48 protein-coding genes (1 of these 48 cut by a window edge) are annotated in these 57,671 nt (G+C 60.8%); 30 read left to right on the top strand and 18 right to left on the bottom strand.

Features of this window, described 5'->3' with window-relative positions:
- Nucleotides 1–267: 267 nt before the first annotated feature.
- Entirely contained in the window at nt 268–957 is a 690-nt protein-coding gene (locus tag Thiofri_RS13140) for a cytochrome b/b6 domain-containing protein (RefSeq protein ID WP_009149777.1), read from the top strand.
- Nucleotides 958–1,045: 88 nt separating this feature from the next.
- On the opposite strand, the gene Thiofri_RS13135 is transcribed toward Thiofri_RS13140, so the two are convergent.
- Nucleotides 1,046–1,513, bottom strand: coding sequence for a c-type cytochrome (locus tag Thiofri_RS13135; protein WP_009149776.1), 468 nt, complete (start codon nt 1,511–1,513; stop codon nt 1,046–1,048).
- A 296-nt stretch (nt 1,514–1,809) separates the two neighbouring features.
- Nucleotides 1,810–2,667 carry a bifunctional methylenetetrahydrofolate dehydrogenase/methenyltetrahydrofolate cyclohydrolase FolD gene (gene folD, locus Thiofri_RS13130; RefSeq protein ID WP_009149775.1) on the bottom strand — a complete coding sequence of 286 codons (858 nt, stop codon included), beginning with the start codon at nt 2,665–2,667 and terminating at the stop codon, nt 1,810–1,812.
- A 419-nt stretch (nt 2,668–3,086) separates the two neighbouring features.
- Between folD and Thiofri_RS13125 the strand changes: the two genes are divergently transcribed.
- From Thiofri_RS13125 to Thiofri_RS13110, 4 genes are all read left to right on the top strand, one after another.
- Nucleotides 3,087–4,289 carry a glucose-1-phosphate adenylyltransferase family protein gene (locus tag Thiofri_RS13125; RefSeq protein WP_040857154.1) on the top strand — a complete coding sequence of 401 codons (1,203 nt, stop codon included), beginning with the start codon at nt 3,087–3,089 and terminating at the stop codon, nt 4,287–4,289.
- 103 nt (nt 4,290–4,392) lie between these two features.
- Nucleotides 4,393–4,593, top strand: a complete 201-nt coding sequence (rpmE, locus tag Thiofri_RS13120; protein ID WP_009149773.1) for a 50S ribosomal protein L31 — start codon at nt 4,393–4,395, stop codon at nt 4,591–4,593.
- Nucleotides 4,594–4,955: 362 nt separating this feature from the next.
- Nucleotides 4,956–6,251 carry a citrate synthase gene (locus Thiofri_RS13115; protein WP_009149772.1) on the top strand — a complete coding sequence of 432 codons (1,296 nt, stop codon included), beginning with the start codon at nt 4,956–4,958 and terminating at the stop codon, nt 6,249–6,251.
- Nucleotides 6,252–6,294: 43 nt separating this feature from the next.
- Nucleotides 6,295–6,651 (top strand): YebG family protein, encoded by a 357-nt coding sequence (locus Thiofri_RS13110; RefSeq protein ID WP_009149771.1) that lies wholly within the window; start codon nt 6,295–6,297, stop codon nt 6,649–6,651.
- Nucleotides 6,652–6,913: 262 nt separating this feature from the next.
- Here Thiofri_RS13110 and Thiofri_RS13105 read toward each other — a convergent pair whose 3' ends face one another.
- Complete coding sequence (locus Thiofri_RS13105; protein ID WP_009149770.1) at nt 6,914–7,147, bottom strand: hypothetical protein; 234 nt, start codon at nt 7,145–7,147, stop codon at nt 6,914–6,916.
- 112 nt (nt 7,148–7,259) lie between these two features.
- A complete protein-coding gene (locus Thiofri_RS13100) occupies nt 7,260–7,565 on the bottom strand; it encodes a DUF4342 domain-containing protein (RefSeq protein ID WP_009149769.1) in 306 nt (101 codons plus the stop codon).
- Between the two features lie 79 nt (nt 7,566–7,644).
- Here Thiofri_RS13100 and Thiofri_RS13095 point away from each other — a divergent pair, with 79 nt between their 5' ends.
- The 7 genes from Thiofri_RS13095 (at nt 7,645) to Thiofri_RS13065 (ending at nt 18,259) form a co-directional block, all read left to right on the top strand.
- Nucleotides 7,645–9,147, top strand: a complete 1,503-nt coding sequence (locus Thiofri_RS13095; RefSeq protein ID WP_009149768.1) for a TldD/PmbA family protein — start codon at nt 7,645–7,647, stop codon at nt 9,145–9,147.
- On the top strand, nt 9,144–10,511 hold the full coding sequence (locus Thiofri_RS13090; protein WP_009149767.1) for a metallopeptidase TldD-related protein: 1,368 nt from the start codon (nt 9,144–9,146) through the stop codon (nt 10,509–10,511). Before Thiofri_RS13095 ends, Thiofri_RS13090 begins: the two co-directional genes overlap by 4 nt.
- A gap of 96 nt (nt 10,512–10,607) precedes the next feature.
- Entirely contained in the window at nt 10,608–11,288 is a 681-nt protein-coding gene (locus Thiofri_RS13085; RefSeq protein WP_009149766.1) for a c-type cytochrome, read from the top strand.
- Nucleotides 11,289–11,310: 22 nt separating this feature from the next.
- Nucleotides 11,311–11,781 carry a 23S rRNA (pseudouridine(1915)-N(3))-methyltransferase RlmH gene (gene rlmH, locus Thiofri_RS13080; RefSeq protein WP_009149765.1) on the top strand — a complete coding sequence of 157 codons (471 nt, stop codon included), beginning with the start codon at nt 11,311–11,313 and terminating at the stop codon, nt 11,779–11,781.
- A 14-nt stretch (nt 11,782–11,795) separates the two neighbouring features.
- Nucleotides 11,796–12,422, top strand: a complete 627-nt coding sequence (locus Thiofri_RS13075) for a Maf family protein (protein ID WP_009149764.1) — start codon at nt 11,796–11,798, stop codon at nt 12,420–12,422.
- Complete coding sequence (gene rng, locus Thiofri_RS13070; RefSeq protein WP_009149763.1) at nt 12,419–13,873, top strand: ribonuclease G; 1,455 nt, start codon at nt 12,419–12,421, stop codon at nt 13,871–13,873. The genes Thiofri_RS13075 and rng overlap by 4 nt, the downstream gene beginning before the upstream one ends.
- Before the next feature lie 63 nt (nt 13,874–13,936).
- Entirely contained in the window at nt 13,937–18,259 is a 4,323-nt protein-coding gene (locus Thiofri_RS13065) for a YhdP family protein (protein ID WP_009149762.1), read from the top strand.
- Nucleotides 18,260–18,455: 196 nt separating this feature from the next.
- On the opposite strand, the gene ltrA is transcribed toward Thiofri_RS13065, so the two are convergent.
- On the bottom strand, nt 18,456–19,730 hold the full coding sequence (gene ltrA / locus Thiofri_RS13060; RefSeq protein WP_009147486.1) for a group II intron reverse transcriptase/maturase: 1,275 nt from the start codon (nt 19,728–19,730) through the stop codon (nt 18,456–18,458).
- Nucleotides 19,731–20,495: 765 nt separating this feature from the next.
- Between ltrA and Thiofri_RS13055 the strand changes: the two genes are divergently transcribed.
- The 3 genes from Thiofri_RS13055 (at nt 20,496) to pmbA (ending at nt 24,501) form a co-directional block, all read left to right on the top strand.
- Nucleotides 20,496–21,338 carry a carbon-nitrogen hydrolase family protein gene (locus Thiofri_RS13055; RefSeq protein WP_040856048.1) on the top strand — a complete coding sequence of 281 codons (843 nt, stop codon included), beginning with the start codon at nt 20,496–20,498 and terminating at the stop codon, nt 21,336–21,338.
- 318 nt (nt 21,339–21,656) lie between these two features.
- On the top strand, nt 21,657–23,099 hold the full coding sequence (gene tldD, locus Thiofri_RS13050) for a metalloprotease TldD (protein ID WP_009149760.1): 1,443 nt from the start codon (nt 21,657–21,659) through the stop codon (nt 23,097–23,099).
- A gap of 13 nt (nt 23,100–23,112) precedes the next feature.
- On the top strand, nt 23,113–24,501 hold the full coding sequence (gene pmbA, locus Thiofri_RS13045; RefSeq protein ID WP_009149759.1) for a metalloprotease PmbA: 1,389 nt from the start codon (nt 23,113–23,115) through the stop codon (nt 24,499–24,501).
- 19 nt (nt 24,502–24,520) lie between these two features.
- On the opposite strand, the gene msrB is transcribed toward pmbA, so the two are convergent.
- The 5 genes from msrB to Thiofri_RS13020 form a co-directional block, all read right to left on the bottom strand.
- A complete protein-coding gene (gene msrB / locus Thiofri_RS13040; protein ID WP_009149758.1) occupies nt 24,521–24,931 on the bottom strand; it encodes a peptide-methionine (R)-S-oxide reductase MsrB in 411 nt (136 codons plus the stop codon).
- The gene (locus tag Thiofri_RS13035; protein ID WP_009149757.1) at nt 24,921–25,409 is read right to left on the bottom strand and encodes an acyl-CoA thioesterase; all 489 of its coding nucleotides are present in this window, start codon (nt 25,407–25,409) and stop codon (nt 24,921–24,923) included. Before Thiofri_RS13035 ends, msrB begins: the two co-directional genes overlap by 11 nt.
- A complete protein-coding gene (locus Thiofri_RS13030; protein WP_009149756.1) occupies nt 25,409–26,302 on the bottom strand; it encodes a transglutaminase family protein in 894 nt (297 codons plus the stop codon). The genes Thiofri_RS13035 and Thiofri_RS13030 overlap by 1 nt, the downstream gene beginning before the upstream one ends.
- On the bottom strand, nt 26,299–28,947 hold the full coding sequence (locus Thiofri_RS13025; protein WP_009149755.1) for a circularly permuted type 2 ATP-grasp protein: 2,649 nt from the start codon (nt 28,945–28,947) through the stop codon (nt 26,299–26,301). The genes Thiofri_RS13030 and Thiofri_RS13025 overlap by 4 nt, the downstream gene beginning before the upstream one ends.
- Before the next feature lie 151 nt (nt 28,948–29,098).
- Nucleotides 29,099–29,623: a methyltransferase family protein gene (locus Thiofri_RS13020; protein ID WP_009149754.1), complete on the bottom strand. Its 525-nt coding sequence runs from the start codon at nt 29,621–29,623 to the stop codon at nt 29,099–29,101.
- Nucleotides 29,624–29,785: 162 nt separating this feature from the next.
- Here Thiofri_RS13020 and Thiofri_RS13015 point away from each other — a divergent pair, with 162 nt between their 5' ends.
- Both Thiofri_RS13015 and Thiofri_RS13010 read left to right on the top strand, forming a co-directional pair.
- Nucleotides 29,786–30,373: a CIA30 family protein gene (locus Thiofri_RS13015; RefSeq protein ID WP_009149753.1), complete on the top strand. Its 588-nt coding sequence runs from the start codon at nt 29,786–29,788 to the stop codon at nt 30,371–30,373.
- A gap of 165 nt (nt 30,374–30,538) precedes the next feature.
- The gene (locus Thiofri_RS13010; protein WP_009149752.1) at nt 30,539–31,807 is read left to right on the top strand and encodes a lytic murein transglycosylase; all 1,269 of its coding nucleotides are present in this window, start codon (nt 30,539–30,541) and stop codon (nt 31,805–31,807) included.
- Nucleotides 31,808–31,845: 38 nt separating this feature from the next.
- Here Thiofri_RS13010 and Thiofri_RS13005 read toward each other — a convergent pair whose 3' ends face one another.
- Complete coding sequence (locus Thiofri_RS13005; protein ID WP_009149751.1) at nt 31,846–33,321, bottom strand: DUF2867 domain-containing protein; 1,476 nt, start codon at nt 33,319–33,321, stop codon at nt 31,846–31,848.
- A gap of 197 nt (nt 33,322–33,518) precedes the next feature.
- Between Thiofri_RS13005 and Thiofri_RS13000 the strand changes: the two genes are divergently transcribed.
- Nucleotides 33,519–34,109, top strand: a complete 591-nt coding sequence (locus tag Thiofri_RS13000) for an NUDIX domain-containing protein (protein ID WP_009149750.1) — start codon at nt 33,519–33,521, stop codon at nt 34,107–34,109.
- Entirely contained in the window at nt 34,106–34,927 is an 822-nt protein-coding gene (locus Thiofri_RS12995) for a secretin N-terminal domain-containing protein (protein ID WP_009149749.1), read from the top strand. The genes Thiofri_RS13000 and Thiofri_RS12995 overlap by 4 nt, the downstream gene beginning before the upstream one ends.
- A gap of 40 nt (nt 34,928–34,967) precedes the next feature.
- Here Thiofri_RS12995 and Thiofri_RS12990 read toward each other — a convergent pair whose 3' ends face one another.
- On the bottom strand, nt 34,968–35,414 hold the full coding sequence (locus Thiofri_RS12990; protein ID WP_009149748.1) for a hypothetical protein: 447 nt from the start codon (nt 35,412–35,414) through the stop codon (nt 34,968–34,970).
- 151 nt (nt 35,415–35,565) lie between these two features.
- Here Thiofri_RS12990 and Thiofri_RS12985 point away from each other — a divergent pair, with 151 nt between their 5' ends.
- Complete coding sequence (locus Thiofri_RS12985) at nt 35,566–37,224, top strand: bifunctional metallophosphatase/5'-nucleotidase (protein WP_009149747.1); 1,659 nt, start codon at nt 35,566–35,568, stop codon at nt 37,222–37,224.
- A gap of 65 nt (nt 37,225–37,289) precedes the next feature.
- On the opposite strand, the gene Thiofri_RS12980 is transcribed toward Thiofri_RS12985, so the two are convergent.
- From Thiofri_RS12980 to Thiofri_RS12965, 4 genes are all read right to left on the bottom strand, one after another.
- Nucleotides 37,290–37,775 carry a hypothetical protein gene (locus Thiofri_RS12980; RefSeq protein WP_009149746.1) on the bottom strand — a complete coding sequence of 162 codons (486 nt, stop codon included), beginning with the start codon at nt 37,773–37,775 and terminating at the stop codon, nt 37,290–37,292.
- A 251-nt stretch (nt 37,776–38,026) separates the two neighbouring features.
- Nucleotides 38,027–39,409, bottom strand: a complete 1,383-nt coding sequence (locus Thiofri_RS12975; RefSeq protein ID WP_009149745.1) for an IS4 family transposase — start codon at nt 39,407–39,409, stop codon at nt 38,027–38,029.
- Entirely contained in the window at nt 39,406–40,287 is an 882-nt protein-coding gene (locus Thiofri_RS12970; RefSeq protein ID WP_009149744.1) for a DUF4338 domain-containing protein, read from the bottom strand. Before Thiofri_RS12970 ends, Thiofri_RS12975 begins: the two co-directional genes overlap by 4 nt.
- 89 nt (nt 40,288–40,376) lie before the next feature.
- Nucleotides 40,377–42,227: a SpoIIE family protein phosphatase gene (locus Thiofri_RS12965; RefSeq protein WP_009149743.1), complete on the bottom strand. Its 1,851-nt coding sequence runs from the start codon at nt 42,225–42,227 to the stop codon at nt 40,377–40,379.
- Between the two features lie 267 nt (nt 42,228–42,494).
- Here Thiofri_RS12965 and Thiofri_RS12960 point away from each other — a divergent pair, with 267 nt between their 5' ends.
- The 10 genes from Thiofri_RS12960 (at nt 42,495) to Thiofri_RS12915 (ending at nt 54,667) form a co-directional block, all read left to right on the top strand.
- On the top strand, nt 42,495–42,782 hold the full coding sequence (locus Thiofri_RS12960) for an NHLP leader peptide family RiPP precursor (protein WP_009149742.1): 288 nt from the start codon (nt 42,495–42,497) through the stop codon (nt 42,780–42,782).
- A 187-nt stretch (nt 42,783–42,969) separates the two neighbouring features.
- Complete coding sequence (locus Thiofri_RS12955) at nt 42,970–43,218, top strand: NHLP leader peptide family RiPP precursor (protein WP_009149741.1); 249 nt, start codon at nt 42,970–42,972, stop codon at nt 43,216–43,218.
- 626 nt (nt 43,219–43,844) lie between these two features.
- Nucleotides 43,845–45,554: a uracil-xanthine permease family protein gene (locus Thiofri_RS12950; RefSeq protein ID WP_009149740.1), complete on the top strand. Its 1,710-nt coding sequence runs from the start codon at nt 43,845–43,847 to the stop codon at nt 45,552–45,554.
- 62 nt (nt 45,555–45,616) lie between these two features.
- Complete coding sequence (locus Thiofri_RS12945; RefSeq protein ID WP_009149739.1) at nt 45,617–45,907, top strand: NHLP leader peptide family RiPP precursor; 291 nt, start codon at nt 45,617–45,619, stop codon at nt 45,905–45,907.
- 548 nt (nt 45,908–46,455) lie between these two features.
- Nucleotides 46,456–46,704 (top strand): NHLP leader peptide family RiPP precursor, encoded by a 249-nt coding sequence (locus tag Thiofri_RS12940; RefSeq protein WP_009149738.1) that lies wholly within the window; start codon nt 46,456–46,458, stop codon nt 46,702–46,704.
- A 646-nt stretch (nt 46,705–47,350) separates the two neighbouring features.
- On the top strand, nt 47,351–47,635 hold the full coding sequence (locus Thiofri_RS12935) for an NHLP leader peptide family RiPP precursor (RefSeq protein WP_051023890.1): 285 nt from the start codon (nt 47,351–47,353) through the stop codon (nt 47,633–47,635).
- Nucleotides 47,636–47,893: 258 nt separating this feature from the next.
- Nucleotides 47,894–48,196 (top strand): hypothetical protein, encoded by a 303-nt coding sequence (locus tag Thiofri_RS12930; RefSeq protein WP_190275825.1) that lies wholly within the window; start codon nt 47,894–47,896, stop codon nt 48,194–48,196.
- Between the two features lie 2 nt (nt 48,197–48,198).
- Nucleotides 48,199–49,461: an NHLP bacteriocin system secretion protein gene (locus Thiofri_RS12925; RefSeq protein WP_009149734.1), complete on the top strand. Its 1,263-nt coding sequence runs from the start codon at nt 48,199–48,201 to the stop codon at nt 49,459–49,461.
- Entirely contained in the window at nt 49,458–51,656 is a 2,199-nt protein-coding gene (locus Thiofri_RS12920; protein WP_009149733.1) for an NHLP family bacteriocin export ABC transporter peptidase/permease/ATPase subunit, read from the top strand. The genes Thiofri_RS12925 and Thiofri_RS12920 overlap by 4 nt, the downstream gene beginning before the upstream one ends.
- 5 nt (nt 51,657–51,661) lie before the next feature.
- Nucleotides 51,662–54,667 carry an NHLP bacteriocin export ABC transporter permease/ATPase subunit gene (locus Thiofri_RS12915; RefSeq protein ID WP_040856038.1) on the top strand — a complete coding sequence of 1,002 codons (3,006 nt, stop codon included), beginning with the start codon at nt 51,662–51,664 and terminating at the stop codon, nt 54,665–54,667.
- Nucleotides 54,668–54,756: 89 nt separating this feature from the next.
- Here Thiofri_RS12915 and Thiofri_RS12910 read toward each other — a convergent pair whose 3' ends face one another.
- Entirely contained in the window at nt 54,757–57,630 is a 2,874-nt protein-coding gene (locus Thiofri_RS12910) for an ATP-binding protein (protein ID WP_323705224.1), read from the bottom strand.
- Nucleotides 57,611–57,671 carry the 3' end of a CheR family methyltransferase gene (locus Thiofri_RS12905; RefSeq protein ID WP_323705223.1) on the bottom strand. Its footprint extends 2,306 nt past the window's final position, so 61 of the gene's 2,367 nt are visible here — the last part of the coding sequence; its start codon lies off the right edge, out of view; its stop codon occupies nt 57,611–57,613. The genes Thiofri_RS12910 and Thiofri_RS12905 overlap by 20 nt, the downstream gene beginning before the upstream one ends.

Raw genomic sequence — 57,671 nt, 5'->3', positions numbered from 1 at the left:
GGCTGCACCGAGAGCGGTGCAGTAACGCGATCCAGGCATGGGTGCTGAGCCGTTGTTGGAATTGAAACGAGACTGTTGGCCCGAATGATAACGCGTGCGCGCCGGCGGGACATGCGGAACATAGCCATAGGAGGCAATGCGTGGTTGCTGGTGGCGGCAACGGGGCTGACGGGGGGCAGTGCATCGGCGTGCCTGTGCTGGAAATGATGGCAGTGACGGGCGACAATAAGGACGAAGCGATAAATTGCCTTGCAAGGAGAAGAATCGATGACGCTGCAATCTATCCGCATCTGGGATGGACCCACTCGCCTGTTCCACTGGTCGCTGGCGCTGCTGGTGCTGGTGGCTTTTTTGACCGGGCTGCAAGGGGGAAATTGGATGGTCTGGCACGAACGCACGGGACTGGCCATCCTGGGGCTTTTGAGTTTTCGCTTAGTGTGGGGCTTTGTCGGCTCGACTTACGCCCGGTTTGCCGACTTTGTGCCGACGCCGGCGCGCATTCTGGCTTACATCCAGGGGCGTTGGCATGGGCTTGGCCATAATCCACTAGGGGCTCTGTCGGTGTTTGCGCTGCTGGCGGTGCTAGTGTTTCAGGTGCTCAGCGGGCTGTTTGCAAACGATGATATCGCCTTCCGGGGCCCTTTATACGATCTGGTCTCTAAAGGAGTCAGTAACGACCTGAGCGGTCTGCACCGTCAGGCCATTTGGCTGATCGGCGCGCTGGTGGCGCTGCATATTCTGGCCGCGCTCTTTTATACCCTGGTGCGGCGGCAGAATCTCATTCGGCCCATGGTGACGGGGATGAAGTCGGTCGAGTCGGCGCAGGCAAAACCGGCCCAAGGTGGCGGTCTGTTGGCCTTGTTGGTGGCGCTGTTGGTGGCCGCGCTGGTGGTTTGGATCGGGGCGGGCGGTCTGTTACCGCCACCACCACCGGCGGCACCGCCGCCGGCCTGGTGACGGACACCCCTGGATGCTCGGCCAGTTGATGTGGCTGGCCGAGTGTTCGCTGAGTTCCAGGGGTTCCGGGGGAGAAAGGCGGGCGGGATCAGTCGTCCTTGCGGAACTGCTTGTGGCAGGCTTTGCAGGACTCGCCCAGAGCGCCAAAGGCCTGCTTGACCTCGGCCTCGTCACCCGTGGCCGCGACTTCAGCCATGTTGTTGGCTGCGGCGACAAAATCTCCCGCGACCTTGCCAACCTCGGCCTGTTCGGTGAAAAGCTCGGGCTTCACGCGGGTTTTGACCCCATTGACGTCCTTGTCCGTGCCAGGGCCGTAGAGTGCGCCCATGCCCGAGTTGGCAATGCCGGCAATGGCTTCAGCGGCTTTTTGTACCGTCTCTTGGTTGTAGTCGCCGCTGAGGCTTGCTTTGATTTTGCCCATGTTCCAGGACATGAATTGGTAGCCGGCCTGGCGGGTTTCGATCTGCTCCTCGGGCTTGAGGTCGGCAGCGATGGCGCCGCCGGCGAGGCTGAGGGACAGAAGGGCTGTGGCTGAAAGAGTGCTGAGATGCTTCATTAGAATCGACTCCGTTTAGTTGAAAAATAGGAGCCGCGACTCGTCGCGGCGATGGAATGCAAGGAACGCCAAGGGTAACGCATTGGCGAAAAATGAAAAGCCTGCGGTGGTGTCCCTTTGGTGTTCTGGGCTGGATTGAACCCCGCCCTGTGACCCCGACGCGCATGGCGAAAGCACGCGCTGGGCTCTACCCTGACGAATATGGGTGATATTGCCGGGAAGTCAATATCTGGCCATGTGCGGGTTGCCATGCCTGGGGACAATCGCGAGCGCAAATGCCGGGGGAATCGTCGGTGTCAGTTTCTGGCGGCCAGCTCTGCGGCTTGCAGGGTGTTTTCAAGCAGGCTGGCGATGGTCATGGGGCCCACGCCGCCGGGTACGGGCGTGATCCAAGCAGCGCGGGTGCGCGCCGCATCAAAGTCGACATCGCCGCACAGGTGCCCGTCCTGATCGCGATTCATGCCAACATCGATCACCAGGGCGCCGGGCTTGATCCAGTCTCCAGGAACAAAGCGCTCGCGACCGATGGCGACCACCAGCACATCGGCCGCGCGGGCCTTGGCGGCAAGATCCCGGGTGCGGCTGTGGCAGACGCTGATGGTGCAGCGCGCGGCCAGTAGCTCCAGTGCCATCGGTCGGCCGACGATATTGGATTGGCCGATGACGACTGCATCCAGTCCTTCGAGCGACTGGCCCGTGTGAGCAAGCAGCGTCATCACGCCCTTGGGGGTGCAGGGGCGCAGCAAGGGCATGCGCAGCGACAGCCGCCCGACGTTGTAGGGATGAAAGCCATCGACATCTTTGGTCGGGTCGATGCGCTCGATCACCGCTTCGGCGTCGATCTGATCCGGCAATGGCAGCTGCACCAGGATGCCATGAATGCGCACATCGGCATTGAGCCGATCAATGAGTGCGAGCAATTCGGCCTGGCTGGTGTTTTCTGACAACTCATGGCGTTCGGAGTGGAAGCCTACCTCGGCGCAGGCTTTGTGCTTGTTGCGCACATAGACCTGAGAGGCTGGATTGGCGCCAACCAGCACCACGGCCAGCCCGGGCCGCGCGGCACCGGCCTGGAGGCGGGTCTCAACCTGGGACTTGAGTTCGGCGCGAATCGCCGCAGCGATCTGCTTGCCGTCGAGAAGCTGTGCGCTCATACGAAAGAGTCTCTAACTGTGAAGGACGCGCCCGCCTGCGGAGAGCGCCCGATGTGACTGGTTGGATGCGGCATGATAGCGTCAGCCGGTTCTGCCGGGAAATCGCGCTGTCATTTTCCACTATTCCGAGCGGACATGGACTTTCGGCTTGTTTCGGGCTACCCAGCCCAAAACCAAAAACACATTTGCTCCTGCAATAAGAATCGGGGCCGTTCCCCATGCACTCTAATGCAGCACCCTTGCCTGCAGAATGGGCATGTTATCCTTGTGCGTTTGAGAGTCGGTCAAGAGTCTGGCCAGCTCGGTCTGGTCCATTGCCCCTTTAAGGTGAAACAGTCGCTTCATTTTCCGGGATGGCCGGGACCATGCGCATTCTGACGCGCGCGACCCTTCCAGGGATAGCCGAAGGAGAAATTGACGTGCCAAGCGAAACCCTAACGTTTCTGGTTGCCACCGAACGTGGTGCGCCCGCAGAACTGACCGAAGAACGAACCAAGGCAGCGGTGCCCTTTGGTGGCAAATATCGGGTGGTGGACTTTTCGTTGGCCAACTGTCTGCACTCGGGCTTGCGCCAGATTCTGGTGCTGACGCAGTATCGATCCCATTCGCTGCATAAGCATTTGCGCGATGGTTGGTCGCTGTTCAATGCCGAGCTTGGTGAATTCATCACCCCGCTGCCACCGCAAATGCGCGCCGATGGCGGCTGGTACCTGGGCCTTGTGGATGCCTTGCGGCAGAACCGTTATCTCATTGAGCGCAATCCAGCGCGCCGTCTGCTGCTGCTCGACGGAGGTGCCGTCTACCGGATGGATTATGCCGAGTTACTGCGTTTTCATGATGAGCAGCAGGCACAGGTGACCGCCGCGCTGCGCACTGTGACAGAGAATTCCGCACCGAGTGCGTACCGTGTGGAGTGCAGCGAGGATCATCGCATCACGGGCTTGCTAGGCCCGATTGGCGAGCATTCGCCAACGGGGTTGGCCCCAATGGGCGTTTTGGTGATCGGGAAAGACTACCTGCTCGAGCAGCTTGACCATCTGGTGCGGGTTGGCAATGGGCATGCGGAGATGGATTTCGTCGCCACGCTGCTGCAAGCTTCAGGCGCAGCGCGGGCGGTGGGGTATCGCTTCGGAGGTGAGCGCGGGCGGGTGTCGCAAGATGGTTACTGGAGCGATCTGGGCTCGGTCGATGCCTATTACCAGGCACACATGTCGCTACTGGAAGCGCGACCGGCGCTGGATCTCTATCAGCCCGGCTGGAACATTCTGACCTATCAGGGCCAGTATCCACCGGCGCGAACCGTCCCGGGGCCCAACTCAGGCAACGAGGGAGTGTTTGTTAACTCCATGCTGGCTTCTGGTGCGCTGATTTGCGGTGGGGCTGTCAACCGGTCCGTGCTGTCCCCCTGTGTCAAGGTCGATGATGGTGCCATCGTGGATGGTGCCATTTTGTTTGACCGGGTCCATGTGGGCGCCGGAGCCGAGCTCAATCGGTGCATACTCGATAAAGACGTGGTGGTCTCGCCGGGGGCGCGCATCGGTTTTGATCGCAAGGAGGATCGCGCGCGCTTTTCGGTCTCGCCCGAGGGGGTGGTGGTGGTCCCCAAAGACGCCCGGGTGTGATGCGCGGCGTTTTGGCGCTTTTCACCTTGGCAAAACATCGGTATACTACGCGGTTTACTGACGTTTCAGTCAGTGCTGCCGATTCCTTCTAAACAGGTGCTTCATGAAAGCGGGAATTCACCCAGAATATCAGGACATCAAGGTCGTTTGCAGTTGCGGAAACGAGTTTTCAACGCGCTCCACGCTCGGCAAGGAGTTGCATGTCGAGGTTTGCTCCGCATGCCATCCGTTCTATACCGGAAAGCAAAAGATCCTCGACACGGCGGGACGGGTTGATAAGTTCCGGCGCAAGTACGGCCGCTGAGGCGGCTTTCCGCAACCCGATTACGGGTTGCATCTTCGCTCTTTCTGTTTCAGTTTCGGCATTCCTGTGTGATGCCGGACTTTTCTGCGTGCGCAAAAAAGACGCTTTTGCCTTTCGCTCTGATGGCTTAGCATAGTCTCGAGAGCATTCCGCCTTGGGTCTGATTCCTGGTCCTAAACCGGAACAGACCCGGGGTGCGAGTTGGCTGTCTGCCTGATCCTTCGCGATGCAGCCCGATGTCGCCTTGATGCGATGTCGCCCCGATCTGATGTCGTCGGCTGCCGCGCGATTGGACCCCGCCCCTAGTGAAGCCTGCCCTTTCTGACCTCAGATTCGCAGCAGTCCGTCCCCAGGAGTCTGTTATGACGAACGAGACGATCACCATTACCAACAATGTCGATGGTACCTGCCACGAGTATCCACTCAAGCAGGGAACCCTTGGACCCTCGGCGGTCGACATTTCCTCGCTCTATCGCGACGCTGGATTCTTTACCTACGATCCCGGCTTCATGGCGACCGCAAGCTGCCATAGTGCCATTACCTTCATCGATGGCGAAAAGGGTGTGCTGCTGTATCGCGGCTACCCGATCGAGCAACTGGCCACCAAGGCGAGTTTTCTCGAAGTGGCTTATCTGCTGTTCTATGGCAATCTGCCCGACGAAAAAGAGCTTGATGATTTCGAAGGGGTGATCATGCAGCACACCATGCTGAATGAAAATCTCAAGAGCTTTCTGGATGGCTTCCGCTACGACGCGCACCCCATGGCAGTGCTCTGCGGTGTGGTCGGTTCGTTATCGGCCTTTTATCACGACTCGATCAACGTGCATGACCCGCACTACCGGGAAGTCTCGGCGCATCGGTTGATTGCCAAGATTCCCACCATTGCCGCAGCCACCTACAAGCACAATGTCGGCGAGCCCATCATGTATCCGCGCAATGATCTGCGTTACTGCGCGAACTTCCTCTACATGATGTTCGCGACACCCTGCGCTGACTATGAGCCGCGACTGATCGCAGAAAAGGCGCTCAATCTGCTGTTTATTTTGCATGCCGATCATGAGCAAAATGCCAGCACCTCGACCGTGCGATTAGCGGGCAGTTCCGGGGCTAATCCCTTTGCCTGCATTGCCGCCGGTGTCGCATCGCTGTGGGGACCGGCGCATGGTGGTGCGAATGAGGCGGTGTTGGATATGCTGGCCGAAATCGGCAGTGTGGCGAATGTCGCCAAATTTATCGACAAGGCCAAGGACAAGGATGATCCTTTCCGGCTAATGGGTTTTGGGCATCGCGTGTATAAGAATTACGACCCGCGCGCCATGATCATTCGCGAGGTCTGCCATCAGGTGCTCGAAGAACTCGCGGATGTGAAAAATCCGCTGTTTGATCTGGCGCTGGAGCTTGAGCGTATCGCGCTGGAGGATGAATACTTCGTTGAGCGCAAGCTTTATCCCAATGTGGATTTCTACTCCGGCATCATTTATCAGGCACTTGGCATTCCGCGCAATATGTTCACAGTCATGTTCGCACTTGCGCGCACTGTTGGCTGGGTATCGCATTGGGCGGAGATGATGAGCGAGCCGAGCATGCGCATCGGCCGGCCGCGGCAGATTTATCACGGCCCGCAAGTGCGCGATTATGTGCCCATCTCAAAGCGCTGAAAAGTAACCCACAAGGTCAAAGTATCCACCGGGAGGATCGACTGTGATTGAAATCGAATACATCGTTAAAGACAACCAGGGGGTTGAGCGCTTGCGAACAGCGGATAAGAAAGAAGCAGACGCCTATGACAAGGCACTGGAAGTCGCCGATCGTCTCGGACAATGGCTGCGCGATGGGCAGGCGGTGCCAAACCTGGCTGACGAGGACCTTGAGGAGCTAACGATTCATCTCGCGCTCAATGCCCGCGTGGTGGAGCGCATTCTCAAGGGCAAGGAGGCCGAGCCGGCATCTCGGCGGGGATCGACTTCAACCGGAGGCCAGCCATCGGCAAACGACCAGGACGGCGATGAAGAAGAGACCCCCAGCGCCGATGTGCGCCCATTGAAGGCCACTGGCTAAGGCGATGGTCGGCGATGATCCAATCAGTCTGCCGTCCTTTTCACGTCGGACTGATCAAGCCTTCTCACTATGACGATGACGGCTATTTGATCCAGTGGGTCAAAGCCTGGATTCCGTCTAATTCGCTCGCTTGCATCTAGACTCAGCAGGGCGCCGGTCTAGGCTATTCAGATGAGGCCATAAGGCCGCTGCATTTCTAGCCTTGGGCCGTTATGAATGGTCAGAGCCGACTCGCGCAACGCGCGAGCGACTTGGCTGGCTGTTACGCGCTTTCTGCGGCAGGCTCCGAGGAAGTCTCTTCGGCGGTTTCCGCAGTCTCTTCAGTGGCGACGGGTTCCGGTGCTTTTTGCTTGGGCGCGGCAACCAGACCTTCGGCAAGAAGGATCGTAGCTTTATCCTCACCGTTAACCGGGCGTTTGCGCGCGTCTGTAACCGCGTAGCGCCCGGATTTCTTTTGGTAGATACGGTGTTCCTTGGTGCGTTTGATTTCTTTCATGTGAGTGCGGTTTTCTCTTTAGGATTGTGTGAGGGGTAGATTGCGTGGTTGCCCGTTCGCTGGGTGGCTGGGACCATGAGCGTTAGTCGAGTGATATCGACTTAAGAAGGCTTTAGTCATCGGAGATGCTGCGTTCCTCGCGCGGTTCGACATTGCGTTGCACGTCCACCTGCACTTTGCTGAACAATGCGGCGATAGCGCCTAACGCCGCGAGAAAGGGTGCGAGCAGAGTAAAAACACCACCGACGGCGACGCCGGCGGTCAGCGGGATGTCCAGCAACGGCGTGCCGTCGGCTTTGCGCACCACCAGGCGCCGCACATTCCCCTCGGCGATGGCGTTTTTCAGGAAGCCGATCAGGTCATGACCAGCGACGGTGACGCGTTCGGTGATGTTAGGATGGGACTTGTTGTGTTGCATACAGGCGACCTGCGGCGATCTGGCGACTTTAACATTCAGGACAGCAGCGAACCGCGAAGTTTAACAAAGAGCAACTGAGATGTCCGCATCATCGACACACCTTTCCCAATCTCATGGCACGAGTCCCACCGCTGATCCGAAAGACCGCCTGATGGCGGTTGCGGCCGACTTTGCCGCCGTGGCCCCAGCTTGCGATTATTGGTCGTTGCGGCTGGTATCCGAGCATTGGGATCGGCTTGAAGTGCGTCAAGATGTACTGGAGCCAACGAACCTTGGTTATACACTTGGCGCCATGGTGACAGTGGTCGCGCGTGGGGGCCTGGGCTATGCAGCCACCAACGATCTCAGTCGGCCTGGGCTGCGCGCCGCCGGTCGATGCGCGCGCGGCTGGGCGCTGCGCCACGCGGCCCATGGCCTGTTTGATTCAAGCCTCTATCCGCGCAGCGGCTTGCAGGCCGACTATATTTCCCCGGTGGCGCAACCCTGGGGCGAGGTGCCGCTGACTGACAAGCTGGACTTGCTGCACCAGGCCAACCAGGCCCTGGCCATTGATGCGCGTATTCTCGACTGGTCGGCCTGGCTCGGCTGGAATGGGGTCGATCAACTGTTGGTCAGTAGCGCCGGGGCGAGTGTCTTTCAGCATCTGGAGTATCTGCATTCCGGGTTGCTGGCGGTGGCCAATGCCGGGGCGCAGACTCAGCGCCGCCGTGGCGGAGGTGCCGACTGGCCAGGGCAGGGTGGCATGGAACGCCTTGATGCCACGGGTTTTCTCGAGCAAGCACCGCAGGTTGCCGAGGATGCGCTGGCGCTGCTCGAGGCACCCGAGTGCCCGGTTGAAACCCTCGACCTGGTGCTGATGCCAAGCCAGATGGCGCTGCAGATTCACGAAAGCATCGGCCATCCGCTGGAACTCGACCGCATTCTTGGTGACGAGCGCAACTATGCCGGGACCAGTTTTGTCACCCCCGAGATGTTTGGTCAATATCGCTACGGTTCGGAGTTGCTCAATGTCACCTTCGATCCGCGCTTGCCCGGTGAGCTAGCGAGCACCATCGCCGACGACGAGGGCACACTGGCGCAATGCGAGTATCTGATTCGCGATGGCATTCTGGAACGCCCTCTCGGTGGCGCGCTGTCGCAGGCGCGCTCTGGGCTGCCGGGCACCGCCAACGCCCGTGCCAGCGGCTGGGATCGCCCGCCTATTGACCGCATGGGCAACATCAATCTGGAGCCCGGCAGCGCGAGTCTGGCCCAGCTGATCGCCGGGGTGGAGCGCGGCGTGCTGATGGAGACCAACCGCTCCTGGTCGATTGACGACAGTCGCAACAAGTTTCAGTTTGGCTGTGAGCTTGGTCGGTTGATCCTCGACGGCGAACTGCGCGGACTGGTGAGAAACCCTGGCTACCGTGGCCGGTCGGCGGCCTTTTGGCGCAGTCTCGACGGCGTCGGCGATGGCGATTCGCGACAGGTTCGAGGCGTGTGCAACTGCGGTAAAGGTGAGCCCAATCAAGCGATTTACGTGGGCCATGCTTCACCGCCTTGCCGCTTCCGTCAGGTCGAGGTCTTTGGGGGTGGCGCATGATCAACGCACGGACAGAACGTCAGCAACTTGAGATCGACGCGCGCGACTGCTTTTATGCAATCGCCGAGCGCCTTCAGGCTGAAGCGCGTGTGGACGAGACCCTATTCTGCGAGCTTGAAGCCGAGCAGTCGGATTTTGTCCGTCTGAACTGCAATCGCATTCGTCAAGCTGGCGAGGTGCGGCACGCGAGCCTCCAACTGCGACTGATTGAGGACGACCGTCAGGCCGAGGCGAGCTGCGATCTCAGTGGCGATCTCGCGCACGATTTTGACCAGGCGCGGGTGTTACTGCGCCAGCTTCGCCTGCGGATACGCCACCTTCCGCCAGACCCGCACCTTCAGTTCAGCGAGGAGCCCTCGCGCAGTGACCGTTGGGCCTCGGAACCTCTGGCCGATGCCGGTGCGGCGGTGGAAGCCATCATGGGAGCGGCCGAAGGGCTTAACTTGGTCGGCATCTGGGCGAGTGGCGAGATCACCCACGGCCTGGCCAGCTCGGTGGGCCATCGCCACTGGCATGTGAGCCGCAGCTTCCATTTTGACTGGAGCTGCCATGGCGCCGATGACCGTGCGGTCAAAGGCTCGTATGCTGGACTGCAATGGGATGCTACGCCGGTGCGCGAGCGACTGGCGTCCATGCGCGAGGAACTCGACATTCTGGCGCGTCCGGCCAAGCGCCTGCTGCCCGGGCGTTATCGTGCCTGGCTCGCACCCATGGCGGTGGCCGAGCTGACCGACATGCTCGCCTGGGATGGCTTCGACCTGAAAAGCCAGCGTACGCGCCAGAGTCCACTGCTGCGCCTGCTCGACGGCGAGGAGCACTTCGACCCGCGTGTCTGCCTGCGCGAAGTCCATGGAGCGGACGGCACCGGCCTATTGCCAGCCTTCACCAGTGAGGGCTTCCTGCGTCCTGAAACCCTGACGCTGATCGAGTGGGGCGAGGCTGGTTCACCGCTGGTGGATGCGCGCGCCGGCAAGGAATATGGCCTGCCGGTGAATGCCGCCAGTGGCTACCCGGAATCCCTGGCCATGGCCTCCGGCGAACTGGCGGCCGATCAAGTGCTCAGTGCGCTCGGCACCGGGCTACTGATTGGCAATCTCTGGTACTGCAACTGGTCCGACCCCAATTACTGCCGGGTAACTGGCATGACTCGCTTTGGCACCTATTGGGTGGAGAATGGTGTGATTGTCGCGCCGGTTGCGCCCATGCGCTTTGATGACAGTCTTTATAGTCTTTTCGGTGATCGCCTCGCGGCCCTTGGCGCCGAGACGCAACTGCTGCTCTCGGCCCAGACCTACGGCGGGCGGTCGCTCGAAAGCACCAGGCTGCCGGGGCTGCTGGTTGACGGGATGGAGTTCGCGCTCTGAAGCTTGCTTATGCCAGCGCAGCAACAACGAGCCTGACGCGCATGGTCGCGACCATCCCAGAAGAAAAATACTGCTGTTTACTGTTAAGGAGTTTCGATGACCTACCAGTCTAGTCGGCGTCTGCTGCGATTCTCGGTTCTTGACTCAAGGCCGTTGCTTATGGGGGTGGTCACCATTCTGGCTTTGGTAATGGGTGTCACGGCACGCGGCGTGATGGCTGCTGAAGCGACAGCTGATGGGGTGTATTCCTATTGCGTTGGCTGTCATGGAAAATATGGTGTTGGTGGCGAGGGTGGACGTTACCCGCGTATTGCCGGGCTACCCCAGCCGTACATTGATGCGCAGATTCATGCCTTTAAGGCACAGGATCGCGACAACAAGCCCATGATTCCCATCTTTAAGCACGTCAATTTCAACGAGGAGGTCATCGACCTGGTCTCGGCATACATCGCCTCCATGTCGGTGCCGAATCTGGGGCTCTGGCCCTATGAGCCCGATCCCGACGCCCTGGCGGCGTTCGATTCGCGCGAAGGCTATGCGGCTGCTGGGAAGCAGGCATACAAGGACCAATGTGCCAGCTGCCATGGCGCGCAAGGGCAGGGGGCGGATAGCGGGGATGCGCCGCCGCTGGTTGCGCAGTATCCGGCCTATCTGGCCAAGCAGATCCGGGATTTCGCCACCGGCGAGCGCAAGCATGCGCATAGCGCAGACTGCGGCGCCCCGGACGCGGCCACGGCAGACGCCATCATCAATCACCTGGTCGAACTCGGTCGCTAAGGCGGCTGGTGACCCTCGACCTGTGCGTATTCATCTGCTGAGTGTCGGGCGCCGCATGCCGGCTTGGGTTGAACAAGGCTTTGGCGAATACGCCAAACGTTTGCCAAAAGAGTGCGACCTGCGCTTGGTCGAGATCGATCCGGTGCCGCGCACCAAGAGTGGAGATCGCGTCCGCGCAATCTCCCTGGAAGGTGAGCGACTGCTGCAAGCCCTGCCCAAGGGGGCCCGGGTCATCGCCCTGGATGTTGGCGGCCAAAGCTGGTCAACCGAGGCCTTGGCTGCGGAACTCAAACGCTGGCTGGCATCGGGCCAGGATGTGGCATTGCTGGTCGGGGGAGCCGACGGTTTGTCTTCTAAGTGCCTGGCGCGCGCAGATGCACGCTGGTCCCTGTCGCCGCTCACCTTTCCCCATCCGCTGGTGCGGGTGATCCTAGCCGAACAAGTCTACCGTGCCTGGACGCTGCTCCAGGGCCATCCTTACCACCGAGGCTGAGAGGAGCCATCACCATGCAACCAATGCTGGTTCTGGCATCCGCGTCGCCACGGCGGCGGGAGCTGATCGCGCAGTTGGGATTGAATTCTCATTGCCTGAGTGCGGATGTGGACGAAACGCCCGCGACTGGCGAGTCGCCCAACCGCCATGTCTTGCGCTTGGCGATGGCGAAGGCGCAGGCCGTCGCTGAGCGGCTTGAGCAGGCTGATGCCCCCTCGAATCAGAAACAATCGCGGTTAATTCTGGCTGCGGATACCCTGGTGATGATCGATGACGACATCCTCGGCAAGCCAGTGGACGCAGCTGACGCGGCGCGCATGATCCAACGCCTATCCGGGCGCTGGCATGAGGTCATCACCGGGGTCGCCCTCTTGGGCTGCCAACGCCAGAGCGTCACTGTGATGACCCGAGTGCTGTTTCGCACCATCGAACCCTGGGAGGCTGCCGCCTACTGGGCTAGCGGTGAGCCAAGTGACAAAGCGGGTGGCTACGGCATTCAGGGACGCGGAGCCCTCTTTGTCGAGCGCATCGATGGAAGCTATTCCAACGTGGTGGGTCTGCCATTGTTCGAGACCGGGAGTTTGCTGGCCGCAGAGGGGCTGACGCCCTGGGGCCCGCGTTTGCAAGAGGCATCCCCATGAGCGAGGAAATCCTGATCAATGTCACGCCGCCCGAGACCCGGGTGGCCGTGGTGGAAAACGGCGTGGTGCAGGAGATTATGATCGAACGCTCCAACCGCTGCGGTTTGGTTGGCAGTGTCTATCGTGGGCGGGTGTGTCGGGTATTGCCCGGCATGCAGGCGGCCTTTGTCGACATCGGCCTGGAGCGCGCCGCTTTTTTGCATGCCTCGGACATCATCACCGCAGAGGGTGAGCCGCGCAGCGAAAACATCAATGAGCTTGTCCACGAAGGTGGGATGATCGTGGTTCAGGTCGTCAAGGACCCGCTGGGCACCAAGGGCGCACGCCTGACCACGAGTATCTCCATCGCGTCGCGTTACCTGGTGTTTATGCCCAGTCTGACCAACACCGGTGTGTCGCAGAAAATCGAAGGGGAAGAAGAACGCAAACGCTTGCGCGAGGTTATTCAGCACTATGTCGATGACAACGCCGTCAGCGGTGGCTTCATCGCGCGCACCGCAGCCGAGACCGTCAGCGATGCGGCCCTGTGTCGGGATATGACCTTCCTGATCAAGCTGTGGGGTAACATCAAGGAGCGCTGCGAGGCCGATGTTGAGGTGGGGCCGGTGCATGACGATCTGCCGCTGCCGCTGCGCGCGCTGCGCGATCTGGTCACACCCGAGGTCGAGCGGGTGCGCATCGACTCGCGTTCGACCCTGGAGCGGGCGCGCGCTTTTGGCGTCAAATACATTCCGGAAGTCGTCGAGCGCATGGAGTATTACGACGGCGAGCGCCCGCTGTTCGATCTTTATGGCGTCGAGGACGAGATCCAGAAATCCCTGCATCGCAAGGTGCAGCTCAAATCCGGCGGTCATCTGGTCATCGACCAGACCGAAGCCATGACCACCATTGATGTGAACACCGGCGCCTTTGTTGGCCATCGCAATCTCGAGGAGACCATTTTCAAGACCAACCTCGAGGCCGCGCAGGCTATTTGCCGGCAGCTGCGACTGCGCAATCTCGGCGGCATCATTATCATCGACTTCATCGACATGACCGATGAAGAGCACAAGCGCCAGGTGTTGCGTGCGCTTGAGAAATGCCTGGCCAAGGACCATGCCAAGACGCACATCACCGAGGTCTCATCCCTGGGGCTGGTGGAAATGACGCGCAAGCGCACGCGCGAATCCCTCGAACATGTGCTGTGCGAGCCCTGCCCTTGCTGCGGCGGGCGTGGCTCGGTGAAAACCGCCGAAAGCACGTGCTACGAAATTTTCCGCGAGATCATGCGCGAGTCGCGCCAGTTCGAGGTCGAAACCCTGATGGTGCTGGCCTCGCAGGATGTGATCGACCGCCTGCTGGATGAAGAGTCCGCCCACCTTGCCGAGCTGGAGGAATTCATCGGTCGCCCGATCCGTCTCCAGGCCGAGGCGCTCTATACTCAAGAACAGTATGACGTTGTGCTGGTCTAGCCGCGCTGGGTTAGGCCTGTTCGTCGGTTTTTTATCTCGCTGCCGGAGGTCTGAGCCCGATCAATGAAGCGCGTAGCACTCGCGGCTTTCTGGCATACGCGGCGGCTCGTCATCCTGGCCGTGCTCGGGCTCGCCGTGGTGCTGCTTCTCGCCCGTGCCCTGGTGCCTTTCGCCGAGGGTCTGCGTGGTGAGCTGGCCACCCATCTGGACGAGCTGCTGGGCATGCGGGTCGAGGTTGGAGCGCTCACAGTGCGCTTTGAGGGCTGGTCGCCGCATCTGACGCTCACCGATGTGACGCTGCGAGGCCGCCTGAGCGACCAGGCCGAATTCAGCGCGCGCGAACTGGTGCTCGATCTGAATCTGTTCGCGACCTGGGGTGCGCGAAAATTGCGTATCGAGGGGCTGACGCTGGTTGGCGCTGAACTCGAGTTGCGCCGCGACATCGAAGGTGGCTTTTCAATCAGCGGCCTGCAAGCGCTTGGGGGCGGCGATGATCCGGGGGGGCTGACGTTTTTCCTGCGCGAAGGGCATTTCGCCCTGACCGATAGCCGGCTGTACTGGACGGACACCTTTTCTGGATCGCCGACCATCGCCGTTGATATCGCCAAGTTCTTGGTAGTCAATCGCGATGAGCAGCACCTGTTGCGGCTCGATGCCTGGCTGGCCGCCGATCCCCGTACCCGTCTCAGTGCGCGCGGACATCTGCGCGGCGCGGCCCAGGACCTCAGCGGCTGGGCCGGTGAGCTCTACACCCGGCTCGACAGCCAGCAGGATCTGTTGTCGCAACTGCAACAGCAACTCTCGGGTGGTGTCGCGCTCAGTCTGTCAGGTCTGCGGCTGGAAATCTGGTCGCGGATCGATGCCGGGCGCCTAGTGGCCGTGCTGGCAAAATTGCGTGCGGATGCCCTGAGTGCCAACCGGGTGGCGACTGCTGATCAGGCATCTCGCGCCACGCCGGCACCGGCAGCGGCACCGGCTCCGGCCTTGACGCTGGACGGGCTGAGCGCTCTGGTCCAGTGGTCGCGCGAGGGGGCGACAACCCATCTGCGAGTGGCTGATCTGCGCGCGCATGGGCTGGGAACGCATCCGCTTTCCATCGGTCTGTCGTTGTCGCCCGTTGCGGCGACATCGGTGCCTGCCACCGATACCACGCAAGCCACCAGTGCAGGGAAAGTGCCCGCAGCGGATGAACAAGCCAGCGGCGCGCGAGGCTCCAGGCGGTTGTCGGGTGGGCTTGGTGAAGCTGAGCTCTCCGTTCTGCAACAGCTCGCGCGCCTGACGATGCCTGAGCTGATGGCCAAACTCCCGCCCAATCTGGTGCAACAGCCGCTCGCCGGGCGCCTTGAGCGCCTAGTCTTCGCGCTGGATCTGCCTGCGGAGGAATTCACCCCGACCGATTGGCGCATTAAAGCCGAACTCGATGGACTTGGGGTGGAACAAGTCCAGGGCTGGCCCGGAGGGCGCGGCCTGCAGCTTGAAGTTGATGCCGAGCCTGAGCGTGGTTTCGCCCGCATCGGCATGCGTGAGGGGACTTTAGACCTGCGTCCGCGACTGGCGGAACCTCTCGCGGTTGATCGCCTGGACGCACAGCTTGGCTGGCGCATTGAGCCATCCGGTGAGCTGCGCCTGCGGGTGCCGGATGCGCGCTTGCGCACGTCAGACCTGGGTGCCGAGCTTGCCGCCGAGGTGCGCCTGCACAGCTCGGCGAGTCCCGATGTCGATCTGCATCTACAGTTGCGCGATGCGGATGCCAGCGCTGTCGGCCGTTATCTGCCAGTGCGGGTGCTGGACCCGCCGCTGGTGGCCTGGCTCAATCGCGCCGTGCGCGGTGGGCGTGTGACCGAGGGCGATTTTCTGCTGCGCGGGCGACTGGCGGATTTTCCCTTCGACGAGCATCAGGGACGCTTTGTGATGGACTTGCAGATCAGCGACGGCACTCTGGATTATTCCGCGCCGCGCCCGGGTGTCAAGCCACGCCCGCGCTGGCCGGCGCTGGAGGGTCTGAATGCCGAGGTGCGCATTGTCAACCGGCGCCTGGACATCAGCGTCGATGGCGGTCGTTTCCTCGACAGCGCCTTGCTTGGCGGCTCAGCCAATATTCCCAACCTCTGGAAACCGGAGCGAATTTTCATCAAAGCGCGCGGGCAGGGGCCCTTCGCCGATGGTCGTCGGGTGCTGCTTGAGACCCCACTTGAGGCTCAGCTCGGGCGTCTGGCGCGCGCCTTCGAGGTGGACGGCAAGCTCGGCATCGCGCTCGAACTCGGGGTGCCTTTTCGGCGCGGCGCCGAGGTTGACTACCAGGGCGAGCTCGAGTGGCGATCAGAGGCCAGCGCGCGCCTCGACTTAGGCGAGGGGCGCGAGCCGATTGCCTTGCGCGACATCCAGGGGCAGCTTGGCTTTTCCAATCGCGGTGTCGAAGCGCAAAACATACAGGCACGGCTGGGCGAACAGACCATCTCGGTGGATGTAAAAACGCAGCAGCCCGATGCTGGGCAGGGGGCGGCGCTCACTCGGGTTGAGGCGCGCGGGCAGGCACCCTTGCAAAGCCTGGTGGAGAGCTTCCCCAGCCCGATCTGGGATCTGGTGGCGGGCGATCCAGACTGGCAGCTCGCGGTCAGTCTGTCGAATCAGGATTTTTCCAGCACCAGTGCGCCGATTAATCTGCAACTCAGCTCCAACCTCAAGGGTGTGAGTCTGAAACTGCCAGCCCCCCTTGGCAAGGGCGCCCAGGCAGAGATGCCATTGCGTCTGAGCGCCCAACTCGTCGGACAAGGCTTGCAGCGCCCCGCACTGCAACTGGGGCCGCTCAAGGCGCGGCTGGCACTTCGCCAGGCGCAGGGGCAGCCGCCACGGTTGCGCGCGGTGGCCGTCGCCTTGAATGCCGAGCCACCGGCGCCACCGCAGTCGCGCGAGATCAGCCTTAGCGGGCGTTTGGCTTCGTTGAAATTAGGGCCCTGGATCGACTGGTGGAAAGCGCATCGCACCCAATTCGGGCAGGGCCGAGAGGCGCTGCCAGTGCGCTCCAGCGGCATCGAGATTGGACGCTTGAATCTGGGCGTGCTTGAGTTTCGCGATCTGACCGCCAAACTCGCGCCGCGCGCCGACGGCGGCACTGAGGTGCGCTTCAACGCACGCGACAACACCGGTGTCATTGGTCTGCCGCCGGTTGGCTCCGCTGCGCCGCTGCGGGTCGAACTGGAGCACTGGCGGCTTGAGAGTCCGGATTCTGTGGGGCTGGCCGATGCACCTGTCGCACAAGCCAGACCGGCAGGTGCGGGTATCGATCCGCGTCGGCTCGGGCCGATTGACATCCGCGTGGAGCGGCTCGCGTGGAATCAAACTCCACTCGGCCGGTTTCGGGTTCGCCTGCGGCCCAATGGTGCGGGAGTGGACTTTCAGGAGCTGCAACTGACCGGTGCCTTGATCAATGCCCAGGGGCAAGGAAGCTGGCAGAGCGATCTGGCCGGTGGGTTTCGCACTGCGGCCAGTGTGCAAATGAACAGCCCCAATGCCGGGGAATTACTGCGCAGGCTCGGGTTGTATCAGGGGCTTGATGGCAGCAAAGCGCAGATCAGCGCCGATCTCGAGTGGCCCGGTGACCCGGCGGCCTTCGGGCTGGCGCGCGCACGCGGTGCGGTGGAGGTCGATTTCAAAGCTGGTCGTCTGCTGGAAGTGGAGCCAGGCGTGGGGCGCATGCTCGGCTTTCTAAACGTCGCCGCGATTCAACGGCGTCTGAGTCTGGATTTTCGTGATGTGGTGGATGAAGGCTTCAGTTTTGACCAGGCCAAGGGGCGCTTTGTGGTGGCTGATGGCCTGGCACGCATTGAGCGTTTTACACTGCTGTCGTCGACTGCGGATATCGGAATTTCCGGCACCACCAATCTGGTCAAGGAGACGCTTGAGCAAACCGTTACGGTCACGCCCAAGATCGGCTCGGGCCTGGCCCTGGCCAGCGCCCTTGCTGGCGGGCCGCTGGTGGGTGCTGCCGTGCTGCTGGCCGATAAGGTCACGGGCGGGGCGGTCAATCGGTTGACGCAGTACCAGTACCGAATCACCGGCCCCTGGCGCGAGCCAAAGGTCGAAAAGCTTGGGTTGACGGTCAATGACAGAATCGAGCAGGCAGGTTCGGCCACCAGTTCTGCGACGGGGGTCAGGTCTGCGCCAACTGGAGATGTGCCACCCGGAAATGCGCGAACCGGAAATGCGGCAAGCAGAGATGCCCTAACCAGAGATGTCCCAACCAGAGATGTCCCAACTAGAGATGTCCCAACTAGAGATGTCCCAACTAGAGATGCACCAACTGGCACGTCGCCCACTCCGCGATCAAGCAGATCGGAGCAACCAGCCCGTCGCCAGCCGGAGAACCTGTTTCTTGAGAATTTCTGACTGCGCTCTGTTGGTCGCGCGCTGCTGGCCATCTTCTTGCGGGGTGCAATCAGTGTGACAATGGCTTGACCATTCCAAGACATCACGGTAGGACGGCCAGTTACCCGGCCGCCCCCGTACAGATCCCGGCGTGCGGAACTACCGCACCGGGCTCCTCGAAATGATTCGCTTCGCACGCGGCAACATTGCAGAATACTCAGAAGCTGTGGCAGATTCGTGGTCGCTCAAGCTTGAACACCTTGATCAGTTCGGCAAAGCCCTTCCAGTTGTAACTGCGCCGCTGACTGCGGCGATTCAGCTCCCGGTAGAGCATGCGTGTGACATGGTAGAAAAAGTCACCCAGGCTGTCGGAGTTGCCTCGGATACCGTAGTAATTGTAGTACCCGCGCAGCTTCGCATTGAGAGCCGCGAAGAACTTGTCCTTGTGCATCCGGCAGTGTGCCCGACACCAGTCTCGAAAACTGGCCAGGGAGGCGCGGTATTTCTTCCGTGCCGTGCGCCGTTTGAGCGCGGGTTTTCCCCAACGCCCTCGTCCCCAGCGAAACTCGAATCCGAGAAACTCAAAGGTGCCGTTACGCGTCCAGTCCTGACGCGAGAACCGCAGCAACTGCGTTTTCTCTTGCGCGACTTCCAGCCCGAACCGCTCCATCCGCAACCCAAGCACCCGATAAAAGCGCTGGGCGTCGAACTCACATTCAAACGCGCACACAAAATCGTCGGCATACCGACAGAGGTACGCTTTCCCTTTGCAATGTGTCTTGACCGTGTTCTCAAACCACTCATCTAGCGCGTAGTGGAGATAGATATTCGCAAGCATCGGGGAGATGATCCCGCCCTGGGGCGAGCCTGTCTTGGGATGCTGAACCGCGCCATCTGGCTCCAAAACGCCGGCCTTTAACCACTTGCGAATCAGCCGCAAAAAGGGTTCATCGTCTATCCGTCGCTGCAACAGTTCGATCAGTGTATCGTGATCGATTCGATCAAAGAATGCGCGAATATCCGCCTCGACCAGGAAGTGATAACGCCCGCTTCGCAGCTCGGCGCTCAGGTCTCGCACTGCATCCAGGGCACCAACCCGAGGTCGGTAACCATAGCTACAGTCCAGAAAGTCCTGCTCATAAATCTCTTCCAGTATCTTGGTAACCCCCATCTGGAGCACTTTGTCCGCGATGGCCGGAATCCCCAATGGCCTCAACTTTCCGTTGAGCTTGGGGATGTATCTTCTCAGTACCAGCTTGGCCCGATACCATCCCCCTTTGACCGCCGCCGCCAGTGCTTCTACATTGTCCTGAAGGTTGGCTTCATAGGCGCGGGCATCCAGTCGGTCGACACCGCTGGCCGCACCTTTGTTAATCAGCCGCCAACAGGCCAGAAGATAGCTGACGTTGAGCAGGCCAAAGAGGTTGCGGAATCGATGGGCCTTGTCCGATGCCGCCTTTTTCGCTATTCCCAACAGGGAGGTTTGCTTCATGGTCCAGCCCGTCGTGTCTGGGTGAAGTGTCCTTTGTTGGCTGCATCACTTCGCCGACCCCTTTCCCATGTACGCGGCTCTCCCGCGCTCGGAGTACTATGAGTCGGTCTGACTCCCCATCCGCTTCCGGCGAACCTTCCTTCTCGGTCAGTTGCGCTTCCCCGGTCGGTCGGCTCTAGGCTTCGGTCTAATTCCGTTTCGGGGTTTCCCCCTGTGTGTCTCAATAACCGCATGCCTTACCTCTCCCGCCGGGAGCTGATGGGGTCTCCCAAGTTCTCGACGCTTCTGTGCTTGCATGCCAGGCGCTCGGACCCCGACAGACCCTCGGGACTCTCGCCGTGAACGACCTTAGGGCAACGTTTGTTTTCTCTGTTTGCTGCCTGGTTTCCCGGCAGTGCCACAATATCTTGCCCATCGTCGTTCTATTGAGTCCTCTGTGTTGGCTTCCAGGTCGTTAACCCTGTCGCCGTCTGCTTTAATGCTTTTAACGAGGCTGAAATCGCTTCAGGGTGGTGCGTACACCCCTCTGGCCTACAAGTTTCTCTATGTACGCTTCACCTCTTTTGTTCACGATAGCACCAGTCTCCTGACCAGTGCGTCGCTATCCGCCAGAGGCGCAACACGCGATACGGGTGGGTGGCTAGCCCTTACCCGACCGGGACTTTCACCCGGCAAGAAGCGCCAAGCTTCGCTTGGCGCACTAATCGACGAAGCTTGGCGCATGCGGCCATTTCGACAAAACTTCCCGATAGCGAGCCCAAGGCTATGAGCAAACCAATGCGTGCTGCGGCCATCCAGATGGCTGCGGGTCCGAGTGTGGATTCCAACCTGATTGAAGTCGAGCGCCTGATCAAGGAGGCGGCCGAGATGGGCGCCAACCTGGTGGTGCTGCCCGAGAACTTTGCCTTTATGGGGAAGAAGGATCAGGATCAGCTCAGCATCGCGGAGTCGCCTGGCAATGGCCGCTTGCAGACGTTTTTGTCGTCCACGGCGGATCGCCTGGGCATCTGGCTGGTCGGCGGCACTATCCCGCTGCAGGCATCCGTGCCTGATCGGGTGCGATCGGCTTCGCTAGTGTTCGATGCCTCGGGCCAGCAGGTGGCGCGTTATGACAAAATGCATTTGTTCGATGTCAGCCTGCCGGGCTCGGAGGAACGTTATCACGAGTCGGCCACTCTGGAGCCGGGCGATGCTCTAGCGGTGGTGGAGACGCCGCTTGGGCGCATGGGTGTGGCCGTCTGCTACGATCTGCGCTTTCCTGAGCTGTTTCGGCAGATGCAGGATCATGGCGTCCAGCTTCTGGCCATTCCGTCCTCCTTTACGGCGCTGACCGGCAAGGCGCACTGGGAGGTGCTGGTGCGCGCCCGCGCGATTGAGAATCTCGCCTATGTGATTGCCGCAGCTCAGGGTGGCTACCACTTAAACGGTCGCGAGACCCACGGACACAGCATGATCGTCGATCCCTGGGGCGCGATTCTGGCCCAAGTGCCGCGTGGTGCCGGCGCCATCTGCTGTCCGCTCGATGCCGGTTTTCAGCAGTCAGTCCGGCGCAGTTTCCCCGTGCTGGATCATCGGCGTTTGAAATGTTCGCTCAGCGTCGACACCTAGGCTTTCTGACGGTCAATTAGAACGATTTTGGTCCGGGTGACAGCCACGGGGGATGCCGTGAATACCTCCCTGTAGGCTTCCCGGCGGCGTCCTGCCGCCGAGACCCCCGTGGCCGTCACCCGGCCCAAAACCGACAACCAGTTTGCGATTGGTATATCTCGGCGGTCGCTGGTAGCGGCGCATGGATTTGCCGAGGCGGGATTGACGCCTTGGCATGGGATTTCGCGCAAATCACCCAAGGTGTTAGCGTAGAATGTGCGTTTTCGCGCTTCTGTTTGCGCCCTTTTTTAGCACAGTTTGTAGGCTCTCATTGTACGAATGAATGACACTTTGACTCTCGCCCGTGATCGCATTCTGGCCCCGGTTGGCCTGGCTGATGGCGACCTTGACCGACTGATCGGCGCCCTGCGCAGCCCGCGGGTGGATGCCGCCGATATCTACTTTCAAAGCAGCCGCCTTCAGTCCTGGACGCTGGAGGATGGCATCATCAAAGATGGCCATTTCAATATCGAACGCGGCGCCGGCCTGCGTGCCATCAGCGGCGAGAAAACCGGCTTTGCCTACTCCGATGAGCTCGAATTTCCCGCCCTGGCCCAGGCAGCGGATGCCGCCCGTGCCATCGCGCGTGCGAATGCCGAAGGGCAGGTCAGCATCTCACCCGGTGCCGCCGTGGCGCGACGCTACCAACCTATCGACCCCATCGACAGTCTGCCCGATGGCGACAAGGTCGACCTCCTCAAGCGTGTGGATGCCGAGGCGCGTCGCTGCGATCCGCGCGTCAAGGAGGTGATCGTCAGCCTGGTTGCGGTGCAGGACACCATTTTAGTGGTGCGCGACGATGGCCTGATGAGCGCTGATGTGCGCCCGCTGATGCGGTTGAACGTCAACGTCATCGTCGAGCAAGCAGGGCGGCGCGAACAGGGCTCCATGGGCGGTGGTGCGCGGCGCGACCTCGGCTATCTGCTCGAAGAGGACCGCGCGCTGAGCTTCGCGCACGAGGCCGTTCGCCAGGCATTGCTCAAGCTCGATGCGGTTGAGGCACCGGCTGGCAGTATGCCGGTGGTGCTTGGCAACGGCTGGCCGGGCGTGCTGCTGCACGAGGCCGTCGGCCATGGGCTGGAAGGGGACTTCAATCGCAAGGGCACCTCGGCCTTCTCCGGTCGCCTGGGCGAGCAGGTGGCTGCCAAAGGCGTGACCGTAGTGGATGACGGCACCCTGGATGGGCGACGTGGTTCGCTCAATATCGACGACGAAGGCGAGCCGACCCAATGCACCACGCTGATCGAAGACGGCATTTTGGTCGGCTACATGCAAGACCGACTCAACGCCCGCCTGATGAAAGTGAATCCCACCGGCAACGGCCGGCGCGAGTCCTACGCCCATCTGCCGATGCCGCGCATGACCAACACCTACATGCGCCCCGGTCAGCATGACCCCGAGGAAATCATCGCTTCGGTCGAACGCGGGCTTTACGCGGTCAACTTTGGCGGTGGGCAGGTGGATATCACCTCGGGCAAGTTCGTGTTCTCAGCCAGCGAGGCTTATCTGATTGAAAACGGCAAAATCGGCCGTCCGGTCAAAGGTGCCACCCTCATTGGCAATGGTCCCGATGTCCTGACCCGCGTCAGCATGGTGGGTCATGACCTGGAGCTGGACCCCGGCATTGGCACCTGCGGCAAGGACGGGCAGAGCTTACCTGTCGGCGTTGGTCAACCCACACTCAAGATCGACAGCCTGACTGTTGGCGGAACCGAGGCATAAGGTGAGCCATTCCATGACCCAATCCCCCATCCAATCCCGGGGCCAAGCCCCGGCCACTCCCCGCACTATCGACCAAAACAGCGAGCAGCTCGCCGGCTTGCGCCAAACACTCGAGGATTTGCTCGCCGAGGCCAAGCGCTGCGGGGCCAGCGCGGCCGAGGCCGCAGTGACCAACAGCAACGGCCTTGAGATATCAGTGCGCTTGGGCGAGGTCGAGACAGTCGAGCATACGCGTGATCGCGGCCTTGGCATCACCGTCTACTTTGGCCATCGCACCGGTTCTGCCAGCACCTCCGACTTCAGCCCCGAGGCGGTGCGCGATGCGGTGCAGCGGGCTTGCAATCTCGCCCGTCACACACAAGAAGACCCCTGCGCCGGCCTGGCCGATGCCGCGCTCATGGCCAGTCAGGTGCTGGATCTCGACTTGAACCACCCCTGGGCGCTATCGGTCGATGACGCCACCGCCCTGGCCATCGCCTGCGAGGATGCTGCCCGTGCTACCGACCCGCGCATCGTCAATTCTGAGGGAGCCAGCCTCTCGACCCATTCTGGCCTGAAGATTTACGGCAACAGCCATGGCTTCATCGGCGGCTATCCGAGCACTCGCCATGGCATGAGTTGCGCCGTGGTTGCCAGTCAGGACGACAGCATGCAGCGCGATTACTGGTGGACCAGCGCGCGCGCAGCCAACGAGTTACAAGCCGCCACCGAGGTGGGCCGTGAGGCGGCACGGCGCACGGTCGCGCGTCTTGGGGGGCGACGGCTCGGCACGCGCAAGGCGCCGGTGCTTTTTCGCGCCGACCTGGCTTCCAGCCTGCTGCGTGCTCTGGCCGGGGCCATTAACGGCGGAAATCTCTATCGTAAATCGAGCTTCCTGCTCGACCAGCTCGGCAAGCGGATTTTCCCACCCTGGGTGGAAATTTTTGAACAGCCGCATCTGCCCCGCGGCCTTGCCAGTGCGCCCTTCGATGGCGACGGACTGGCCACCCAGGCGAAGCACTTTGTCAGCGGTGGTGAACTCAAAAGCTATGTGCTCGACCACTACTCCGCCTGCCGTCTGGGTCTGACCAGCACCGCCAATGCGGGTGGACCGCGCAATCTCGCCATCACCATGGGCGAACTTGACCGCAAGGCCATGCTGCGCGAACTCGGGACCGGCTTGTTCGTCACCGAGCTGATGGGGCAGGGGGTCAACATGGTTACCGGAGACTATTCGCGTGGTGCCTCTGGCTTTTGGGTTGAGAACGGCGAGATCCAGCACCCGGTCGAAGAAGTGACCATCGCCGGCAACCTCAAAACCATGTTCGAGAACCTGGTTGCGGTCGGCAACGACTGCGACTACCCCGGCAGCACTCGCACCGGCTCCTGGCTCGTTGAGCGCATGACCATCGCCGGCGATTGAGGGGTGAGCAGAGTCTCGCTTAGTCGGGGTCCGTCACTGCGGGCATGAAGTGCAGCGAAACTGAATTAATGCAATAGCGCTGTCCTGTCGGTGCCGGGCCATCCGGGAACAGATGTCCGAGATGGGAGCCGCAGCGCTGGCAATGGACCTCGGTGCGAAGCATCCCGTGGCTGCGATCCTCGCGCGCAGCCACGGCGTTTGGATCGATGGCGTCAAAAAAGCTCGGCCAGCCGGTGCCGGAGTCAAACTTTTGTGTTGAATCAAACAGCGGTTCGCCACAGGCGACACAGGCGTAGCGACCGGCATCCTTTTTGTCCCAGTAGGCGCCCGTAAATGCAGGTTCCGTACCCTGCTTCCGGCATACCCGGAACTGCTCTGGCGTCAGTTCCTCCCGCCATTGGTCGTCAGTCTTCTCGATGTTATCGCTCATCGAAGGGGTCTCCCGTGGTGGTGCGATGAACAGCTCGGCACTCCAAAGCCTGTGCAAGGGTCTTGGGTAAAGAGATGGGTTTTTGTCGCTTGGGGTCGATGCAACAATGCCGGGTCAAGCCGGTCGCGGCAAGCTTGTTGCTGTCATTCAGACAGCGGTAGGCGAGGGTGAAACGGGTCGCTTCGCGCTGGCTCAGAGCGAGCTGAACGCGGATGCGCTCGCCATGGTGCATCGGGGCGCGGTAGTCGGCCTCGGCATGGATCAGTGGTAGCAGGATCTCGCCCTCGCGGATGAGCATATCAACCGGGAAGCCGAGTGCTTCCATCCAAAGTTCGTAGGCATCGTGCAGGTGTCGAAACAGATGGCCGAAAAATAGCCGGCGTGCAGCGTCCGTGTCGTGCAATGCGACGCGAAACTGGTATTCAAACGGCTCGCAACCCACTGAGCTGTCAGGCTGGACTTGGGTGGAGACTGGCATTAGCAGGCGGCATCCGTCGGCTCGATGCGATCAACATCGACCGCAACTGTGAGTTCATGCTCGCCACCCCCGTAGAAGACGCCGCGCACCGGGGTGACGTCCTGGTAGTCGCGCCCGATGGCGGTGGTGATGTGTTGCTCGCCGATCAGGCTGTCGTTGGTGGGGTCGAAATCCACCCAGCCATGACCGGGCACGAAGAGCGAGAACCAGGCGTGGGAGGCGTCAGCACCGCGCAGTTTGGGCTGTCCGGGTGGTGGCAGGGTTTCGAGATAGCCGCTGACATAACGCGCGGGCAGACCCAGACCCCGAAGCGCGGCTATGCCCAGATGGGCAAAGTCCTGACAGACCCCGCGGCGGTGGGTGAGTACCTCGCTGATGGGCGTGGCGATGGTGGTGAAGCTCGGATCATACTCGAAGTCGCTAAAGATGCGATTCACCAACTCGCGCGTGGCCTCGAACAGCGGGCGACCGGGCGGAAAGCTCGCCTGCGCAAAGGCGACCGCATCCGGCTGCTGTGGAACGGCGGGCGAGGGCAGGGTGAAGGCTCGCGCCGCCAGATGCTCGGCGTCCGAGTTTTCTCGCAGTCGCTCGGGCACGCTGTCCCACGGCGGGTCGGCGTTCGCGGCGGGCACTGGCGGGATGGCGATCTCCACTTCGCTCGCGGCGCTGATCTCGAGCATCGAGTGGGACTGCTGTAGTGAGAAGTAGCTGACTCTGTTGCCAAAAAAGTCTTGATGTTCGCGTGTGACCGTGGGCCAGGGCGTGACGCGCAGGCTGGTATTGATCACGCGCTGATGGTCCATGGACCTGGGTTTGAGATGAGCGATACTGTGGCACAGGGAGACAGGCGCCGCATAGGCATAGCGGGTGACATGACTGACGCGGTATTTCATGTGCGGCTCCCGTCTGTGGGTGGTTCGTAATTGCCGCGCGGGTCGATCAAATAATGCGGCTGCTCTTCGTGGCGGAAGTATTGCGCCGTGAGCGCGTTGGAGAGTCCCGCCAGGCCGTTTTCGATGCCAGTCAGCAAGCGATAGAGCGCATCGCGCTGGGGCTGGACGTTATCTGCCGCTGGCGCGGCCTGGCTGAGTTGGTCGAGTTCGGCCAGGCGCAGGTCGGTGACCAGGCGCAGCATGATTTTCTGCGCCTGACTGCGCTCGGGCTGGTTCTGGGTGCGCGGCATGTCATCGACAAGCTTTTGTAGTTGCACCAGCTGAAAGGCCAGGGAGCGCGGATTGGTCTCGTCCTGACACACCAGGTCAAGCAGTGCTCCAACCCGGGTGCCAGCGCGGTAGCGGCGGCGGTAGGTGATCAGGCTGTCGGTCACGCCCAGCACGGCCTCAATGGCCAGGGTTTCGTCCGGTTCGCCACTCACGGGCACCAGGGTGGCGCGCAGCAGAGCGGCGATGTCGCGGCCACGTTCGAGCCGACGACCGGCCTCCAGAAAGTGCCAGCCTTCGTTGTGGGTCATGTTCTCGTTGGTCAACGCGGCAAAGGCGACCAGGAAGGTGACCAGTGGGTCGAGCACATCCAGCACGCCATTCAGGGCCTGGGGTTGATGTTCAGTGAGTGCGTGCAGGCTTTTTTCAATGGCGTTGACCACCCGCCAAGTGTCGTTCGACAGCCGATCACGCACCGACCAGGCAGCCTGTCCCAGCGCTTGCAGGGTTTGCGGCAGTGCGCCGGCGCGCTCGGCATTGGTGATGAGGGAGAGCATTTCCTCAGTGGGTTGGGCCAGACGCTGTTCGGCGCCGTCGCCGACAAATCCTGGATAGGTCTGGCTTTGGTAGGTGAGTGCCTGTAGCAGCAGGTTCAGGCAGCAGGAGTTGTTGACCTCGGGCTCGAAATTGAATCTGTCCCCGAGCTTAATCAATGTGACCCGCAGCAGCCGAACCAGCCCCTCGGCGCGCTCGGTGTAGCGGCCAATCCAGAACAGATTGTCCGCCACCCGGCTCGAGACCTCGCTTTCCTGCACAATGGCCGGCGCGCCGCGCTCGCCCGGCACCACCAGGCTTTCCTGGCGCTCGGGCTCGGTGGCCAGTACCCAGGTGTCCTTGCCGAGCCCACCGAGCTGGTTGGAGACAATGGGCGTGCTCTGGTTCAGCGCGACCCGGCTCAGGCCGCCGGGCATCACTACATAGCCGTCCTGATCGGCCACCAGGAAACTGCGCAGGACAAAGGGGCGCGGTTGCAGACGCCCCTCAATATAGGCCGGCGTGGTGGAGGGTTTGGTGACCTCCTGGCCAACGAAAAACGCGGGCTCGGCGCGAATGGTGGTGATCAGCGCAGCGCGCTCAGGGCCAGAAAGATCTTTGCCCAGCCAGCTGCGCGGGCTGCCTAGACCGCCGGTCTGGCGGATGGCAAGCTGGCTGAGGTTGTCAATCACCTGCTTTTGCGCCTCGGGATCGCCGCACCACCAGGTGCCCCGCTGCGGCAGCTGTAGCTCCTCGCCGAGCAGATGCTGGCATAGCCGTGGCAGCAGGGAGAACAGGCCGGGATGCTCCAGCACACCGCTGCCAAGTGCGTTGGCGACGGTTAAATTGCCGGCGCGCACGGCTGCAAGAACACCGGGCACGCCGAGCAGAGAATCCTCGCGCAGCTCGAGCGGATCGCACCAGAGATCATCAACTCGCCGGATCAGGGCATCGATGCGTTCCAAGCGACCCAGGGTGCGCAGCCAGAGCGCGCCGTCACGCACCGACAGATCGCTGCCCTGCACCAGGCCGTAGCCGAGATAGTTCGCCAGATAGGCGTGCTCGAAGTAGGCCTCGTTGCTCGGCCCGGGGGTCATGAGCGCAATGCGCGCCTCGTCCGGCTCCCCCGGTGCCAGCCGGCCGAGTGCGCGGCGCACGGCGCGGAAAAAGCCGGCCAGCCGATGCACATGGGAGTCGCGGAACAGGCTCGGTAGCACGCGCGAGAGCACCACGCGATTTTCCAACGCATAGCCGGCGCCGGATGGGCTCTGGGCGCGATCATCGAGCACATACCAGCGCCCCTGGCCGTCGCGGGTCAGATCGGCGCCATAGAGCACCAGCGGCTGGTTGTCGGCAACCTCTGCGCCGACACAGGGCAGCAGATAGCCGGGGTAGCCGTCGATCAGCTCGGGCGGAATCAGTCCTTTGCGCACCAGTTGGCGCGGTCCGTGGAGATCGACCAGGATTTGGTTGAGCAGCTCGGCACGTTGGTTGAGTCCGCGCTCAAGATCGGCCCATTCGTCGCCGCGCACCAACAGCGGGATGGGGTCCAGCTCCCAGGGGCGCGACATCCCGCGCGGATCGCCGTAGACGTTGTAAGTGACGCCATTATCCCGCACCAGCCGGCGGGCCTCGCGCGAGCGCGCGGCGATACTGTTGGGTCCCAGGGTGCGCAGGGACTCGAGCAGATACTGCCAGTGCGGTCGCAGGCGACCATCGCCCGCGCGCATCTCGTCGAAGCTGCTTGGCAACGGCAGGTAATGATCGAGTAGATTTGACGGCTCGTTGGCGTCGCCGGCTGCTGAAGCCAAAGCCGTCGCGGTGACCGGATCGATTGCGGACATCTTAAATTTCTGGCCTTGGGGCGGCTGGTGGTCGGAGGCGATGGGGGAGGTCGGGGCGGCAGGGCGCTTGCGCCCTGGCCGCCAGGCCGGAAATGGGTGATGCTGCGACCCGGTTGGGCGTTGCGTTCAGTCCCTAGTGGATCCAGGGTGTTTAGTAGATCCAGGGGACGAATTTTCGCACTCTTTGGGCATAGCCGGGATAGTCCGAGTGGCGCTCGGTCAGCCAGGCTTCTTCCTTGCGCGCCTTATGATCGAAAAAGACAAAGCCGGCGATCAGTACCAGCAGATGCGACAGACTGAGATTGTAGAGCGTCCAGGCAAAGGCGGCAAAGAGCTGACTCGAGTAGAGCGGATGACGCACGATACTGTAAACCCCTGTCTGCACCAGTTGATTGTGATCAACCGGGTAGGGCAGGGGGGTCAGGTACTCGCGGATGTGCAGTGAACCGAAGCCGGCAAAGAGTATGGCCACCACAGCGGCGGGAATCACCAGCGGCAGCAACCAGGGCCGCAGGGTCGCCAGTAGCGCGCTATCGACGCCCGGATGCCAGGCTGGCATGATCGCAAAAATAAGTATCAGCGCGAACTGAATCGCCACCAGATACTCGCCACGATGGCCTTTCAGGCTCTGGCGCAGGCGGTCAACGAATGACGGAGGGTTGGATTCTTGAGACATGATCAGGAGGCGAACTCAGTGGTTTGGTCGGCAAAGAATGGGGCGCGAGCTGGCCCTGCCAGGGGCTTTTGTCAGTTCGGGGTAAGGCGCGCCGGGTCTCTGTCTGCCAGTTTTAGAATTGGATTTTTGTTCATTGTAGCCCTGTTGGCGAGGGAGGTTGGTATGGCGGATGAACGGGGGCCAAGCGCCGGGCTTTCCGGCGATGCACCAGAGGCTGGGCTCGAGCGGCCGGCACAAGGCTGGCTAATCGATGATTTTCGCGATGCCGGGCGCTCGCAACTCGGCACCTCCTGGCGCGTCGTCAGTGATCAGGTCATGGGCGGCGTCTCGAGTGCGCGCATGCATCGCATCCAGAGCGGCGACCGTGATGCTTTGTGCCTGGAAGGCGAGGTGAGCCTCGAGAACAACGGCGGCTTCGCCCAGATCAATCTGGATTTAGCCGCCGATGGTCCACTCGACGCCAGCGACTACTCAGGCATCTGGTTGGTCCAGCGCGGCAATGGCGCGGACTATAGCCTGCATCTTAAAACCTCCGCGACCCGCCTGCCCTGGCAGTCCTATCGTGCCGGTTTTACCAGTACCTCCGACTGGACTCTGGTGCGGCTGCCCTTCGCGGATTTCGCGCCGTATCGGATCGACCGCCCACTCGATCTGGCGCGGCTCAAACGGCTCGGGTTGGTTGCCATTGGCCGCGAGATGACCGCCGAGTTGTGTGTCGCCGAACTCGGATTTTATACCGAAACCCTTTGAGATTTCGGCTCGTTCTGGGTCGGGTGACGGCCACGGGGACGCCGTGAATACTTCCCTGTAGGCTTCCCGGCGGCGTCCTGCCGCCGAGACCCCGTGGCCGTCACCCGACCCAAAACCGAAAATCAGTTTGCGATTTGTATATCCTGAAAGAAAAGGAGGTGTTCAATGAAGGTTTGGAATCCACGGCAGTTGTTGCCGCTTGCTGCGCTCTTGATGCTATTTTCGCCCCTGTTGCCAGCGCAGGAACAGGACCCGATACCGGAGCTGACACCAGAGCCTGCACTGAAACCGAAACTGGAACAGGCACCTTGCGGCGGATCTTTCGCCGACTGGCGTCAGGGTGTCGCCGCCGAAGCCCGCGCTCAGGGCCGAAGCGAACAGGCGCTGGCGCGGCTTGCCGCCCTGTCGCCCGATCCCAAAGTGCTGGCGCATGACCGCTCTCAGGCAGTGTTCACCCAAGACTGGCTCACCTTCGCCGGGCGCATGGTCAATGGCTACCGCCTGCGCCTTGGGCGTGAGCATCTGCGCGATTGGGCCAGCACTTTTGCCGAGGCCCAGCAGCGTTACGGCGTGCCCGGGCCGGTCATCACCGCCTTCTGGGGGCTGGAAACCGACTACGGTCAGGTGCTCGGCGATTTCGACACTCTGCGCGCCCTGGCCACCTTGGCCCACGACTGTCGCCGCGCGGCCTTCTTCCGCCAGCAGCTTCTGGCGGCGCTGGAACTGCTCGATCATGGCGATCTGGCAGCGAATGAATTCAAAGGCGCCTGGGCGGGCGAGATCGGCCAGATTCAGCTGCTACCGTCCGATTATCTGCGCCTTGGAACCGACGGCAACGGGGATGGCCGCATCGATCTGCGCGCCACCAAGGCGGACGTGATACTGACCGCCGCGCGCCTGCTCCAAGACCTCGGCTGGCGCGCTGGCGAGCCCTGGCTCGAAGAAGTGCAAATCCCCGAGCAACTGCCCTGGGCCGAGGTCGGTCTCTACAACCGCCTGCCGCGCAGCCGTTGGGTTGAGCTTGGCGTGCGCACCGCCAGCGGCTCCCAACTGCTGGCCGATGGCTACGCAAGCCCCGAGTTACCCGCCGCGCTGCTGCTGCCGATGGGCCGCCACGGCCCGGCCTTTCTGGCCTATCCGAACATGGACGTCTTCCTGGAATGGAATCAGTCCCTGGTCTACGCCACCACTGCTGCTTACTTTGCAACCCGCCTGGACGGTGCCAGCAAGGTCAACCCGCGCGCACCGGACCCCGGCCTGTCAGGTGAGCAGATGAAGCAGCTACAGCAAACACTCAAAGACCTCGGTTACGATGTCGGCAAAATCGACGGCATTCTCGGCGCCAAAACTCGCGCAGCCGTCCGTGCCGAACAACTCCGCCGCAACATCCCAGCCGACGCCTGGCCAACGCCGGCGTTGCTTCAGGTGCTCTGATTGAGGATTTGATGAAATTAGAGTGGCGCCGACAACTCTCAACTAGCCCGCTGGCAGATCTCGCGCGCGGTGCCGCTGAAGATGACCTTATGCGCGGGCTCAAAGCTATACCAGTAAAGTAGGCCCCAGACCCCGGCGGGGTGCCAGTAAGCCGTCAGATTTAATCGGGTGCCACCGTCGGCGCGCGGTTCCAGCTCGAATTCCAGCATGCCGGCGCCTGGTGCTTTCATACCAAAGGCTAGGCTTAGGCGGCGTTCGGGCTCAAGGCCAATCACCTTCCAGGAGTCAATGCGGTCGCCGACGCGCAGCTCGCTTGGGTGGCGGCGTCCGCCGCGATGGCCGGGGCCGCCGGCGAGCCAGTCGAGCCGCTCGCGCAACTGCCACAGCCCATTGAGATAGTAATAGCCGGTCTCGCCACCAATGGCGGTCACGACGCGCCAGACGGCGGCCGGTGAGGCGCTGGTTTCGGCCGAGCCGCCGGCGCGTTTGGCATAGTAGGCATAGTCAATACGGTGATTGCGCACGGAAAAGGCTCCTTCAACCCAACGGGTGGTGATGCGATGCTCGCGCTCGGCGGCAAAGGCTGCCTCGACCGCTTCGCGAAAGCCGAGCAGCCGCTGCGGTACCAGGCGGCGCAGTTCGGCATCATCAGCGGTGAAATCGTGCTTTAGCCCTTCGATCAGGGCGCGCGCCACATTGATTGGCACCGAGGTGATCAGTCGCAGCCAGTAAGACGACAACTTGGGCGAGAGCACCGGCACCGGGATGATCAGTGGTGGTCGCCGTCCGCCGGCCTCGGCCAGAATGCGCATCATGTGCTGGTAGGTCAGGGTCTCGGGGCCGGCGGTGTCGTAGATGCCGCCGCCGGTCTCGGGCAGGCGCGCCAGCTCAACCAGATAGGTGAGCAGATTATCAAGCGCGATGGGCGGGGACTTGGCGCGCACCCAGCGCGGGGTAATCATGATCGGCAGGTGATAGACCAGATCGCGCATCACCTCAAAGGCCGCCGATCCGGGGCCGACGATGATGCCCGCGCGTACCTCGGTCACCGGGACGCTACCGCGCCGCAGCACATCGCCGGTGTCGCGGCGCGAGACGATATGTTCGCTTGCGGCATCCTCGGGCACCAGGCCGCCGAGATAAATAATGCGCTCTACGCTGGCCTCGGCGGCCGCAGTGGCAAAATTGCCGGCGGCTTCCAGATCGAGCTGCCCGAAGGATTTTCCGGCGCCCATGGAATGCACCAGATAATAGGCGATTTTCGCACCCGCGAGCGCGTCGCCAAGAGACTCGGGCTTGAGCGCATCGGCGCTGACAAACTCGGCCTGGTCCCAGCCGCGGGATTCTAGCGTGGCCTGATTGCGCGCGCTGGCACGCACCCGCATGCCTTGGGCAAGCAGCTTGGGCACCAGATGGCCGCCGATATAGCCGCTGGCGCCGAATACCAGGCACAAGCCGGGGTCTGCCCGTGCCGCCGCGCGCTCATTGGTTGTTTCTGCAAGGCTCTCGCTCATGGTCGATCCTCATTCGCGCAATGGCTTTGGTTGGTACCTTGCCATGGCGCGCGGCGCTTGGATAGTCCCGACAGGGCGGCCTATTGCCGACTGGCTCGGTTGCCGCGTGCTGGGGAGCCTTGAGTGATGATATGGTTGCTTCGACAGCCGGTCCTGACTCCCGGCGCGTTCTGGCGACAACTCAATCAGGAGCAGCCATGATGGCCAATGATGAAGTGACAGAGCGCCAACTTTGCTACCAGGGCCGGGTGGTGGATGTGTTTCGCGAGCGGGTGCGCCTGCCCAATGAGGCCCTGGTGGAGCTCGACATTGTCCGTCATCCTGGCGGCGCGGCGGCGGTGGCCTTGGATGATCAGGGCCGGGTTTGCCTGCTGCGGCAATATCGCCATGCCGCTGGCGGTTGGCTGTGGGAGTTGCCCGCCGGCAAGCTGGACCCGGGTGAGTCGCCGCGCACCACGGTCGAACGGGAGCTGATTGAGGAAGCCGGCATGGCGGCTGCGGATTGGGTGTCGCTTGGACGGCTGCACAGCTCGCCCGGGGTGCTGACCGAGGTGATTTATCTCTATCTAGCGCGCGCGCTTAGCCCACGTGCCATGTCCCATGAGCATGGCGAGCTGATCGAGGTGCATTGGGTCGCACTTGATACGGCGCTGGAGCGCTGTCAGTCCGGCGAGATCACCGATGCCAAAACCCTGATCGGGCTGTTTCGCGCCGCCGCTTTGCTAAAAGGTCCGCAGGCGCACAGCCTGGTGGTTGATAATGATTCGGCAACAGGAGAAACAGCATGAACATCCGCACCTCTCGTCGCGGCTGGGCCGGATGGCCCGGTCTGTTGGGGCTTTGTCTTGGCTTGCTGATGACGGCGTCCAGCATACCGCTGGCTAGGGCCGCTGACGGGCGCGACTTTGCCTACCTGCCGGTCTATTCCCAGCCGGCCGAAGATCTGCTCGAGGTGCTGCGCCCCATGGCCGGCGGTGGCTCGGTGATGGCGCATGGCAACCAGATTATCGTGCACGGCACCCAGGCGGAGATCGCGACGGTCAGCGAGGCGCTGGAGCGGCTCGACCAGCCGGCGCGGCGGCTGATGATCGAGGTGCGAGTGGCCGAGAATTCCGTCGGACAGCGCTCAGGCCAGCATCTCAGTGGCTCCTGGCAGCGCACCGATGGGCGCGATCAAGTCAGGATTAACGCCGGGGCGCGCGAGATTCACACCCAGCGTCAGGGCGATATGGTTCAGCGGGTGCAGACACTCGACGGCCGCCCGGCGCTGATCCGCACGGGCCAATGGCGCCCGGTCGCCAATGCGGTCGCCAATCCGGTCGGTGTCTTCGTCGAACAGGGGTATCAGTCGATCGATACCGGCTTCTACGCGCTGCCGCGCGCCCATGGCGATGAGGTCACGGTGGAACTCTATCAGCAGGACGAACAAGCTCTGCCGAATGGGCGCATGCGCGGCGGTTCGGCGCGGACCCAGGTGCGTGGCTATCTGGGCGAGTGGCTGGATGTTGGCGGCCAACAGCAGTTCGAGGAGGAAGGTGTCAGGCGCTGGTCGACCCAAAACCAAGGCGAGCGGCACCTGCAAATGCGGGTCCGTGCGCTCGATTGATGGCGGCTGGCAAGGACTCCTTCCGTGTCGCTCAGCCGCATCAGGGCCGGCGCGACAGATCCGTCATCGCCTGGTCATAGCGTTCGCCGAGTGTGTCGCGCAATCCGGCAGCTTTAGCGCCATCGCAGCCGCCGAGATCCCGCAACCGCGCGAGAAAATCGGCCTGCATGCGTGCTTGGGCATCGCGATAATAGCCCTCCGGAAAGTAGTCGTCCTGCACGTCGATCACCGTCAACCGATAGCGGCTGACCAATTCTTTGTTCAGGTTCTCACTGCGCCGGCCGGACTGATCCATGCGGCAGCGTCGGTTGTAAAAATCAAGCTCATAGGCGGCCTCGACCGCATTGACCAGCATGGCCTCGGTGTGTTCGTCAAGCGGCTCGGCGAATGCCGGCGCGGCCTGCATCAGCACCAGCAGCAGTGCAGCAGCGCACTTCCGGGGCGAAGAGGCATGTTCTGTGATCAGAGGGCGTGGAGTCTGCGGCATGAGGGTGAAAGTTCCGGGATGATCGCTGACGGATGGACGGATGCTTGCAGATAGACGCCTGCAATTGGCAGCGGCAGGTCGTAGATGGCAACTATACCTGAACAGCTCGCGCCCTAATACTGACTCCGCTACCCCTAACCAGGAAATACCCATGCACCGATTGTTCCCGCTGTTATTAACGACCCTGTTGGCCTTGGGACTGCCGATCCATGGCTTTGCGAGTGAGGCTCCGGCTCGTCGCGTCACCGTGCTTGCGGTTAACGACATCTACCGCATCGACGGCGTTGATGAGGGCGCTAGCGGCGGCATCGCGCGCATCCGTAGCCTGCGGCGGGAGCTTGAGCGGGAAGATCCCAGCCTGCTGGTGCTGCATGCCGGCGATCTGCTGTTTCCGTCGATGCTCAGCCGACGCTACAACGGCGCCCAGATGATTGACATGCTCAACCGTCTGGACGGCGACGCAGACGCCTTCGATGAGCGCCTGTTCGTGGTGTTCGGTAATCATGAGTTCGAGAAGTCCAAGGCCGAGCAGGCCCCGATTCTCGCCGCTCGGGTAGACGAGTCCCGCTTTACCTGGGTGAATTCCAATGTCCAGTTCGTCACTGGTGGCGAGGACGAGCCGGTTGTTTACGCACCCCATTTGCAGCGCGATGTGCTCGTTGACGTCAACGGGGTCAAGGTTGGACTCTTCGGCCTCACCACCGATGTCCTGGTGCCAGAGTATGTGAGCGCCATCGATGATCCGGTGGCGGTCGCGGAGGAGCGCAGCGCATCGCTGCGCGCTCGCGGCGCTGAGTTGGTGATCGGGCTCACGCATTTGGACATGGCCACCGACCGCCAGTTGCTGGAGCAGCTCGGCGAGCGTGGGCCGGACATCATCTTCGGCGGCCACGAGCACTTTCGCCAAAGCGCGGAGGTCGACGGGCGGCTGGTGGTCAAAGCCGACGCCGACGCCCGCACCGCAACTGTCGCCCGCATCGACGTGCCGGCATCCGGGCGGCCAGCGGTGACGTTCGAGTTCCGTCACCTGGATGAGACCATCCGCCCGGATGCGGAGACGCAAGCCTCCACCCGGCAGTGGATGTCGCGCTTTCAACAGGAGTTTTGTGCTGAGCAAAAGGACGCACCCAACTGTCTCACCCAACCCTTGGGACGCACTGCCGTCAAGCTGGTAGGCGAGGAGTTGCAGATCCGCAGCATCGAGACCAATCTCGGCAATTGGGTGGCGGACCAAGCCCTGGAGGCATTTCGCGACCAGGGTGCGCAGATTGCCCTGATCAACTCCGGCAGTCTGCGTCTGAATCAGGATCTACTTGCCGGCAGTGAGATTGCAAGGGCGCATCTCGCCGAACTGTTTGCCTTTCCGAGTCCGCTGTTCATGATTCGCATCTCCGGGGAGACCTTGCATCAGGTGCTGCGGAAGTCGATTGACGGTTGGCCAGGGCATGGCCGCTGGCTACAGGTAGCGGGCCTGGCATTCGTGCACGACAGCGTCGAAGGGCGAGTTGATGATTTGACCTTGCTTGGCCCAGAGGGGCCACGCGCGATTACCCCGGACGAGGAGTTACTGGTGGTCACCAGTGGTTTTCTGCTTGATCCGTCAATTGGCGATCAGGACGGATACCGGATGCTGAACAGGACACAGATCGTCGACACACAGGCCGCAGCGCCGGATCTGGTCAATCTGGTGGTGACGGCCTTGGTTGCGGCCAACGAGGCGGGCATCGATCCCGCAGTCGAAGGCCGCATTTGCAACCGTAACGCCGCGACCGAAGCCCCCTGTTTGGCAATCCAGCAAAGCGAGCGCTGAGGGGCAAGAACAATAATCACAAAACCAATTCTTTGTTGCGCCCTGTCATCGCCCGCCTGCTCAGGTTAAAACTGATTGGTTTTTTCCGGCTGATACTGCCAAATAAAGGTCAGTGTCTCGTTGTCCTCGTCGAAACCCAGTACCTCTATCTTGCCATAGTGCTGGCCGTCTGCGGTCAGAAAGCAATAACTGTGGCCCACCTTGATGTCAGAGGGTGATAGGGCGGGCTGATAACCCGTTTTCGGGGCTTCCTTGATCTCTGCGAGCGACATTTCACCCATGTCGACGACCCCAGCCTGACCTGTGAACTTCTTGGACAACTTGGTGTTGTTTGTTCCGATTCCATGGGGTAAATCGAGCATGAAATCGGTTTCTGCTGTCAGTTCTCCCCGCGATTTAGTGATCTTGCCGAGATGAAAACTGAATCCAGAATGCGACACGTCAAAGTCTTGCAACACAACCTCTTGGTCCGCAGCATTAACAGCGTTAAACAGACCAAGCAATACAAGTACCGCGAGCATTCGTGAAAAAGATTTGGAGAAACAGATCATAAGGTATCCTTAATTATTAATTGGGGGAGAAGACACACAAATAACGGCTAGCAGAGAAGGTCCTGCAAACGAATTAGGCAGGAATTGTTCTTGTTGAGTCTGTAGAGATACTACCACAACCAAGGATATCGCCGTTTGTTTTTTATTTCACTCCGGTGAAGGTTAATGCCAACATGGTGATGTCGTCCGATTGCTCAGCTCCGTCGGCAAATTCGGTGACAGATCGACTGACCTGCTCAATGATCATACCATTACCCATAACTATCCCCGACGCTGCGGTATGCCTCCAGCGCCATCACAAAATCGGGGATGCGCTGCAAGCCAATCCAGAGCGTCTTCGGCCCCGGAAACCCATCGGATTTGCGGTTGAGAAAGCCGCCGAGGCTGGCAACCATGCGCACGATGGTGTCGAGCGAAGGCGGCTGTTCGGGTGGTGCTTGGCGTTGGGTGACCAGATAAACCGCTTTCCATTCTTCTTCGGCAAAGACCGCATCGCAAGGCAACTCCGGGCATTCGCGCCCGAGCATGGTCAGATGCAACACCCGCCAGGCGATGATCATGTAGAAGGCGAGCGCCGGCTCGAGGCGTTCGCGGGTTTCTAACTGAAGCTCCTCAATGCGGCAGCCGCTTTTTAAAATTCGGAAAAAAATCTCCACTTGCCACCTGCAAAGATACCAGGAGAGCTTCTCGATGGCCTGCTCGGCGGTTTCTACCGCCATATTGGTCAGCAACAGCCAGTTAAGCGGTTCCTCGCCGGCGGGTGGATTGACCTCGGTGGCGAGCAAGGCCGTGACCGTGACATCGGCCAAGGTGCGATCCGGACGCCTAGGCGCCTTTAGGGTCACGCGCACCACCTTCACCTCCTGCTCGACCTGACGCGCCTTGGCCCCCTTGGTGGCGGGACGCTCGAAGGTGATCTCGGTGAGCACCGGGGCGGCGTCCAGGGCCTCATTGAGCTTTCTGCCATCGGCCAGGCAGCGGTCGCGATGCTGCACCCGCACCAGCCAATCCGCGCTGTTCTCAGGGATAGGGGCCTCGACGAACAGGTCGTAAATATCCCCCTCGCGATCAGCGATGTAGGTCAGGCGCGTGTCGGTCAGTGTCTCGGCCAGCTCATTGACACGCCCGTAGCCATCGACCCAGCGCACGCTCTCTTTCTCCTCCAGCGGGCGCAATGGGTCTTTGTCCTGGCCTAAGCTCCCGGGCTCGCGCGTGAAGGTGTGCAAGTCGAGCAACCCCAGTGCGACGCGCTCGGGCGTGAGCGCCAAGGTGGGATGGATGTACATCCCATAGCGGCTCTCAAAGTTCAGCGGCCCAAGACCGGCGATGCCTTTTTTGGTTGTATAGTCCAGCTCGCTGGTATCTTGAATGCAAAGCACCCGGGGATGTTCGCGCAGACGCGCTTGGGTGCAGGCGACATGGGGGGCGAGCACCTGCTTGGCGGTGGCCCGGTCATGATCGAAAAAACGATAGGCGGCACGGGTCTCATCCCAGCCGTTACAGGCCCCCGGAATGCTCTGTGTTGGCTTGGCGCCGAGGGTTTCGATCAACTGCTGGGCACGGTGATTGAGACGCCGATCACCCAGGGAGATGTCTTGGAGCTCGGATGCCAATTTGGATTCAGGCGCCATCATGCCACCACCCCCAGGGCGGTGCGGAAGTTGGCCGCCAGCGGATAGACATAGACCGCTTTGCGCGGCAGCGCGGCCTGATGGGTGCGGTCGGTTTTGCCCCGTCCGGTGGTCTCGCCGAGAGACTGCCAGTTGGCGGCACGATAACAGGTGCCCGCAAAGCGCGGGGTCTCGACGAAGGTCTCCAGCAGCACGACGCGCTCGCCGTAGCGGGCGGGGAAGTCGACGGCTACTTGTCGCGCGGCCACGGACAGGACCTTGGAGGCGAGGTGCTTGACCTGCACCCAGGGCAGGATGAGGAAGCGGGCGTTGTTGAGCACCCGCCCCAGCTGCGCTTGGCGCTGCGCGGGCGTCCAGCCAATCCAGCGGTCGCGGGCGGCGACTTTCCAGGCCGCCGCCCCAAAGCCGATGGCGCCGAGTAGGCCGCCATCCCACTGGATCAGGTAGCGCAGCTGCGCACCGGGCAGTGGGCTGTAGCCGAGGTAGTGATAGCATTCGATCAGGCTATTCCATAAGTGCGAGGTACGCCGGTCACTGACGGGCGCCAAGTGCAAGCCGCTGAGGGTGCGCAGCGGACCAGACACCGGGACCGGCTCGGGCCAGGTCTCGGGGCGCGCGAGGTATCGGCGCCCATTGCCATTGCCGCAGCTCGGCGGTGGGAGTTCGATAAGACCGGCGCGATGCAGACGCAGCAACCCCACGCGGGCACTCATGAGCTTTGGGCGGCCTTGGATATCGGTCCAGTCCAGCGCGCGACACACCCGCCGCGCGATCTCCGCGCGCAGCGGCGGCTGCGCCAGTGCGATTTCGTGGCGAATGCGCGCTAAGTCGGTTTCGTTGAAGGGGCGCCCACATAAGCGACTTGGAATGCCTTGGTCCATTGTCTTTCGTCCCGTCGGTGATGATGGGACGGCATCTCAGCAGATCTCGGTAGCTGTGTCCAGCCCTGGACGACGCTGGGGGCGGGGAGTTATGGGTAATGGTATGGCTCAATGATATCAGCAGCATTTTGTGTTTCTACCTGGGTCATAAAGTTGAGCAGTCGTGCATCGGAATAGAGTTCATCATTTATATTCATCGCTTCTGTGACGCCGTCGGTGTAGAGAAATATCGTGTCTCCTGGGGCCAGAGTCAGGTACTGAGTGGTGTATTCGATATCGGGCAAGGCGCCGGCAATCGGTTCGCCCATGGTTTTCAGGTAGGTCGTCACCCCCGCTTGTCTCAGAATGGGTGGATTGTGACCGGCGCAGCAGTAACTCACTTGGCCGGTACGAATGTCTAGAATAGCCAGAAACAATGTGACGAACATGCAGGATTCATTGTCCTCGGCCAGGTCATTATTGACCTTTTCAATAATCCGGTGAGGGTCGGAGTCTCGTTCAGCCATCACCTTGATCAGGGTCTTGGTGATGGCCATAAAGAAGGCTGCCGGTACACCTTTGCCAGAAACATCCCCGATGTTAAAACAGACGTGGTGCGGATCAATAAAAAAGAAGTCGTAAAGATCGCCACCCACTTCTTTGGCTGACTTGAGGCTGGCAAAAATATCAAATTCCTCATACTCGGAAAACGCTGGAAAGAGTTTCGGCAGGATGCCCATCTGAATGTCACGGGCGATCCGTAATTCTGACTCTATCCGCTCTTTGTGAATTGTGGTTTGTTCCAGATTAGCGACATAGGCATGTAGCGACTTCTGCATGGTATTCAAGGAGTCAGTCAGTTGGCCCACTTCATCTTTAGATTGCGCGGATGGTAGAGTCGCGTAAAGATTGCCTCCAGCAATTTCAAGTGCACCATCTGAAAGAGTCCGAATGGGCTGGGTAATGCGTCTGGAAATCCATAACACGGCCAGGGTGAGTACGACAAAACCGGCAAGACCGATTAGTAGCGTATTGCGCGTTAATTCGTGTACGTGAGTTAAAACCTCATTGGTCGGGAAGAGAAACCCAAGCGACCAGCCGCCAATGGGCAAAGGCATATAGAACAAAAAGCTTTCTTTTTTGTCACGGAAGCTCGGACGCACAATGAAATCCGTCTTGCCGGCAATCATATTGCGGCCGATCTCAGTCAACTCTTCACTCTGCAACCTGTCGGCGAGTGAAAAAATCGTTTCATTTGATACCAATTGCTGGACCGGATGGTAGATAAAGGTCCCGGAAGCGCTGAGGATTAAAGTGTAGCCGGTTTGGTAAAGCTTGAAGCCCGACATCATCTCCTGCAACCAATCAAGGGTGATATCCGCGGTAACGACACCGGCGAAATGCGTGCCTCCCTTATCTGCACGATAAAAGGGGACTGAATAGGTGACCATGAGCGACTTAGAGCCGACGGTGTCGTAATAGGGTTCTGACCAGACTGGTACCCCCTTTTCTTTACAAACTTTATACCAGTGTAGCTCAAAATAGTTTTCATCAGGACCGCCGATCATAATGCTTTTAATTTCATCCTGATCGCGGTAGCTGTAAGGGGAAAAAAACCGCTTATCCTTGGATAATTCGTATGGCTCAAAGGCGATGGCCATGCCGAAAAGATCCTGGTTGTTATTCACCACACGCTGAGGCAGCAAGCTGATTTCTTCACTCCTCAGCGAGCTGTCTTCCATTGCCAGGGCAATGTTTTGTGCCGCTTGCTCGACAGGCTTAATTAGTGCGGCAATTCTGTTGGCGGCCTCTCTGCCAAGGGTCCGGCTGCGCTCTTCTGCTTGTTCGACAATAACGTGTTTCGAGAACAGGTAGGTGTTGGTCAATACTGCCCCAAGAATCAGGGCTGAAACACCAAGCACAAGAACTGTCAACTTAAGGCCTAAACTTTTAGAGATCATCGTTATGGACTGCTGTAGAGAGTGTCATCGTCATCACCTCAGAAGGTGTGCTTCGCAGCGGTGGTCGGTCAGTTTGATCATTCAGTCGATTTAACAATATACGAAGTGATGCTTTGCATCTAGCTTTTTGGCGGGAATGTTCTATCCTTGGCCTGTTCGGCACAAGTAGGCTGCTGCGTCCTGATAGAGTCAAGCAGTCCTGGTTCTGCTCCTCGCCAGAATCGCCGCTTCGGGTTGGGAAACGATTTTCAAATACGGGAGAACACGATGAAAGAACAATCCACACAGTACCAGCAGCTGATAAATAAGTGCTGGGCCGACGAGGCCTTCAAGCAGCGGCTCCTGGCAAAGCCGGCTGAGACGCTCAAAGACGAGGGGTTTGAGCTGCCCGAGGGAGTTCAAGTTCAGGTCGTGGAAAACACCGCGCAGGTCTTGAACCTCGTTATCCCCATCCGGCCTACAGAACTCGCAGATGATGAGTTGGCTGGTCTGGCGGCAGGTCAAGGGTCTGAGAGCGCGATTCCATTGGCTTTGAATGCGGGTTTTGCGATATAGGGATTTTCAATGGTATGGAGCGAAGCCGTTGCTCGATACTATCTTCTTGACGCTGGCATTATCCTTGGCGGATCGGATGCATGGGGGCTGTGCCGCGTCCTGATCTGATCACGCGGTCAGGGTTCTGCTCCTCGCCGTTACCGCAGCGAATGACCCGAAAGGTCATCATCAACTACTGGAGAACATCATGAACGACCAACTCAAACAGTATCAGCAACTCATCAAAAAGTGCTGGACTGACGAGCCCTTCAAGCAGCGGCTGTTGGCCGATCCGGCCGGGACGCTTAAGGCGGAGGGTATTAATGTGCCCGAGGGAACTCGGATTCAGGTGTTGGAAAATACCGCGCAGGTCATGAATCTGGTCATTCCTGCCTGCCCAACGGATGTACCTGACAACGCGTTGGAGGCGGTGGCGGGTGGCTTTATGACTCGTTGACTGCGGGGGAGAGGGTAGGTCGGGTTCTGATCTGTTCAGGCGGTCCGGGTCCGGTCCCCTGCTCCTCGCCCGAAACGCCGCAGGTGATCTGAGGGGGCACCATCAACCACTGGAGAACACCCTGGGTAGATATGGAGATAAGTTGTTTTAGTTTGAAGGGGGATATGGACGTGATGTAAATGTCGAGGTGTCAGCGCGCAAGGGCGGGCGCAGATAGGGCCACAGAACCCGGCTTTCCTTGAACCGGTGACACCCCATCCGCGTGGAGCCGGAGGCCGTTCAGCGTTGGCGGATACTGTTGCCGGTGAGGTGAAGCCGTTTCGTGCTGTGACCCAGACCCAGGTGAATCGCCCATTGGTTCAGACTCGGATGAGCCTGCCGCGCAGCTCTCCGTATGGAACGTCCGCTGAAGGAGGCGTTGTCATTACTCGCTGGCGCCGGTTGAACATCCGCACCTGGCCGTAATGTAGCGCTCAACATAATGGCCGAGTGCGGTCGCCAGGAGTTGTCAAAGAGTCAAAGTCTGCAGGCAAGTAAGCGCCAAGTATGATGAGCGATGCGGGCTAGCGCATCTCCCGCAAGAGGTGTTTAGGCAAAAATGTCATGAAAAACCAGACGCGTACCCGATGAATCACAGCATGAAACCAACCTCTTTGCTCTATGGGCTTGAAGATCGTCCACCCTTGTTGATCAACGCATTTCTTGGTTTGCAACATTTCAGCATCATAGCCATTTCCTTTGTACTTCCCATTCTCCTTATCCACGAAGGCGGCGGCACCACCGATCAGGCTGCCTTTGTTATCAGCATGTCTATGCTTGCAGGGGGCATCGGCGTCATTGTTCAATCTTTACGTAAAGGTCCGGTGGGATCAGGCTATCTCTGTCCGCAGTTATGCGGCCCGTCCTATCTGGCTGCGTCCTTTCTTTGTATGAAAACCGGCGGCCTGCCGCTCGTCTTTGGCATGACCGCTTTTGCCGGAGTAATCGAAGCACTTTTCTCCCGCGCAATACACAAGCTCCGTGTGCTCTTTCCCACCGAAGTGACCGGACTTATCGTGGCTATGGTTGGCATAACGGTCGTCAAAATGAGTGGGCAGAATTTCCTCGACCTCGATCCATCCGGTGCAATCAATGGTCAAGGGGCAATGATTGGTGGTATCACCCTTGCAATCATGGTCGGCCTTAATGTTTGGACACAGGGGAAGGTGAAGCTGTTCTGTGCCCTCATAGGCATGGTGGCTGGTTATACAGCAGCCATGCTTTTCGGCGCATTAACAGTCCAAGAGATTAGCCATGCCATGTCACGTCCGGTTATCTGGTTTCCATTCTCCATCCACCCAGGTTGGGCCTTCGATGTAAATATGGTTCTGCCCATAATTATCGCGATGGTCTGCTCCAGCCTCAAGAGTGTTGGAGATATAACCACCTGCCAAAAAATCAATGATACTCAATGGAAACGTCCAGACATGGACAACATTCAAAAAGGCATCCTAGCTGATGCGGTGGGATGTTTCTCGGCGGGCGTATTCGGCGGATTTGGTCAATCGACATCCTCCACCAATATTGGTCTAACCATTGCCACTGGAGCCACCAGCCGCGCCATTGCCTGGAGTACTGGGATAGTTCTCATCATGCTGGCATTTTGTCCAAAGATCACCGGAATTTTTGCGATCATGCCGCGTCCCGTGGTGGGTGCAACTCTTGTATTCGCACTCGGCTTTATGATTGTGGCAGGTATTCAGATTATCATGTCCAGAATGCTCGATGGCAGGAAAACATTTATCATCGGCCTGTCCATAATTTGCGGTCTAACGGTAGATCTATTGCCTCAAGCGTTCGCGGACCTGCATCCTATCCTCAGGGCCATCTTCTCTTCCTCGCTTTCCGCAGCTACAATCTCAGCTCTCGTCCTTAACCTGATCTTCCGCATTGGCATCAAAGCAAAAGCCTCTCTCAAGCTTGAGTCAGACACGCATTACCATCAGGCTATTGCCACTTTTATGGAAAAGCAGGGCGGCGCCTGGGCGGCCCGTCCTGAAGTGATTAAGAAGGCCACCGCCGCCACCATCGAGTATGTTGAGGCCCTTGGATATCTCGAGACAGTCTCCTCCGTTACTGACATTGAGGCTTCTTTTGATGAGTACAATCTTGATATCTGCATTACCCATCTTGGAAATGCACCAGGGCTTCCGGAAACAGCTCCGTCGATGGGTGAGATTGTTGAATCCGATGGTGCGCGTCAACTAGCTGGCTTCCTCGTCCGCTCATGGGCAGACAAAGTTGTAACCAAATGCGTGGGAGAAGAGACGCAAACAAGGCTGCACTTTAAACACTAATACCCAGCAGAGAATTTCCTAAAATTCTAATGGATACCTAGGGTCTTCTATAGGAGAACACTATGAATGACCAAGCCAAACAGTATCAGCAACTCATCAATAAGTGCTGGGCCGACGAGGCCTTCAAGCAGCGGCTCCTGGCCAACCCGGCCAAGACACTCAAAGACGAGGGGGGGGAGGTGCCCGAAGGCATCCGGATTCAGGTAGTGGAAAACACCGCGGAGGTCTTGAATCTGGTGATTCCGATTAGGCCAACAGAATTATCTGATGAGGGGTTGGGCGGCGTAAGTGGTGGGATTGTTGGTGGCGGCATGGTATGCCCGACCGACCGCAGACCTGGCGTGCGTGGGTGAAACGCATGTGGGAGAGAGCGAGACAGCGATGCAGAACGCGCCGAGCTTTAGCCTGGTGGCACCCACCCGCGCGCAGCCGGAGGCCGCTCAGCGCGGGCGGATACGATTGCCGGTGAGGTGAAGTCGTTTTAGCACGGTGACCCAGACCCTGGTGAATCGTCCCTTGGTGCTGACGTGGCCGCGCAGCCCGCCATGCAGCCATCGATACCAACGCCACACGGTCTGCCGCAGCCGATAGAGATCGGCTCCTTGCTCATGAAGCCGACGCGCACGGGTGATGAGTCGGTCGATGGACTGCTGGGCGGGCCGCAGTTTCCGGCCCGGTCGGAAGCGATACCCCAGGAAATCGAACCCCCTAGCAGTTTTACCGATGAAACTCCAGTGAGAGAGAACGACCAGCAAGGATAGCCATTTTAGTTGTCTGACCACTGCGAAGCGGGCATGCTAACTGGGCCAGCGCGCCGCTGCTGAACGGGATGTTTGCCTCCAGGGTGGGGAATTCCATGACGGCGCGTTACTCAACTCACGAATGTCTATCGGAGAACACCATGAACGACCAATCCAACCAATACCAACAACTCATTGCCAAGTGCTGGGCGGATGAGGCCTTCAAGCAGCGGCTTCTGGCCGATCCGGCAGGAACCTTGAAAGCGGAGGGCGTCGCGGTTCCTGATGGCGTGAAGATCAATGCCTTAGAAAACACCGCGCAGGTCTTGAATCTGGTGATTCCTGCCCGGCGGACGGATTTAGCGGATGAAGAGTTGAGCGGCACGGCGGGAGGTACAGGATATACTTGATTTAAAAATATAGAGGAAAATCAGAACAATAGTTATTTTAGATAACAAAGAATGAATCACCGGTAAATGGTAATTTTGTTTAAATGAGTTGAACAAGATAGATCCACGCGCGGCGGGGAAGCCAGGGCGCAGAACGCGCCTGGCTGTGGTCAAGCGACACCCTACCGTGCGCGGCCGGAGGCCGCTCAGCGCGGGCGGATACGGTTGCCGGTGAGGTGAAGTCGTTTTAGAACGGTGACCCAGACCCTGAGGAATCGCTGTTTGGTGCTGACTCGCCCGCGCAGCCCGCCATGCAGCCATCGATACTAACGCCACATGGTCTGCCGAAGCCGATAGAGAGGGGCTCCTTGCTCATGAAGCCGGCGTGCACGAGTGGTGAGTCGGTCGATGGACTGCTGGGCGGGCCGCAGTTTCCGGCCCGGTCGGAAGCGATACCCCAGGAAATCGAACCCCCTAGCAGTTTTACCGATGAAACTCCAGTGAGAGAGAACGACCAGCAAGGATAGCCATTTTAGTTGTCTGACCACTGCGAAGCGGGCATGCTAACTGGGCCAGCGCGCCGCTGCTGAACGGGATGTTTGCCTCCAGGGTGGGAAATTCCATGACGGCGCGTTACTCAACTCACGAATGTCTAACTGAGAACACCATGAACGACCAAGCCAAACAGTATCAGCAACTCATTGCCAAGTGCTGGGCCGACGAGGCCTTCAAGCAGCGGCTTCTGGCCGATCCGGCAGGAACCCTGAAAGCGGAGGGCGTCGTGGTTCCTGATGGCGTGAAGGTCAATGCCTTAGAAAACACCGCGCAGGTCTTGAATCTGGTGATTCCTGCCCGGCCGACGGATTTAGCGGATGAAGATCTCTCAGAGGTGTCGGCGGGAGCGTTGTTGATACGGCCCTTTGTGCATCAAAATTTTACTATATTTATGTAGATGCGGATGTTGATCCACGCGCGGCGGGGAAGCCAGGGGCAGAACGCGCCTGGCTGTGTTCCAGCGACACCCCAACCGTGCGCGGCCGGAGGCCGCTCAGCGCGGGCGGATACGGTTGCCGGTGAGGTGAAGCTGTTTCAGTATCAAGACCCAGACCCTGGTGAATCGCCCCTTGGTGCTGACCCGGCCGCGTAGCCCGCCATGCAGCCATCGATACCAACGCCACATGGTCTGCCGGAGCCGATAGAGAGCGGCTCCTTGCTCATGAAGCCGACGCGCGCGGGTGGTGAGTCGGTCGATGGACTGCTGGGCGGGCCGCCGTTTCCGGCCCGGTCGGAAGCGATATCCCAGGAAATCGAACCCTCTGGCGGTTTTGCCGATAAAGCGCTTGTCCGGATGGACGCTGAGCCTCAGCGCCGCGAGCACAGAGTGCACACCATAGATGCCAACACCACATGGTCAGCCGGAGTCGATTCGGAGCCTTTTGCCGCCGCTTCGGGAACTGGCAACTATTCGAATACTCAGGTGGGTGATTTCACCCTGGCATCCCGAGCAAACTGACCATGCTATTTCGTCCGCAGGTTCTCGCAAAAGTCACCGATCCCGATCAACTCGATCAGCTTCTGAGCGTCGTCCGCCCTCGGCATGTGCTGGGGTTCGGCGTTGTTGCTGCTGTTATGGTCGCGGGCTTGATCTGGAGCATCCTGTCCACGGCGCCGGTGATTGTCGGTGGCCCTGGCGTTTTGCTCTCGTCCGCTGGTGTGGCGGCGGTGACCGCCCAGGGCAGCGGGCATATTGACGCGATTTTGGTTCAGCCTGGTGATGCGGTCACTCTGGGCCAACCAATCGCCAGAATTCGCCAGCCCGAGCGGCTTGATGAGCTTGAGGCGGCAGAGGATGAGGCCCGCGATGTCAATGATCGGTATGAGCTTCTGCAAACCGAGTTTGCGGCCCAGGATCAACTCCAGACGGACTTGATGGCGCGTCTGCGCGCGGCGGATGCGGAGCGCATTGCGACTCTGGAGAAGCAGCGTGCGGTGCTGGCCAAGCGCAGTGAGGGTGAGGCCAGGTTGCAGGGTAAGGGCATGGTGAGTGCGGTCAATCAGTTCGAGACGGCGCAGCTCTTGGCTCAGGTGGAGCATGAAATCGCGACCGCGCGGAATCGCATGGTCGAGACGTCGCTGCAGCAGGAGCAGGACGCGGCTCGGCGACACCAGGAACTGGCGGAGCTGCGTATCCAGTCACTGAATCTGCGCCGTCGCGCCGCCAATCTGCGCCGAGAGTATGATCGGGACGGTCAAGTGCTCGCCACCGCGACGGGGGACCTCGCCGAACTGGGCGTTGATGTGAACGATCCCGTCACTCCCGGACAGGTCATTGCACGGCTGTTGGTCGATGGCGCGGAGGAGGCACCGCTGACCGCCGTTGCCTATTTGCCGGCTGGCGACGGAAAAAAGGTCAAAATCGACATGCCGGCGCGGGTTTCGCCCTCGACGGTGAAGGTGGAGCTTGACGGCTATATTCATGGCCGTGTGATTCGGGTCGCGGAACTGCCTTCTAGTCGCGAAGGCTTGATGCGCCGCCTCAAGAATGCCGTGTTTGTGGATGAGATTCTCAGCTCTGGCACCCCATTCGAGGTAGAGGTAGAGTTGCAGCGCGATGCAACGACACCTAGCGGGTACGCATGGACTTCCGGCCAAGGCCCTGACATCCCGATTGAACCCGGAACCTTGGCCCGTTCCGAGGTGGTGGTGGAGCGTATTCATCTGATCAGCCTCTTGTTCCCGGCGATGGAATACGTCTACGGCTGGTTCCGCGCGCTATGAGCGCCCGCAAGCCGGTGGTTGGTGTGGTGCGCACGCCCACCATCCTGCAAATGGAGGCCCTGGAGTGCGGCGCTGCCGCCCTGGCCATGGTGTTGGCGCATTATGGGCGCTGGGAGCCGCTGGAGAAGTTGCGGCTGTTATGCGGGGTCTCGCGAGACGGCAGTAAGGCGATCAATCTCGTTAAGGCGGCCCGCGTTCTTGGATTGAAGGCGAGCGGCAAACGCCTGGAGCCGGACGATCTGGCCAGCTTGCCGGTGCCGGCCATTTTGTTTGTCGGCATGAACCACTTTGTAGTGTTCGAGGGGGTGAGCAAAGGGAAGTTTCAGCTCAATGACCCCGCGGCCGGTCGGCGGCTGCTAACAGCCAAAGAATTCGACGAACTCTTTACCGGCTTGGTGCTGGCATTCGAGCCGACCGACGCCTTTCAGCCGGGTGGCACAGCGCCATCTATCCTGCCCAGCCTGTGGGCGATGGCTCGACAGTCGCTCTGGCCGCTGGGCCTGTTGGCCTTGGCAGGTCTGCTGCTGGCTGTTTTCAGCATCCTGATGCCGGGGCTGCAGCAGATCTATATTGATCGCATCCTGATCGAGCAGCTGGACAATTGGGTCTATCCCCTGGCGATCATTCTGGCGGTGATCGCGCCGGTGATGGCCTTTCTCACCTGGCTGCATGCCCGACTCATTGCCGCGCTCAACGCCAAACTCTCCATCGTCTTGACTAGCCGACTGGCCTGGCGCGTGTTGCGTCTTCCGGTGCTGTTTTTTGGTCAGCGCTACGCGGGCATGATCAGCGCTCGGGTGGGGTTGGCAGATCAGCTGGTGCTCACCCTGACCCAGAGCCTGTCCCAGGTGCTGAGCAATGTGGCACTCGTGCTGCTGCTCACGCTGCTGATGTTGCAGTACAGCGTCTCCCTGACGCTGATCGTCATCGGCATGAATCTATTCAACGCGCTGCTTTTCCAACGCCTGCGCAAGAGTCTGGGGGAAGCCTCGGAGAAGGTCGCCATGCAGACCGTAAAGATGGGTGGCAAGGTGATGCAAGGGGTGCGCATGATGGAAACCCTGAAATCCACCGGCACCGATGATCTGTTTTTCTCGCAGTGGTCTGGGCTGCAGGTGCTCTACATTAACGCGCAGCAAGCGATTGCCAAGCGCGAGGCGCTGATTGCGGGACTGCAAACCTGGTTGGCGAGTCTGACGGCGGCGCTGGTGCTGGTGGTGGGGGGCTACTACACCATGACGGAGCAGTTCTCCATCGGCATGCTGGTGGCGTTTTCCGTCATCACTGTGCTGTTCAATCAGCCGGTGACTGTGTTAGTGAGCTTGGCTGGCATGCTGCAACAGACCCAGGGCGCCATTGCCCAATTGGACGACACCCTGGGCTATCCCCTAGCGCGGGAATTTGATGAGCTTGAGACGGACACCAAGACGAACTTCGCCGAAGCGTCCCAGCGGCCCACAACGGCGCCGTTACGCCGGTTGAGCGGGCAAGTGCGCCTTGAGGCCATCTCCTTTGGCTATGCCCCGCTTGATCCGCCGCTGATTCGGGATTTTTCCCTGGAGATGACGCCCGGCAGCCGGGTTGCGCTGGTGGGAGGCTCTGGCAGCGGCAAATCGACTGTGGGTAAGTTATTGACCGGCCTGTTGGAGCCCCAAGCCGGACAGATTCTGTTCGACGGGCAGCCCATGACGAAAATCCCGCGCGATATTCTGCGCAACTCCCTGGCCGTGGTGGACCAGGATGTGGTGTTGTTTGAAGGCAGCGTGCGCGACAACATTAGTCTATGGGATGACACCCTGCCGCAGGAGCATTGGGTGGCGGCGGCCAAGGATGCGCAGATTCACGATGTCATCGTCAGTCGTCGAGGCGGCTATGACGCCCCGGTGGGAGAAAATGGTCGGAATCTGAGCGGCGGTCAACGACAACGCCTGGAGATCGCCCGCGCTCTGGCCGGCAATCCGACGCTCTTGGTTTTGGATGAGGCGACCAGCGCCCTGGATACCCTGACCGAGGAGGCGATTATGAACAACCTGCGCCGCCGCGGCTGCACCTGCCTGATCATCGCCCATCGGCTCAGTACCATTCGGGATTGCGATGAGATTATTGTGATGCACCAAGGCGATATCCTGCAACGCGGCACTCATAGCCAGCTGATTGCCGAAGACGGCGCCTATCGGCAGCTGATTGAGACCTGAGTCCAATGGATGCTTCCGGCGATGATCCAGGCGCTGTTCCAACGGGCACTCCAGTGAGTGCGCCAGAGGGTGCGTCAGTGAGTGCGCCAGTGGCTGCACCAGAAGATGCAATAGAATGGCCAGAGCGCTTGCTGCGGCAGGGCAGGGCGGAGCGACTTGGTGGACATCAGCCAATCCGCCTGTCTGATCTCAATCGCGCCTGGCTGGTACGTCAAGGCCAGGTTGAGCTGTTTCTGGTCAGCCTGTCCCCTGACGGCGTTGAGGGCACGCGGCATTATCTGGCGACGGTGCCCGCAGGTGGGCTGCTGCTGGGGATTGGGCTAGACGACTCGGCAGACTTTGTCTTGCTGGCTGTGCCCCATGTGGACACAGATCTTATTGAGTGGCCCTTGGCCTTGTTGTCGGCTGAATCCGCCGCGCCTGATGTCCTGCCCGCCCTGGTCCCGGCATTGGAGCATTGGCTGCGCGCGCTGAGCTGGGGCATGTCGCGCTGGGTGACGCCGCTCCCGGTGGTGGATGTGGGCATTGGCACCGATGAGAGGCTCTCGATCCCTTCCGGTCGGCGTTGCACTGCGCAACAGGTCCTGATCTGGATTCGCCTGGCGCCCGAGGCAGGGCTCTTTCTCGACACCCAGGAAATCGACTCAACGGCGGATGAGGTGACCTTTCCCCTCGCCGCCGAGGCCTGGCTATGGACCATGACGGCGCTGGAGCTGCATGGCCGATCAACAGCCGCCGCCTTGCGCGACGGCGATGCCTGGGACGGCGTTGCCACGCTGCATCGCTTGCTGTTTGAGACGGCCTCGATGAACCTCATGCTGGGCAATGCCGATGAGTACAACCGACTCATGGCGCGCCGTGTTGCGACTGAGGCCGAACGCGATCACGCATTCTCCGACTTGATGTCGGTCACGGCGCCGCGCCCCCGGTTGGAGGCGACGCCGGTGCGGGGCGACATTCCCTTGGTCGGTGCCATGCGGCTGGTGGGCCAGGCGTGCGGATTCCAGATCCAAGTCCCGGTTGAGCTCAAGTCTGATGATGCGCTCACCTTAGAGAACATTGTGCGGTTCAGTCGGCTGCGTCAGCGCACTGTCACCTTGCGCGATGACTGGTGGCAGGGGGATTTCGGCGCGCTGCTGGCGTTTGAAGCCGAAACCCAACGGCCCTTGGCGCTCCTGTACACCGACCAGGGGCGCGCCCAGTTGATTGACCCGGCCGATGGTCAGGAACTGGACTTTGAGACCCATCGGCAGCGACTCGCGCCCGAGGCCTTCGAGTTCACCACCCACCTGCCGTTTCGGGCCATGGGATTCCGCTCCCTGTTTGGTTTCGCCTTCGCGCGCGGTTGGCGCGACGCGGTCCTGATGTTGGTGATGAGCGCCATGGCCGGGATGATGACCCTGGCCATCCCGGTGACAACCGCTTACCTGATCGACACGGCCATACCCAACCATGAAGTGGGCCACTTAATTGAGATCGGCGTTGTTTTGGCGGTGCTTGGTGGCACCGCCTTCGTCGTCGACTATGTGGCGACCTTAGCTTTTACTCGCGCCGAGAGCCGCATGGGCCGCGCGTTGCAGTCGGGTCTGCTTGACCGGGTCTTGCGCCTGCCCATGAGGTTCTTTCAGAATTTTTCCGCCGGGGATTTGGCCAACCGCGTGATGGCGATGACGCAGATCCAGACGCTGCTTTCAACCGGCGCGGTCAATGCCATCCTGAGCGGCATTTTCGGCCTGGCCGGCTTTCTGCTCATGTTCTATTACGACGCCCGGCTGGCCCTGTGGGCGCTGGTGCTGACCCTGGTGTATCTCATCCTCAGCCTGGTGATCAGCTATCTGCGACTGCGCCAGGAGCGCGCTCTGGCGGGCCTGATGGGGGACTTTAGCAACATCCTGCTTCACTTGATTCTTGGTGTTGCCAAGATTCGACTCGCCGCTGCCGAAGACCGCGCCTTTGCCCGCTTGGCCAGTCCCTATGCCAAGAGTCGTCGGCATCAGTTGCGCTCCCAACGCCTGGGCGCCTGGCAATCCGCGCTCAACCAGGTCCTGGCCTTGATCGGGCTGCTGATCTTCGTCCTGCTGATTGGCAAACCCTCGCAAGCGCCCAACCTCATCGCGATTGGGGCCTTCTCGGCGCTACTGGTCGCTTTCCAGCAATTCTCCGCCAGCCTCTCGATGATGGTGATGGTGGCGACTGGCCTGATCGCCATCCAGCCACAGGTGGAGCGCGCCCGCCCTCTGCTCACGGCGGTTCCGGAGGTGAGCGAGGAGCGCAAGGACCCTGGCGCGCTGTCCGGGGCCATTGAGGTCTCCCATGTCAGTTTTCGCTATACCCCGAACGGACCGCTGATTCTTGACGATGTCTCGCTGGAGATCGAGCCCGGGCGCTTTGTCGCCCTGGTCGGTGCCTCCGGGTCCGGCAAGTCCACGCTGCTGCGCCTCATCATGGGGTTTGAGTCACTGGAGTCCGGCGGGATTTTTTTCGACGGGCAGGCGCTGACCAGTGTCGATGCCACCGCAGTGCGACGACAAATGGGGGTGGTGATGCAGAACGCGCAGCTGATGCCGGGCTCTCTCTACCAGAACATTGTCGGCACCAGCGGCGGCAGCCTGGACGACGCCTGGGAAGCGGCCACCCAGGTTGGTCTGGCCGATGACATCCACGCAATGCCCATGGGCATGCAGACCGTCATCATGGAAGGCGGCGGAGCCCTGTCCGGTGGACAAATGCAACGCCTGATGATTGCCCGCGCCATCGTCAACCGCCCCAAGGTCTTGCTGCTGGATGAGGCCACCAGCGCGCTGGATAATCGCACCCAGGCCGTGGTCACGGAAAGCCTGGACCGATTGCGGGTCACCCGCATCGTCGTCGCGCATCGCCTCAGCACAGTGGTCAATGCCGAGCGCATCCACGTCATGGACGCCGGTCGCATCGTCGAGTCGGGAAACTATGCAAGCCTGATGCAGGCCAACGGGCAATTCGCCCGCCTGGCGGCGCGGCAGATGGTTTAGCGAGGGCTGCTGTTGATCAATCCCCCGTCGAGACCGTCGAGGAGGGATGGAAGGCGGTCTATCACCAGTCTCGTTGGCGATTGACTGCGCTATTCACCGGCTATGCGCGCGTTTTGACCGCCATCTACAGGGGCGGGCTCTAGCAGCGCCAGTGCTTCGGTGAAGCGCAGTTTGCTGATCTCGCGCCCAAGCGCCTCGGTGCGCGTCTCGCCCAGTATCTTGTTTAGCTCCGGGCGCAGTCGGTCGAAATGGGCCAGGGCGTCGAGGTTATTGGCGTGCAAGATGGCTTTCAGGGCGGGTAGCGTTTTGAGTTTTGCGTCTGGAGCTTCCGACGCTTCTTGCGGGGCTGCTTTGGCCTGTGTTGCGCTGGCGGTTTGGGCCGGATACGCGGCTGTGCTGGCCGCGATTAGCGGGGCCATTTGTTTGGCCAGCTCCTCCAGTGGTCGCGCTAGGTCGGTCTCCTCCGCCTCGATAGCGTCTTCCAACACTTTGGCGGTATCCATGATTTCAGACGCTCCGAGAATGCTCGCATTGCCGCGCAGGCTGTGCATCAGGCGGCTTGCAAGCGCGCGGTCGCCGATCTTTAGGGCTTCGCGGGTGTTCGTCAAGATGGACGGGCATTCGTCGGCGAAGAGTGATAGCAGTTTCTCAAATAGAGCCGGGTTTCCGCCGGTGATCCGGATGGCTTGGACAGGGTCGATTCCGGGGATTGCGGGTAATGGTTCGGCAGCCTTGGTCGAGGGGGGCGGAGAGCTGGGGCTAGGGGTTGGTTCGAGCCTCATGCATTGGCGCAGGGTGGCAATCATCTGCTCCGTATCCAGCGGTTTGATCAAGACCGCGTTCATTCCTGCTCGGCGCGCGGCGGCTTGCTGCGCCGGCAGCACGCCCGCAGTCAAGGCGACGATGGGCAGTTCGGTCAGCCCAAGCTCGCTGCGGATGCGTCGGGTTGCGGTGAGGCCGTCCATTTCTGGCATTTGCACATCCATCAGCACCAGGTCGAAGTCGCCTGGGCCCGAAGAGAGCAACTCCAATGCGTTGCGGCCATCGGTAGCCAGGGTGACGCTAGCCCCCTCCAGGGCGAGCAGGCGCTGGCCGACCTCCTGATTCATGGCGCTGTCGTCCACCAGTAGCACCCGCGCTGAAGCCAGACGCGGTTCGCCGGTATAGACGGGTGCGGTCGGCGCAAATACCTCCGGCTTCTCGCTCGTGCGCTCAAAGGTGAGATCGAACCAGAACAGGCTGCCGATGCCCGGCAGGCTTTCCGCACCAATCGTGCCGCCCATGATATCGACCAGACGTCTGCAAATTGACAGGCCGAGTCCGGTGCCGCCAAAACGACGCGTCACGCCAACGCTACCTTGGACGAAGGGCTCGAACAGATGTTCCAGGATCTCAGGTGGGATGCCGATGCCGGTGTCGACCACTTCGAAGCGCAGACTGACCGCTTTGGTGGTCTCTTCGAGCAGCGTGATCTCGACCCGCACTCCGCCGTGCTTGGTGAACTTGATGGCATTGCCCACGAGATTGATCAGGACTTGCTTCAGTCGCCGCGCGTCGCCGAGCAGAGCGCCTGGGACTGCGGGTGCCGCACTGATCGCGAGCCTGACCTCTTGTTGCTGAGCCGCACTCGACAGCAGCGCTAGGACGGCTTCCACCACCGAGGACAGCGCGAAAGGACGCTGTTCGAGCTGCATTGCTCCCGCCTCGATGCGCGAAATATCCAGGATGTCGTTCAGAATCTCCAGCAGCGAGCGTCCGGCCATGCGCACTTGGCGCACTAAATGGAGTTGCTCGGAATCGAGGTGGGTTCGTTCCAGGACTTCCGTCATTCCCAGCGCCGCGTTCAGCGGTGTGCGGATCTCATGGCTCATTTGCGAGAGGAAGTCCGTCTTGGCGCGCGCGGCCTGCTGGGCGGCTTCGCGGGCCTGGGACAGCTCGGTGATGTCGTAGAGGGTGTTGAGTCGCTGATCGTCGCCCAGTTCCGTGACCAGAATAATCACGTTTGCCTCGCGGCCATCCTGGCAGCGAACTGTGATTTCGAAGGGGCTGCAGGGTTTGCCCGACTGCGCGCTGGTTGCTGTGCGTTTGCGAAGCTTGGCCAGAATTCGCGCGCGCTTGGCCGGTTCGGGGGCAGCCCGATTCCACCAGTGGCTCCAGGTGGGAATTTCGTCAAGGGCGTAGCCGAAGGTCGCGACGAACGCGGGATTGAGGTGATCGACGCAGCCGCTCTTTTGGGTGATGGCCAGCGGTACGGGTGATGCGTTGATGACCGCGTGTGCTCTTGCCTCACTCGTGCCCAGGTCGACGTTGACGCGCAGCATGTCCTCTTCGGCCTGGCTGCGCAGGGCATCCAGCTGTTTATGAACGTCGATATCGTTCAGGACGACCAGGCAGTGCGCTTCGCTCTCACGCTCCGGTTGCAGAGACAGCGCCAGTGCCGCCCACAGGCTGGAGCCGTCGGGACGCTGAAGGCGCAGTTCGCATTGCTGCTGGGGCGCCTTGGCGTTGAGTTGTCGACGGCAGAGATAGAAGATGTCCTGGTCGTCCGGTTTGATCCAGTTCGACAGGCGGCGGTTGATCAGCGCCTGGCGGGGTAGGTCGAGGAGCCGGGCGGCGGCGAGGTTGGCTTCTGTGATGAGGCCGCCATCATTTAAGGCGACATAGCCGACGGGGGCGAGGTCGTAAAGCTCAAAATAGCGAGCGCGAGAGGCTTCTAGCTCCGTCTGGGAGCGGCGCAGTTCCTCGTTTTGAATTTCCAGCTCAATCTGATGGACGCTGAGTTCGTGAATCAGCTGTTGGCTGGCTTCGCGTGTCAGGGGCTCGGAGGGTAGCTTGCCCCGCGCGACTAGGCGGGCCTCGGCGCGGGCGCGCAGGTCGAGGCTGGACGCGGGCGCGCTGGCGCTGGCGGCTGCCGGCGCCAGCGGTGTTTCCGGGTGCTGGGCGTCATTTGTTGTTCGGCTCAAGCGGGCCTCCCGTCGGTGGCGCGGTGTCGGGTTCCACAGGG

Origin of the sequence: Thiorhodovibrio frisius, assembly GCF_033954835.1 — a bacterium.
Classification (GTDB): domain Bacteria; phylum Pseudomonadota; class Gammaproteobacteria; order Chromatiales; family Chromatiaceae; genus Thiorhodovibrio; species Thiorhodovibrio frisius.
Note: the sequence above shows the minus strand (reverse complement) of the source record. Positions and strands in the feature narration are given on the sequence as shown.

Coding starts and splice junctions, on each gene's coding strand:
- Thiofri_RS12990 (WP_009149748.1), bottom strand. CDS start 35,414: ATGCCGCAGACTCCACGCCCTCTGATCACAGAACATGCCTCTTCGCCC.
- Thiofri_RS13055 (WP_040856048.1), top strand. CDS start 20,496: ATGAGCAAACCAATGCGTGCTGCGGCCATCCAGATGGCTGCGGGTCCG.
- Thiofri_RS13015 (WP_009149753.1), top strand. CDS start 29,786: ATGGCGGATGAACGGGGGCCAAGCGCCGGGCTTTCCGGCGATGCACCA.
- Thiofri_RS13085 (WP_009149766.1), top strand. CDS start 10,608: ATGACCTACCAGTCTAGTCGGCGTCTGCTGCGATTCTCGGTTCTTGAC.
- Thiofri_RS12970 (WP_009149744.1), bottom strand. CDS start 40,287: ATGGACCAAGGCATTCCAAGTCGCTTATGTGGGCGCCCCTTCAACGAA.
- Thiofri_RS12995 (WP_009149749.1), top strand. CDS start 34,106: ATGAACATCCGCACCTCTCGTCGCGGCTGGGCCGGATGGCCCGGTCTG.
- pmbA (WP_009149759.1), top strand. CDS start 23,113: ATGACCCAATCCCCCATCCAATCCCGGGGCCAAGCCCCGGCCACTCCC.
- rpmE (WP_009149773.1), top strand. CDS start 4,393: ATGAAAGCGGGAATTCACCCAGAATATCAGGACATCAAGGTCGTTTGC.
- Thiofri_RS13090 (WP_009149767.1), top strand. CDS start 9,144: ATGATCAACGCACGGACAGAACGTCAGCAACTTGAGATCGACGCGCGC.
- Thiofri_RS13035 (WP_009149757.1), bottom strand. CDS start 25,409: ATGCCAGTCTCCACCCAAGTCCAGCCTGACAGCTCAGTGGGTTGCGAG.
- Thiofri_RS12935 (WP_051023890.1), top strand. CDS start 47,351: ATGAACGACCAAGCCAAACAGTATCAGCAACTCATTGCCAAGTGCTGG.
- Thiofri_RS13005 (WP_009149751.1), bottom strand. CDS start 33,321: ATGAGCGAGAGCCTTGCAGAAACAACCAATGAGCGCGCGGCGGCACGG.
- Thiofri_RS12950 (WP_009149740.1), top strand. CDS start 43,845: ATGAATCACAGCATGAAACCAACCTCTTTGCTCTATGGGCTTGAAGAT.
- Thiofri_RS12915 (WP_040856038.1), top strand. CDS start 51,662: ATGGATGCTTCCGGCGATGATCCAGGCGCTGTTCCAACGGGCACTCCA.
- Thiofri_RS13065 (WP_009149762.1), top strand. CDS start 13,937: ATGAAGCGCGTAGCACTCGCGGCTTTCTGGCATACGCGGCGGCTCGTC.
- tldD (WP_009149760.1), top strand. CDS start 21,657: ATGAATGACACTTTGACTCTCGCCCGTGATCGCATTCTGGCCCCGGTT.
- rng (WP_009149763.1), top strand. CDS start 12,419: ATGAGCGAGGAAATCCTGATCAATGTCACGCCGCCCGAGACCCGGGTG.
- Thiofri_RS12980 (WP_009149746.1), bottom strand. CDS start 37,775: ATGATCTGTTTCTCCAAATCTTTTTCACGAATGCTCGCGGTACTTGTA.
- Thiofri_RS13000 (WP_009149750.1), top strand. CDS start 33,519: ATGATGGCCAATGATGAAGTGACAGAGCGCCAACTTTGCTACCAGGGC.
- Thiofri_RS13115 (WP_009149772.1), top strand. CDS start 4,956: ATGACGAACGAGACGATCACCATTACCAACAATGTCGATGGTACCTGC.
- Thiofri_RS13025 (WP_009149755.1), bottom strand. CDS start 28,947: ATGTCCGCAATCGATCCGGTCACCGCGACGGCTTTGGCTTCAGCAGCC.
- Thiofri_RS12925 (WP_009149734.1), top strand. CDS start 48,199: ATGCTATTTCGTCCGCAGGTTCTCGCAAAAGTCACCGATCCCGATCAA.
- Thiofri_RS13030 (WP_009149756.1), bottom strand. CDS start 26,302: ATGAAATACCGCGTCAGTCATGTCACCCGCTATGCCTATGCGGCGCCT.
- Thiofri_RS13135 (WP_009149776.1), bottom strand. CDS start 1,513: ATGAAGCATCTCAGCACTCTTTCAGCCACAGCCCTTCTGTCCCTCAGC.
- Thiofri_RS12920 (WP_009149733.1), top strand. CDS start 49,458: ATGAGCGCCCGCAAGCCGGTGGTTGGTGTGGTGCGCACGCCCACCATC.
- Thiofri_RS12965 (WP_009149743.1), bottom strand. CDS start 42,227: ATGATCTCTAAAAGTTTAGGCCTTAAGTTGACAGTTCTTGTGCTTGGT.
- msrB (WP_009149758.1), bottom strand. CDS start 24,931: ATGAGCGATAACATCGAGAAGACTGACGACCAATGGCGGGAGGAACTG.
- Thiofri_RS13010 (WP_009149752.1), top strand. CDS start 30,539: ATGAAGGTTTGGAATCCACGGCAGTTGTTGCCGCTTGCTGCGCTCTTG.
- Thiofri_RS12945 (WP_009149739.1), top strand. CDS start 45,617: ATGAATGACCAAGCCAAACAGTATCAGCAACTCATCAATAAGTGCTGG.
- Thiofri_RS12975 (WP_009149745.1), bottom strand. CDS start 39,409: ATGATGGCGCCTGAATCCAAATTGGCATCCGAGCTCCAAGACATCTCC.
- Thiofri_RS12960 (WP_009149742.1), top strand. CDS start 42,495: ATGAAAGAACAATCCACACAGTACCAGCAGCTGATAAATAAGTGCTGG.
- ltrA (WP_009147486.1), bottom strand. CDS start 19,730: ATGAAGCAAACCTCCCTGTTGGGAATAGCGAAAAAGGCGGCATCGGAC.
- Thiofri_RS13075 (WP_009149764.1), top strand. CDS start 11,796: ATGCAACCAATGCTGGTTCTGGCATCCGCGTCGCCACGGCGGCGGGAG.
- Thiofri_RS12985 (WP_009149747.1), top strand. CDS start 35,566: ATGCACCGATTGTTCCCGCTGTTATTAACGACCCTGTTGGCCTTGGGA.
- Thiofri_RS13105 (WP_009149770.1), bottom strand. CDS start 7,147: ATGAAAGAAATCAAACGCACCAAGGAACACCGTATCTACCAAAAGAAA.
- Thiofri_RS13140 (WP_009149777.1), top strand. CDS start 268: ATGACGCTGCAATCTATCCGCATCTGGGATGGACCCACTCGCCTGTTC.
- Thiofri_RS13100 (WP_009149769.1), bottom strand. CDS start 7,565: ATGCAACACAACAAGTCCCATCCTAACATCACCGAACGCGTCACCGTC.
- Thiofri_RS13095 (WP_009149768.1), top strand. CDS start 7,645: ATGTCCGCATCATCGACACACCTTTCCCAATCTCATGGCACGAGTCCC.
- Thiofri_RS12940 (WP_009149738.1), top strand. CDS start 46,456: ATGAACGACCAATCCAACCAATACCAACAACTCATTGCCAAGTGCTGG.
- folD (WP_009149775.1), bottom strand. CDS start 2,667: ATGAGCGCACAGCTTCTCGACGGCAAGCAGATCGCTGCGGCGATTCGC.
- Thiofri_RS13020 (WP_009149754.1), bottom strand. CDS start 29,623: ATGTCTCAAGAATCCAACCCTCCGTCATTCGTTGACCGCCTGCGCCAG.
- Thiofri_RS12955 (WP_009149741.1), top strand. CDS start 42,970: ATGAACGACCAACTCAAACAGTATCAGCAACTCATCAAAAAGTGCTGG.